Genomic DNA, 57,671 nt, shown 5'->3' on the forward strand with positions numbered 1-57,671 from the left:
GAAAGAGGGCTTGGAGGCGCAAGGAGTGGAACCGGGTGACTTGGACGCCCATGAGGCGATCAGGAGGTTCGGCGACCCTATGATGCCTGCGGTGATAGGCATTATTCACGGAGCCAGAACACCGGTGCTTTTGGCAGGTGGTACGCAGATGGCCCCCATATTAGCGTACCTGGCGGAGGAAGATAGGACGGACCCGGAACGGGTCTTCGTCGGAACTACCAAATATGTGGTCGAAGACGAGGATTCCGATATCGAGGGTCTGTTCCGGCAAGTAGGCGACTACGTGCTGTTCTCAGCGGATCCTGGGTTCTCGGAGTCCAAGTTCCGTGGGTTCAGGTTGTACGAGGATGGGTACGTGAAGGAGGGTGTCGGTGCCGGTGGAGCTCAGGTAGCAGCTGCGTTGAAAACAGAGGGAAAAATCACGCCGGAAGACGTTTTGAGGGAGTGCGAGCGAGTTTACGAACGATGGGTGGATGAACTTTAACTAAACAACCTTTCTATTAGAGTACGCTCAAACCTACGGTGCTCCAGGAAGTGATTATTAGGGTCTCTTATTAATATATAGACTAAGTAAGGATACAGAATCGGGAAGATGACAACCATGAGTATGTAAATTCCAAAGTTCCTGTAAGGTATTTTTCTGGAGAAAGATATGCATATATTCAGCTCATCGGCTAGCAATGATGCGATAGCACTTTCCCTCGCTTCATGCAGATAGAAATCTCGCATAAGCCTGTATGCAACGTACAGATATGCTACTCCAAAGGTGATCGTACCCAAAAATATCCACAAGATTTCATCTAAATGACCCATCTCTTCGATATTTTTTACTTTCTTGAATACGGCTAAGTAGCAGGACTTGGAGATGCATCCTGTGCGGTGCAATATCTCAGAAACCGTACGGAACAATTCCGAAGACCGCTCGAAGTGCTTGTTTCTCCTCCGAATGAGGGTATAGAATAACGCCGCATTGACTGCGAAGAAGGTCGCGAAGAACACCACCGTTCCCACGGTGAGGGCTGTTCCTCCGGCAGATACTATGGAAGTACCACTGGCTGTCGCCACGCTCACAGTAGTGATCACGGACACCGAGGCTGAGGCTAGTGGGCCTAGAACTACGACGACGATCCCGAGTGCGGGGTTCAGGATCATGTCAGTATCTTCCGCGCGCTTCAGGGACCGCTCCAGTTCTCGAAGCCACTCGTCGGTGGACATGCATCATCCTCCGCCGAACCTGTACTCTATGAAGCACGGGCCCTCCTCCGACACCATACACGGACCTACCGGATCCGTCGGAGTACATTTCGTGCCGAACAGCGGGCAGTCCCGGGGCTCAGCCAATCCTCGCAGTATCCTATCACATATGCAGGATTCGTCGTGTCCCAGTGTGTAATCCGGGTGTATTCCGATCTCCATCGCGTCGTGGTCTGCGAGATCCTCACGCAGCCTCAACGCCGACTCTGGGATCGTTGGGAAACCCCGCCACGGCCTGTCTTCAGGCTCGAACGCCCTCTCTATCAGTTCCTTCGCGACCTGGTTCCCACTATCCTCGACGACCCTGAGATACTCGTTGGCAACCCCTACACGCCTCCTTCTGAGCATTTTAAGACATGCCAGTACCGCGATCAGGACATCCTCGGGCTCGAAGCCGGCGACCACGCACGGGAGCTCCCGGGCTACGGACTCGTATGGCTCCGTCCCGATGATCGTGGACACGTGGCCAGGACATATGAACGCGTCGAGACGACACTCGCCCGACTCCAGCAACCACTCCATCACGGGGGGTATCAACCGATGAGCCGACAGCACGTAGAAGTTGGAGGGCGGGTCATCGAGGAGCACAGCAGCGGTAGTTGGTGCAGTAGTCTCGAATCCTACCGCCAAGTAGAGGACATCACGATCCTCGGACTCGGCGATCTCCTCGGCCTTCCTAACGCTCTGGACCACTCTGACGTCCCCATCACACGAGGATAGGGATCCGACCGGGGTAGGGACCCTGTACACGTCCCCGAAAGCACACACTACCATGCCATCCTCCGCGGCTTTTATGGTCGCGGCAAGCTCTCCCGCGGTAGTCACGCACACGGGACACCCTGGACCGCAAACTAAACGGACGTTCTCGGGGAGTAACGATCTAAGACCGTGTTCGACTATGGTCCGTTCGTGGGACCCACACACGTGCATGATGGTCACGTCACGATCGAGGATCTCGGCTTCCCTACGGATTCGACGGACGAGCCTTCTCACGAACTCCCGACGCGTCATTTTCAAGCTCCTCCTCGATGTGCTTCAGGACTTCTTCCCAGATCTCAAGGGATGCCCGTGCTTCCTCCTCATCTAGCTTCTGAATCGCGAAACCTGTGTGGACAATGACCCAATCGCCCTCCTCCACGTCCTCCAGTAAACTTACATCGACTTCCTGTCGTACACCTCCGAAGTCCACCACAGCACGGTTGCCATCGAGCTCCACAACTCTCCCGGGGATCGCCAAGCACACGTCGTCCACCCCGCTGGGTTGGACCGAAGAACTTCTTTCGTATTTTCTCCCGAAAGCCAGGGGGAGTGCCCTAGTGCCGTGGGAAGAGATCGAACACACGGCGGACGCCGCGTTTCGAGTGTGGGCCAACACGCCCGAAGACCTCCTGGTTGAAGCTGCCAAGGCGCTGTTCGATCTGATCACGGACCTGGACGAGGTGAAACCCGAAGAGGAGGTTGAAATCGAGGCGGAAGGAGAGGACTTCGTGGAGTTGCTCCACGACTGGCTCGAGGAGATACACTTCCGACACGAGGTTGACGGGATGCTGTTCTCCGACTTCAGAGTGAGAGAATTGAAGAAAGACGAAGACGGATGGAAGGTGCGTGGCGTGGCTCTAGGCGAGCCCTACGATCCGGACCGACATCCGTTCCACACCGAGGTTAAGGCCGTGACCTACCACAATATGAAGGTCGAGCGCGAGGACAGGCGGTGGGTGGCCGAGTACGTGGTTGACTTGTGAGGGGGTAGGTCGGTATTTGAACCTGGACCGTTACAGGGACTTCGTCCGTGAGACGGAGCGGAAGTACATTAACGTGAACCCAATCCAACGAGGGGGTGTGCTGACACCGGAAGCTAGGAAAGCCCTACTGGAATTTGGAGATGGGTACAGTGTATGCGACTTCTGCGAAGGGTTGCTCCACGAGATCGAGAAACCCCCCATCCGACAATTCCACGAGGACTTGGCCGAGTTTCTCGGGATGGACTTGGTACGGATCACCGCCGGTGCGAGGTACGCGAAGGAGGCTGTCATGAGCGCGTTGTGCGAGGAGGGAGACGTAATCGTCGCAGACTCGCTCGCGCACTATACCACGTTCGTCGCAGCGGAGAAGGCAGGAGCTATGGTTCGGGAGGTCCCGAACACCGGTCACCCGGAGTACAGAGTGAAAGTCGACGAGTACGCTCGGGTTATCGATGAGGTGGAGGAAGAACGGGGAGACCCACCCGCGTTGGCGTTACTTACGCACGTCGACAGTGAGTACGGGAACCTCGCGGATGCGGAGAGGTTCGTGAAGATATGCCGCAAGAAAGGTGTTCCTGCGCTACTCAACTGCGCTTATACCATGGGACGCATGGATCTGTCAAACTTGAGCCCGAAGCCCGACTTCATGGTCGGTAGCGGTCATAAGGGCATGGCCGCGTGTGCACCGTGCGGCGTACTCGCGATGCGGGAGGAATGGGAAGAGGTAGTGCTCAGAGGATCCTCACTGCGTGGAGACGTCTCCGGTCGGGAGTGGCCACATAAGGAGGTCGAGATGCTCGGATGTACCGTGATGGGAGCACCGATAGTCACTATGATGGCCAGCTTCCCACACGTCGTGGAGCGAGTGAGACGATGGGAGGAAGAGGTGGAGAAGACGCGGTGGTTCGTGAAAGAGATGGAACGGATAGAGGGCGTACGACAGCTCGGTGAGCGACCGAAGCGGCACGATCTGGTGAAGTTCGAGACCCCGGGCTTCCAGGAGGTGGCAAATAATCACCCCAAGCGCGGCTACTTCCTGTATAAGGAGCTGAAAAAGCGTGGTATCATCGGCATCCAACCAGGACAGACCGAGACCATTAAAGCCAGCGTGTACGGTCTGACGGACGAGCAGGTGGAGCACGTCGTGCGAGCGTTCCACGAGATCGCGGAGGAGCATGGTTTAGAAGTCTCCTGAGCAGCTTCACCGACGGGAGCCACCTCCGCCGGGAGTATCGAGGGACGGGAGCGCCAGCGAGCAGGAACGTGACCGTACGCGGAGCGAAGTCGTAAGGCGTCGAGTCGCCGTTCCCGATCGCACGTAATTGTTACGAATATCATAACTATTGGTGGGGGAGCCTTCGTGCGGATGGTAGTGTTATTCTCCGGTGGTCCGGATTCCCTACTGGCGACACTAATGGCCTGCGATGAGTACAACCCGGAGGAAGTCATCCTAGCGACATATGATAACGGCGTGCTGATCGATGTTGAAAAAGCCGGCATCAATTACTCCCAGGTGAAACGTGCCACGGACATCGGGGTAGAGTGGAGAATTTTCGATATCCACAGGCCCTTCCACCGATGGGGACTCCGAGGTCTTGAACGTAGGATTCTGCGGCTCGGTTGGAACCCCGTGTGCCTAGACTGTAAATTCTGCATGCTCTTCCACGCGCTGGAGAAGTTGGACCCTGACGTGATCGTAACTGGAGACAGGGAATCCAGGAAGTACCCGGAACAGACGCCGGAAGCTAAGGCATTCTGGGAGGAAATGTGCGACGAATATAACTGTGAGTACTTCACACCGCTCTGGGATTGGAAAAAAAGAGACGTCTACGAGGAATTAGCCCGACGAGGGGTATCGGTGAGGGGATCGGAGCCTAAATGTATGCTGGCAGGCTCTTGGAAGAAGCCGGTGAGTGAGAAAAAGGTCGAACGTTACCTGGAAGGACTTAGGAAGAGACTCTTGGGGTTACGCTCTACTCCTTGAGCTCCTCTAGCCTCTCCGAGAGACTTTCCAGCTCTTCAAGGGCGTCCTCCATCCTCGTATAACACTTCTTCAGACCCTCCACGACGCGAGAGATGGTGGTGGACACATCCTCCATCTCGGACTCCAATCGCTCCAGCTTCTCCTCCTCAGCCTTGAGTCTCTCCTTGATATCCTCGACGCCGGTGACTATCCGGAGTTTCCCACTCTTAAGCATCTCATAGGTCTCCAGAACGAGCTCCCCGGCCTTCGTCTCTCCCTGCAGATGCTTCCTGATCGTAGCCTCGGTACGTCCCAGTTCTTCTGCTATCTCCGATACCGTATACCCGGCCTTCTGTCTCGCGAGGGCCGACGCGGCCACCGCTAAAGAGTCGACCCAGGTCAGAAACTTCTGCTCGTGAATCATCTCCAGCACCTTCGGGCGGAAGAGTGTAGCTACCAGTAGTACGGTCTCTAGCTGGTGAATCTCCTGCCGATCCATGGGCTGGAACGGGATCTCCGTGAGGTCAATTACCTCCTTCACGCTTTCTGCCATATCTGATGTACCCTTGATGCAACGGGGGATCCGGCTATTTAAACTCTAAGAAACAGAACCTCAAGGGGCGGTGGAGCCTTGTTCGTCAAGTTCGACTCGCACGTACACCTGGACGTGAGATGTGAGGACGATATGAAGACGATGAGCCTCGCCGGAATACGCTACGTCCTGACGCTCGCCCACGACCCCATGCCGTTCCGCACCGCGGAGGCCCTCTTAGGACACTGGGAGGCGGTCGAGTCGATCGCGGAGACGGCGGTCGAATACCTGATCGACGTGAAGGTGGGACTGGGGATACATCCGAGGGCCATCCCGGACGAGGGTATCGAACTCACCCTCGAACGCCTTGAATCGAAGTTGAGTGATCTAGACGCGGTAGGAGAGGTCGGACTAGAGGAAGCCACGGACGAGGAGGTGGAGGTGCTCCGGAAGCAGCTGGACCTCGCCGCGACCGAAGATGTGCCCGTGATCGTTCACACCCCACGGAGCCGTGACCCGAACGTCATTTCGAAGATCATCGAAGTCGCTAGTGATTCGGATCTGGACCACGATTTGATCGTGATCGACCACCTCAACGAGCAGTACGTCGACGCGGTCCTCGCGGAGGGTTTCAACGCCGGGATCACCGTACAGCCCGGTAAGGCGACCGTCGAAGAGGCCGTCGAGATAGTGACCAACCGGGCCGAACATGCGGACCGCATCCTCATCAACAGCGACGCGTCGAGGGCTCCGAGTAACGTCTTGGCGGTGGCCGAAGTGGCGTTCGAGCTGGAAAAGAGGGGGTTCGACGCTACCGAGGCGGTGGTGCGGGACAACGCCCTACAGCTCTTCTAACTTCTAACCGGCACCCTCTTAACCCCGCCCTCCCTCGCCCACCCGGGGTATGAACGTGCGGCTGGCGTTCATCGGAGGAACCGGCCACCAAGGGCTCGGGCTCGCACTGAGACTGGCGGCGGCGGGACACCAGGTGATCATAGGATCGAGGGAGGAGGAACGCGCCGTTAAAGCCGCGGAGAAAGCCGAGAGGATCCTGTCGGAGCACGGGTACGAGGACGTCACCGTTGAAGGTCGCGAGAACTCCGACGCAGCAGCCGAAGCGGATGTGGTATTCCTGACGGTCCCGTTCTTCGCCGTCATCGACACGGTGAAGACGATCCGGGACTCGCTCGACGAGGACGCGATCGTCGTGAACGTCACGGTACCGTTGGAGACGGCTATAGGGGGCAATCCCACCCGGCTGATCCGACCATGGTCCGGATCTGCGGCTGAAACCGTGCAGTCCCTCGTCGACAACCCAGTGGTGTCCGCGTTCGAAAACGTCTCCGCGGAATCACTTCGGGACCTGGAGAAAAAAGTCGAGTGCGACGTGGTAGTGTGTTCAGACCATAAGGACGCAAAGAACGTCGTCATGGAGCTAGCGGAGGAGATACCGGGAGTCCGAGCGATAGACGGCGGGCCGTTGGAGAATGCCAGGATCGTGGAGTCTATTACGGCACTGCTGATCAGCATCAACATGAGGTACGGCAAGGAGAACGTCGGGATCAGGTTCACCAACCTATAGGGGTCAGCCCGCGTCCCGATCTTCACCCCATCAGTTCGGGACTTTGTCTTCATCCCCCCGGGGGCGCCGCGTTGAGGGATTTCCTGAGATACGTGGAAGATGACCTAGTAGTAATCGAGGAGTGGTTATCACCGGAGTACGAGGTACCGGCGGTTCTCCAGGAACTCGATAGACCGATAGTGTTCGAGGGCGTTGAAGGCTACGACATCCCGCTGGTAGGTAACCTATGTTGTCGTCGGGAGTACTTGGTAAGGGCGATGGGAGCGGAGTCTTGGGACGATGTTCTTTGGAAACTCGCGGAAGCCATGGACTCCCCGAAGGAGCCGAGGAGAGAACGCTCCCCGTCGTTTCTCGAGGTCGAGCGTGGACCAGAGTTCCTGGAAGAGTTCCCGATGTGCCGGTTCTACCGGACCGACGGTGGTCCCTACCTCACGGCGTCCCTGATCGTCGCGGTCGAGCCCGAGGAAGGAATCCCCAACGCGTCCGTACACAGGATGATGTACCTCGGTGACGGCAAGTTCGCGGTACGAATCGTCCCACGACACCTTCATCGGTACTACGAGAAAGCCGACAACGACCTACCGGTAGCGGTATGCCTGGGTGTGGACCCGCGGACGATGTTCGCGTGCTGCGCCCGCGTACCGTACGAGGTTAGCGAGCTGGACGTCGCGGCGGCGTTCTGGGAGGATCTCCGGGTGTACGAGGTCGACTACGATATCCCGATACCAGCGGAGAGCGAGATCGTTATGGTAGGCAGATTGACACCAGAGCGCGCCCCAGAAGGACCCTTCGTGGACGTGACGCGCACTCTGGACGAGCGGCGTCACGAACCCGTCTTCGAGGTCGAGAAAGTGTACACTCGAGAGGACCCGTACCACCCGATCATCCTTCCAGGCGGAGAGGAACACAGGATCATGATGGGCGGTCCCGCCGAGGCCACGATCCTCGCTCACGTCTCTCGGGTATCGGAAGTAGTCAAGGTCAGACTGACTCCGGGCGGGGGAAGGTGGCTCCACGCGGTGGTATCGATACGGAAACGCACTGAAGGTGAGGCTACGAACGCGGGCCTCGCCGCGCTGGCGGCCCATCCGAGCCTGAAGCACGTGGTGGTCGTGGACGAAGACGTGGACCCGGACGACCCGGAACAAGTCGAGTACGCACTCGCGACGAGGTTTCAAGCGGATCGCGACCTGCATGTGGTGAGGGGTCTCGGGTCCACCCTCGACCCGTCGGCAGAAGAAGGTATCATGGCGAAAGCTGTGTTCGACGCGACGGCTCCGGTGGAGGAAAGGGAACTGTTCGAGGTAGTCGAGGTGCCCGTTAGCGATAGGGTCCGACGGATCCTGGACGAACTACCTTAGATCCACCGTGTGCTCCAGTTCCGGTCCCGTGGAGACTATCGTCACCGGTACTCCGACGGCCTCCTCCACCTTCTCGATGAACTTCTTCGCTTCGGTGGGAAGCTCGTGCCAAGTCTCGGCCTCCGCAGCGTCGGGGAACCTCCTGTCGATGCACGTGATCGCGACCTGAGTAGCACCGTTGATAACGCACGCACGCTTGGCCATCTCGAAATCGAACTCACCTATACGTCGTGGCCGACCCGTGACTGTACCGCGCTCGACTTCCAAGATCTCTTCGCCGAACTTCTCAGTCACCTCCTCTCGGGATAACTCCGTAGGGAACGGTCCCTCTCCGACCCTGGTCGCGTACGCCTTGAACACCACGTACACATCATCGATCCTCGTCGGACCGACGCCGACGTCGGAAGCGAAGGCGCTCGCGGTGGTATCCTTGCTGGTGACGTAGGGGTAATCTACCCCATGGTAGAGGGATAGACCGAACCCCTGAGTACCTTCGATCAGCACGTCCTCGCCCTCGTCTATCGCATCGTTCACCAACCCCGGGACGTCGCCGAGGAACTCCGAGAGATCGTCAACGTCCCGGGCCAGCTTCGCCTTCCGTAGTGCCCTGTCCGCGTTCGCCGGCCCGCAGCCGGTGCCGGTCGTATCGATCTCGTCAGAGAGATGCTTGGAAGCGCGCTCGGACTCGATGTGCTTAGGCTCGATTATCGCACACTTCTCGTCCACGACCAGCCTATCATCGACTTTGAAACGGGACAGTCGCTCGACTTCATCCAAGAGCACATCCGGGTTAACGAGGACCCCGGGTCCTACGGCAAGATCGGCCTCCTCATGCGGGAAGCCGCACGGGATCTGTCGTAGACCGTAATCCTCACCGTCCACACGAACGGTGTGACCGGCGTTGGGACCGACGCCCGCACGCGCTATAACCTTAGGCTCGTCCTGAACGGCTAAGTACGCAACGATTTTACCCTTACCCTCGTCGCCCCACTGACCACCAGCAACGACGCTAACGTGACCGCGATCCCGCAAGCTGGTTTCCCCCAGTTCTGAGGGTGAGGCGTCGGAGAATGCGTGACGAACTCCAGCGTGACGCTGACATGGTACTTATCGGATTCGTTCAACGGTAGCACGTACACGTCCCGGATCCCAGCTGGATGTATCAGGATACCGGTGACGGAGTAACGGTTCGGGCCTAAGTTCTCGATCTCGAAGTCGGTTCCGTCCGCGAGCACCGTGGAGTAGGGATCTCTCGGTATCCTCGTTATCCCAGTGACGAACGCCGGTAACACCAACGGAACTAGCCTGTACCCGTCCACCGGCACCATGAACGCTTTGGGAAGTTTGATGCTCAAATCCTTCCCTTCCGGCACGCGTGGTGGCTGGTAGTCGAGTGTCCTTTCGAACCGGTAGAACGGGTCCCCGACGAGTAGGTAGCCCGGGCTGACGTCGACGTAGCCCCGCAGTAGCTCGAGTTCCCATGTAGCCCACACCACGGCCCGACCCAATTCGACGCCGGAAGCCGCGAAGAGATACGCCATGATGGCTCCCGCGGGATCCCGGAAGGCAACGACCGCCCGGAACTTCGGGAAACCGTTCGGGGTCGCGTACACGTCCACAACCTTGGCAATCGAGTTAGGATCGGCACACACGAACAGGACGCTCCTACACTGTGAATCCAGGGCCCTCAGGAACTCTGTCCCCAACACGCTTCCAGAGCCTGCGACGTTCACTATTGCGCACGCTGATCCCCTGAGCTCGCAGTTCAGGGATGGAACGTCCGGAACGGATAGCCACTTCACGTTGGCGGAACCGAGTGAGTTGTTCAGGTCACCCTTGTAGACTGACAGCGATCCTGTTGGGTCGAAGACGGCGAGCGGTGACGCCCTACCGTGGAGATGCGTGGAAACGATCATCTTATTAGCCGCAAGGAACCCCGGGATACCGTGGAACGGGAAACACGCAACACCGACTCTCAACCTAGGATCTCCCAGTAACAACGATCCGAACGAGACCACATACTCCACGTCTTTGAGTCCCTTGAGCTCCTTCCCGTACGCGGACAAGAACCTCTCACGTACCCTACGTACAATGGTATCGATGTCCGTCTTCTCACTGGGTTGGACGAACGCCACCAACGCCGGTCTCATACAGGCGAACTGTACGGCGGCCAAGGTGATCGGATCGAACGGTTGAGATTTGTACGGACCGCTCGGTTTCACGAGCGGTTGGACGACCACAATAGCCCTGATAGATAGGTCACTGAAGTCGTATTCCGGGTTGCGGAGGTACTCGTCCAACGTGAGTACAGGGACGTTGAAGCTGGACGCGTACGTCAGCGGATTACCCCATACAATGGCACCTAACTGTTTTGCAACGATAGGTGCCAGTTCAAGCCCGGGAACGAAGTCTGAGTCTGGATCCAAACACAGTAGGAACTTCAACGGGACCCCGGATTTTATCGCCACGTCCACGAGTCGTACGCAAGCCGCCTCAAGATCGTCCGGCAACTCTGACCAACCTGGATGGGTCGCTGGGAACCTGTACGTGAGGACGTGGCTGGACGGCCCGACCCTCGACATCAAGTCCAGCGTGAGTCGATCGAGCTTACCCTGAACGGCGATCGGGATGACGGAAGGCACGTTACCACCTGCCCACTCCCTGTCCATCGACGCCGCGGTGACGAACACCCTAATCCAGCTGTCTTTGGTCATCACTTGGTCGGGTACGTTCACCACGACGTAAACGTGAGCGCTGGCCGGGACCGTCAGTCCGAGGATAATCGATGTGATCGTAGCAACGGTACGAATATCCATATCGGCACCACCCTGTTGATACCGTCGTTATTGATTGGACTCGGATTCGATGGTAACGGTTGAAGGGTTAGGATAGCGTAAACATCACCGGATTGCGCCAGCATGAACGGGACCGTAGGCACTCTACCGTTACCCCTACCCATAATCACGGTATAGTGCCTGTTCGGAGCGTTCACCTCGAACTGTATCACGTCTGCTGTCTTCCGAGACGAGACCGGGTACCCGAAGAACACCACGAACCTGTATTCCTCGTAGTGGAGAGCGTTTTCCACACAGCCTAGGATGAGTCCTCCAGCTAGCGCGAAAATACCCTCGAGACCGACGACCACAACTTCGACGTCGTACAGTTGGTCCGGGATCCTGCCGAAACTCGAGTACCAATCCCAAGCCCACTCACAGAACCCGGACGCTAACGCGTACCAAGTGTAGGCTAGAGGATCGCCCTTGGTAACTTCAAACAACACTGTGTACGGTCCGACCAGCCCCCACCCAAACCAATGGTCGCCGGACAAAATGAGATTATTGTAAGTGGACAGCAGGTAGCCGGAGTTGAACAGTAAGGTGCTGGTGGTGAGGTCTATCCCTGAGAGGTCCCATGGGTAAAAACCACAGCATGGAAGCGCGGCGTAGAAGTTTGGTGTTCCAACTTGGATCGAGTTGTTCCATTGGTCGGTCAGCGTCATGTACGATAGGAAAACGTGTTGATCGGCACCTAAGATTTCCGGCAATGCTGAGGTGAACTCGTATGTAATATCATAGTACAACATAGTACCCTCTCCGGGTGGACCCACGATGATCACACCTTCCCATTTGCAACCTTCAAGGCGTAAGTCCTCCGCCGCCCACGCTATAGGGAGTCCGTAGAGAGCACCCAAGTATAGCGAACTGGGCCACAGCTCGAACATTCGTGCTTGTCTCCAATTCTCTCTTCGAGGGACGTTGAAGATCACTGCCGGGGCCCCGGACATTATTCTCGAAGAGGCACGGACGTAGACGGCGTCATCACCGAAGACCATTACAGCTAGATTCCTGAACGCTTCGGTCTTATAGACGACTATGACGAGGTCGGAGTTCGCGTAGAGCCGATAGAATGGATCGTGTTGCGGGTCCGGAATGTCCTGCCACGGACCTGCTGGATTGATCACGTTCGCTCCCGGGACTAGGGGTATCAACACGTCTTTGACCGCCTCAGGAGAAGTAACGGTCGCCCTCGCCATGAAGACCACGACCACGCCGACCTTACTAGGATCGACGTCGTGCGATCGCTTCAGTAGTTCTCGAACCGCGTCCCATTTGAGCGCCAGTGCGGATGATATGGCCATGGGGTCGTATTCCGATACTATCGTAATTAGGTGATCGTAGCCTAACGATCGGGATAAGTCCAGTGGATCATAACTATGGGACAAGTCTACATCGATCCTAGCCGAAGACGGGAGGGCACGGAACACGTTGTCGGCGATCCCCATAACATCGAGAGGTGAACCACGAGTAACTGCCGGGAACACGTGGATCCTACCTTCGGAGTCCGTGTAGGACAGAAGTGAGAAGCACGGCACCCAGTATACGCAGGCTGGGAACTTGTCTTTTTCGGTAATCTGATCTCTCGGTTTTGGTACTTTGAACACGACGAGATGTGATTCGTCTAAGATCACCGTGGGCGCAGCGGAGGTGGAACCTATAAGGGTGATTAGGAGTGCGAGCGGTAGGACCCACTTACCGTTCAACCGCTCACCCCGCGGGGAGGAACGATGCTGAGGGAAGTCGCAAAGGACGTCGAATCGGGCCGCGTCGACCCGTCGGAGCGGATCTATGGGTATCTCGAAGAAATCGACAAGGTGAACCCGGATATAAATGCATTGACCTACGTTAACGAGGGAGCGCCCCGGAATGTCAAGTCTGAGGGCCCGCTCGCTGGTGTAGTCATAGCCGTCAAGGCCAACATCAACGTGGAGGGGATGCCATGCGACTGCGCGTCCAAGACACTGGAGGGGTACCGGGCTCCGTTCGACGCGACAGTAGTGCGAAGGATCAAGGAAGCCGGTGCCGCGGTTATCGGCATTGCGAACATGGACGAGTTCGCGGCCGGTTCCTCGGGCGAGACCTCGTGTCACGGACCGACCGATAACCCGAGGTGCCCGGGGCGCATTCCGGGCGGGTCGAGCTCCGGGAGCGCCGCGGCCGTGGCGGCGGGACTCTGCGACGCTGCCTTAGGTTCGGACACGGGTGGGTCGATTCGGAATCCAGCATCACACTGCGGTGTGGTCGGGTTCAAGCCCACTTACGGTCTGGTCCCGAGGCAGGGTCTTATCGATTTAGCCATGAGCTTCGATCAAATCGGGCCCATCACTAGAACCGTTGAGGACGCCGCGCTGCTGCTGGAGGTGATAGCGGGCCCGGATGAGGACGTCGAGGGAACCGTGAGGAATACTGAGGTCCCCAGGTTCTCGGAGCTGTTGGACCCGGAAGAAGTGGAAAGAATACGCATTGGTCTCGTGAGGGAGTTCCTCGAGGTCTCAGAGCCGGAGATAGCGGAGGTCGCCGAGGAAGCGGCCCGTGCCCTGGAGCGGGCCGGGGCCACCGTCGAGGAGGTGAGCTTAGGTCGAAAGCTCGTCGACGTGGCGCTGCCCACGTATTATGTGATCAACTACGTGGAGTTCTTCTCGGCGACGCGTCGGTTCGACGGACGGAGGTACGGCCGTAGGATCGAGCATGTATGCGGGGAAGAAGTTCTCAGGAGAATCGTGGCTGGAGCTGCGATCAGCCGGCAAGAGGTTCGAGGTCAATACTACGAGCGGGCGATGAGGGCCAGGACGTGGATCCGACGCAGACTGTTGGAGGCGTTAGAGGGATACGACGCGTTGCTAGGGCCGACGGTACCGAAGCCTCCACACCGTATCGGAGAGGAGTTGAACGTCCGTGAGATGTACGGGTACGACGTGCTGACCGTGATCCCTAACCTGGCAGGGTGTCCGGCCGGAAGCGTGCCGTTCGACACGATTAACGTAGATGGCGACCGGGTGCCGTGCGGTGTTCAGGTGATCGCGCGACCGTGGGAAGATCTAACCGCCCTGAACGTCATGGCGGCCCTCGAGAGGGCCGCCTCCTTCGAGCCATGACTCTAGACTCGACTCCCCCTCAGCATCGACCTGTCGGAGGGGCAGTTGGATTTTTCACGTATATTACGTATATTTTGTGCATGATACTCATGATCGTTGAAAAGCGGTGTGGTATCTTGCGGACTACAATTCGACAGTCGTCGTGTTACCTATGCATGCACGACATACGGTTTATGCACAATTTACGTATAGAATGCTAGCAGTGCTCATACCTCGTGGTGCGTCATGACCGGCGTCCGAATTTGTGCGACTTTATCACGAGTCCGAGCGCTACTCGGCCGGTACGACGCTATTTGTGCCTCTGTTGTTGGAGAGAATCCGATAATATCGTCGTAGGTCCCTTACCGCCGAATGGTATGCTCGGAGAATCCTTCAGACTGTTGACTACTATCTTTTGAGGGTTAAGAAGCCCGTATGGTGGTGGGAACGTACTCGTGGATCTCTCGGAAATACCGGGGGAGTCCTGACTTCGTGCCCGTTCAACAGATCATGAGAGGCTAACCGGGCGACAGAAGCTTAACCGGTATGACGGAGGACGTCAGGGGCCGACGTGACCAGCTCCTACATTGTGTTCGACGTGAGGAGATACCGAGAGCTGGCCGAGGAACTCGTAAGGCCGGAAGACGTGGTGGTAGAAGTCGGCGCCGCCGCTGGTGATACCACAGTCAGATTGGCCCGCAACGCCCGGCTGGTGATAGCCTTCGAGAAGTCGGAGGAGATGTTCGAACGGCTGAAGGAGTGCGTACGTGGGTTGGATAACGTCATCGTCCTGTGCGAGGACGGGTTCGAGCTGGGAGAAGTACTCAAACGAACGGAGCGCGTGGACGCGGTATTCATCGACGTAGGTGGTGGGGCGCAGCCGAGGTTGGCACTAGCGCTGTGGGAAGCTTACTACTCGCGTTTTCGTCCGAGGGTGATCGTGGTCCGGAACCGAAGGCTCTGCCGACTGGTCGAAACGGTGGAACGCGTGGAGTGCGATGAGGAGGTATAGCCGCTTCTGACGCAGTGATGAGGGCACTCGGGGCCGAGCACGCGCTCCGCGACGAGGAGGTACGGACCCCCACTGATGGCTCGCACGTCGATCGGAAGATATTCTACCGGAGGGTGGAAGGGTACTCGGACGCATCCTCAGATGCGGTCACGAACGGTCTCGGCGAGCTCGGAGAACGCCTCGGAGACTCGCGAGTCGGGGGCGGCGATGACGAACGGTTTACCTTCCTCCTCAGCCTTCCGCTTCGCCTCTGGGTCGAGTGGTATCCGAGCGAGGACCTCGGTGTCGAACCTCTCCGCGAGCTTCTCCGAGTAATCGTCGGAGAAGTACTCGATCGTGCTCCCGCACTCGGGGCAGACGATCCCGTGCATGTTACTGACGATCCCGACCAACTCGCCCTTCAGCTTATCGACGGCTTCACCGGCCTTCACGACGTCGGAGAACGCCAGGGACTCTGGACTTGCGACCAGGAGTACGTTACGGGCGTCCTCGGGAAGCATCTGCAGCGCCGTCATGACCTCGTCACCTGTCCCGGGGGGCATATCGACGATGAGGTAGTCCAGGTCGCCCCAACGCGTCTTGACGAGAATCTCTCGGATGAAGCCCGACTTGCGCGGCCCACGCCATAAGACGGGGAGGTCCTCACGTTCCAGCATGGTGCCGATGGACATGACTTTCACGTCACGGTAGCCTGAGAGCGGGAACAGTCCTGCGGGTGTTCCCTTCGGGGGTTCCGTGACCCCGAGCTGCTCCGGCACGTTCGGTCCGTGGATGTCCAAGTCGAGGATACCCACGTCGTCGTCCTCGGCCAGCGCGAGCGCGAGGTTCACCGAGACGGTGGTCTTACCCACGCCACCTTTGCCGCTCATGATGACCAGGACGTGCTCAACGCTCTCCAGGTTCTTCTCGATGGCTTCGCGTTCCTTCTTGAGGCGCTTCTCTAGCTCCCTTCGAGACGGGTGGTGCGGATGACCCTCTTCATGCGATTCGTTTCCGGACAAGGCATTCACCCCGGTTAGGTGCACCTGATGAGTTGTTCGAGGTCATTAAAACCGGTTCCCCCGTGTGCTCACCGATGGTACCGATGAGCCCTAAACGATCTGGGGACCGCCGACAGCGCCCGGACGAGGATGGGCTCGTGAAGGCGGTTCAACCTGGGGATGAGGTGAACCGTGCCGGGTCACCGCCACACTCGTTCTCCGACGGTAGAGCGCCCGATGAGGACGAGCCGGCGGTAGCCGAGAAGCCGCGCCAAGCGACTGCACTCCGGCACTTCGGTACGGCCGAAGGTCTTCACCTTGATGAGGTCCATCAACGCCCCTCCCGTAAGTACGTCCCATACGGCGTCCATGAACGTTGGGTCCTCGATCCCGAGTCGATCCTCCATATACTCACGGAGTCTGGGTTCCACCTTGAACCGGTAGAACGCCCCAGCCAGGGTGAAGGAGGTAAGGAAAGCGACAGCACCTATCGGGTCCCCTCGAGTGCACGCGAGCAGAAGTGCAGTCGCTACCGAGGCGTTCCCCGCGTCCCCGAGCATCGTGCGACCCTTCAAGTCCAGCAGGACATAGGGTACGAGCGCAGCCCAGGCGACGGAGACTAAGGTGTGGTTCCACCACGGGATGGTCGCGACGGTAGCGGTAAGTGCGGCGAAGGTGAACGCGCGCGGTTGCATGTCGACGATGTTGGCGGGTTGCGGGAGGAACCCCGTCACGAGCCCCGTGATTGGATGGAACCTCCACCAACACCACCCGAAAGCTAACAACATAGCGGTACCTCTGGCAAGATGACCCACCTCGACACCGAACCTCGTGTGGGTCCTACCGAGCGCGTCGTCCACGAACCCCAGTACGGCATGGGTCACGACCGGGACGCCGTAGGTTAGGGGTGCCAGATACGCGTATATTAGGGCGGGGACGACGCCGACGCCCCTCGGTGTACCTCCCCGAACGGGCTCGTAGAGCGGCCCGTCCAGGAACCTGAAGACGGCGCACGCGGCGAGGGTCGCGGGTGCTGACGCTACGAGCGCCACCAACGTGTCGTGCACGGACTGGCCCCCACATTCGACTCATGGGGATACTCACGATGGGGAGATTCGAGCGCAACTTGGCGGCGATGTTCACTGAGTACGCCCTGATCAGTACGATCCAGGTCCTCTTCTGGATCGTGCTACCTAAGATCATGGGTCCTCAGCAGTTCGGGAGGCTCGTGCTTCTGATCAACTTGGCGGGATTCCTAGCCGACCCAATCCATCAGGCGGTCGCCCTCGCGTGTTCTACCGAGCTGTTGAGTCTTGGGGACAGGGAGCGCGCCTCCTTGTGCGTTTCGGCTGTGATAGTCTCATTGACGCTATCCCTCGCGGCCGCTTCTGCGATGCTGACGGTCATCACCATACTACCCGTACCGGAGAGGCTCCGTACTGTGTCGGATCCGTGGGCCGCCTTAGGCCTGTTGGCATTGTGTACGTCTCCTGTGACGAGGGTCATGGAACCGTTCCTCCTCGCCGCCGGACGGAACTTGTTTGTGATGACCATAGCACTAGGTCACGCCGCTAAGGTGATGGTCCCAACGTTACTGAGGACTTCGTGGGTCGGAGCGGCGATATGTGCCGGTCTCTGCCCGTTCTTGGCCGGTTTAGCGGTCCTACCGCTCGTCGGGAAGCCTCGGGGATGGAATTTCTCGATCGGATACCTCAAGCGCGGTACGGTAATCGTTGTGGACCGTCTCGTTGAGTTGGGGTCGTACGCGTACGCGATCGTCCTAACGTACGTCCTGTACGGGTCGAAGACCTCGGCGTTCGTCGGTTTAGGGTTGGCGGCCTACAAGTTCGCGGCCCTGACGTTGGAAGCGTTCGTGCAGCCGATAACACTCGAAGTCGGGGCGGGTGAGGAGGAACTGGCGTTCAGAGGATTGCGCGGATACCTAGTCCCGGCGGGTATCGCGGCAGCCATAGCGATCTTCACGTGCGCCAGCCTCGCACCGGTAGTTCTCTCGACCGAGTACGGGCCGGCGGTGCCGATCGTCCGATGGTTCTCACTCCCCACGCTCATGCTTCCCTCCCACATCGCACTCCGGGCGCACCTGATAGGAATCCGTAGATTACGTCTGCTTCTCGTGTACCGCGCCCTTTACGCCTCCTCGTTCCTCGTAGTCCTCCACACATTGACCGGGACGTTCGGACCCGTGAGCGTACCGATGGGGTTGTTAGCGGCCCTTTCGTTCACACCCCCGATAGTAGCGATGATCCGACGTCATACGGTCACTGGTGAGGAATCTCGGCGAGCACGTCGGGCAGATCCTCCAATCGTTCCGGTCCGACCACGATCTCACACCCGGCGTGTAGTGACACCTCGAAGATCGTGACACCGTCGATGAACGACCCGAGTTCCACGGATATCCGCGGCACGATGGCCACGTCTAGATCCCTACGCTCAAGTTCTCGGAGGATGTCCTCACCCGTGAGTAGTCCGGCGCACCCGATGTTACCGCCGAAGTACCGATTTTCCACTGTTACAGGTTCTAAGACTTCACGCCCCAGCTTCTCGTTCGTAGTCCGACATAATTCCTCGATGACAAGTCCGAACATCTCGCCGGTGATCAGTCCTATCTTAGAGTCGACGCCGCCGAGGGCTTCGGCGCATTGTGACGCCAGATCGTTTAGACTCTTCAAATATTCCTCTAACGGGACCAGACTGTCGCAGGGGACCACGTCGAGGTCCAACTCGCGATCCATCCGTCGGCACGTCTCCCACAGGAACCGAATTTCATCGGACGTGGGGGGCCGAATACCTTCCCGGTTGTACCTAGTGACCCCGACCGGAATCACCACGCACTTACGGAGGTCCCAGTCGTCGAGATCCCGTAGGATCATGGGTAGGGAGTTCAAGTTGTAGTCGGGTACGGCCACGACGTTAGCGACGGTATCGACCTCACGTGCAGCCTTTCGGACCAGCTCCAACACACGTGCGGCTTCGCGGACGCTCTCCCGGGTCAGCTTGGCGCGTTCCGATGGATCGGTGGAAAGGAGGTGGAAGTCTAGTTGATCGACGTACCGTAGGAGAGTCCGGAGCTTTCGCTCCGTCAGGAATTTTCCGGAAGTTATCACCTTGAGCGGTAGGTTCTCTCGGCTTTCCACAAGCTCGCGCGCCCGGCGAACCACGTCTTCCAGCTTCGGATGGTTCACCAGATCGGATGGGTACATGGATAACTCGTCGATGACGAGACGGCGTCGGGCATCCGGTGGGAGTTGGGTGGCATAACAATGCCGACAGGTCGGCGAGCATGGCGGTGTGGGATCACTCGGAGGACCGTGAGACTCGATCAGCCAGGTCTTCTCCCCGTCGTAATCCAGGTGTCGAGTCACCCACTCCGTACTCACCTGAACGATCCCACATTCCCCCCACCGAGATGCCACCCATCGGATGAGACCGTCTGATGGGACCCTTTCGACCCACTATTCGTGGCGCATATCACTCCGAAGTCGCCCCGGGATCGCAGCTGAGATAGGGACGGTCGAGGTGTCTACGCCGCAACTCCGCACTCGGGGAGTGGACAACCTGATACTGCGCGGCCGACGGAGAACCCAAACGCTACGTCGCGCCACGTCCCATCAGTTGGTTATAGGAACGGTCTGGGACGCTCCGTGCCGGTACTACTCCCTATACTTCGGCTGTCCTCCGACACCGCCGGGTAGCCCTTCCCTTTTCCGTAACTTTTCAACTAGCCGCAGTATTCCGAGCAAGTACCGCTCGACCGAACTCTCGAACGTTACCACGTCCTCCTCGGGCCAGGGACAACGAGGTAACCGCAGGTTTCGCGGGTCTTCCTTCCTGGCCAGCTCGATGGCCTCTTCGACCGCAGACTTCCACTCCAGCATGGGCATCACTGCCGGCGGTGACTCGTAAATCAGCAGGAAGGCCTCTTTGTCGGATTCCTCGGGACAATGGACGTAATGGTTCAAGAGTGAGAGTGGCACCCCATGTTTCAACTTCAGGGCATAGTTGAGGGCGTGAACCGCGTGTTCGGCCGAATCGGTCCCGACCCTCCTCCTCAAATCCGAGTCTTCCAGGCGAATGTAGTACGCCTTCACGCGTATCGTGATGTCACCACGCTCCAGCGGGATAGGCCGCTCGGGTTCGTCCGGGGGAGGCGAGAGTACCGTGTCCGTCCACCGGAGCTCGACGTACCCTATTCCGCACTTCCCCTCTCCCTCGACGTGGACCTCGATTCTGGGATAAGTCCACCAACCTTCCTCGATAAGCTGTGCTACGGTGGGATCGTACTCCTCCACGGGGACGGCCGGGATCGTGAGGGTCTTCCGGTCGGGTGGTTCGCTGACGACCCAGATCTCGCCGGCGGCCCTGAACGCGCATCCCGGGGCCCAAGCCCTTGGCACGTCTTCGGGATCGACTTGGTCCCTGAGAACGGCCCGTGAGTCGTCCTCGCGGACCACCCGGTACGATCCCTTTTCCCCGTAGAACGACTCGGTCGGATTACTCCAAGGTGGTGCGGCCAAGTGCGACTGGGCGTAAGCCAGTATGCGTTCGACTTTGCCCTCCAGGTAGGCCTCGCGGAATCTCCTCGGAGTCTTGGTCACGAACGAAGTCCAAGGGTCGGCCGGGTAGATCACGGACTCCGCCTCCTGACCGCGCCTGCCGGCACGTCCTTCCCGCTGCCAGAAGTCGGAGACGCGGTCAGGGATCCCGTAGTGCACGACTCGAATTACGGACCCCACGTCGATGCCGACCTCGAGCGTCTTCACTGTAATCATCACGGAGGCACGACCTCGCTTGAACTCCCGCTCGGCACGTCGGCGCTCGTCCCGGGGGAGCGCCCCGTGATGTAGTGTGACGTATTCTTCTAGTCCGTACCGTCGGCATAGTACCTGGTAAGCGTGTTCCGCCTGTGTCCGGGTTCTGAAGAATACCAACGTCTTCGGGTCCTCCAGGGCGTATCTGATGATATCTTCCAGGAGATCGGCCATTTTGGCGGTATTTCGAACCACGAACTTACGGGGTGCCATCTTCCCCCTACCGCGGACGTGCGTGCAGGTCTCACCGGTGGCTCGCTCGACCTCGCCGCAGAAGTAATCCGGGTGTCCCACGGTTCCGGACATGAACAGGTGCCGGCGATCCCGGAGCGCGCGAACGATCCCGAGCAACAGGTTCACCTGTTTGGGACCGTAGAAGTGGACTTCGTCCCACACGAGGCACCGCGCGACGTCGGTCAGGAACTCCCAGAACTGAAGCCCTCGACGGGCGTGAATCCAGATCATCTGTGGGTTTGTAACGACGATCTCGGCTTCCTGAACCTTGGCGCGCCATCCCGGGTGGTCACCGTCGGCGATAACCACGTCGTAGCCGTACTGGATCATCCGTTCGGCCTGATCACGGGCGAGAGCCTTAGTCGGATACACGAAAACTGCAGGAAAGGTATGTTCGTGCTCTATCGCCGCGAGAGCCGCCTCGGTTTTTCCAGCACCCATTCCCGCGGTCAGTAGAACGTGGCCGTTCTCGAACGCCTCTACGGTCTCAACCTGATGTCTGTAGGCCTCTACGTCCGGGAGCCGTTTCGAGAACCTCGAGAGCGGAATTCCGGCACCTTCCGGTTTTTCACCCTCCCATTCGAGCTCCCACCGAACTCCCATCGATCTCACACCCATAACCGGTCGGAAGGGACGTCTCCCGGGGGTTAAAAGTTGGAAGGTAGAGTGCACCTGCACGTACTGGTGAGGGCACGGAAGGATGCGTCGGCTGTGGAATCGGCATTGGAGCGATATTACCCGGACTGGGAGTGGAGAGTGGAAACGCTCGGAGGTGAACGCAATCCGTCGTGGATTGTCGGTTTAGCGCGTGAACGGTTCGAAGATTCCGACGCGATGTGGAAGGTACTCCTTCTGGGCCGGCGTAGTTACTCCGGCCGTGGGCGTGTGGTTTGGATGGAGGGATGGTCGGCGGTAAACGTGGGCAAGGCGGAGGTCCGGAACGCCAGGCTGACCGAGATCGTGGACAGTATCGAGTTAGGGCGTGCCGCCCCGCGCCTGAGCGTGGCTTTCAGACGGGTACCGGAGCTCCGACGGGGGAGGTTACTGACCGAGAATCAGGACGCGGATACCATGCTTCGGTGGGGCAAATTCACCGAAACGATCGCTGAGCTAACGGAGGAGGAGTTACATAACGGTGCGTACTTCTCGCTCCGAAAGCCGGGGAACCCACCGGAAGAAGTACTCTACGACGCCTCCGGTAGGCCGATCCTCAGGATCCTCATGCCGGACGAGGGTAAACCGAGCGTAAGCGTGCTCGGGAACGGGGAACCCTTCGATCTTAAGGCGTTCGTCCGTGAGAACTGCGAGACGCTGGAAAACCTGTTCGAGGACGCAGTGGATTCCCTAGGTGGAGTAGCGGGAGAGTTCGATGTCCTACTCGTGCCGGTCAGCGGGGGGAAGGACAGCACGTGCTGCTTAGCGATAGCCGTCGAAACGGCGGACCGATTAGGAATAGACGTCGAAGCCGTGTACGTGGATACCGGATACGACCTGGGAAGAGACGTCGTCGAAGACGTCGGAGCAGCGTTGGGAGTCGACATTAAGCACGTAGACGTTTCCGATGCGTTTGAGCGTGGGTTGAGGGAGCGGAAGCCTACCCATGAGAACCGATGGTGCACCGGTGTGAAGCTTTCCGGGATCAAGAAAGTGCTGAAGGATTTGGAGGGAGATGTCCTGTTGGTCGTGGGGGATCGAGATGCGGAGAGCCGTAGGAGGAGATTGAGGCCGCCGGTCCATAGGAACCGTCTGCTCGACGTGCCCGAAGTTAACCCCGTGAAAGGGTGGGGAGGAGCCGAGGTGCTCGGGACGTTGTTCCGATTGGGTCTACCCGTGAGCGAACTGTACGAGATCGGGTTCTACAGGTTGGGCTGCTCCGTGTGTCCCTCATTCACGGCGTGGGAGAGAACGCTCGTGGAGCTCAGCCGATAATCCTGACTGCGGGCTTCATCGCCAACTCTCAAGCGCAAGCGCGGTCTCCCACGGGCCCGACGGTGCGCACGCGGGGACAACGTTACGGTTACTTTAACGATTGCGTCCGGGGGTATCGGTTCACTTCATGATGATCTCCACGTGCACCTCTTCGGGGACGTGTATACGCATTAGCCGTCGGATCGTACGCTCATCGCCTTTAATATCGATCAACCGCTTGTGAATGCGCATCTCCCACTTGTCCCAAGTAGCCTTACCTTCACCGTCCGGAGACTTCCGTGTCGGAACCAGAAGTCGTTTAGTCGGCAGTGGGATGGGACCAGACATCTGAGCACCGGTTTCCTCAACGACCTTCTTGATCCGCTCACAGACCTCCTCGAGTTTGTGGTGATCGGTACTCGACAGGCGCAGGCGTACTTCCTGGGCCATCACGACACCTCCCGGAAGAGAATTATCTCGAGGGGAAGAAAGCTCACTCTTCCTTCTCGATCTTCACGCACATTCCGGCGGCCACCGTCTGACCCATGTCTCTGATGGCGAACCGGCCAAGCTGTGGGATGAAGCTGACCTCCTCGATGACCATCGGCTTCGTCGGCCGGATGCGCACCTTCGCGGCCTCTCCGGTCTTCAGGAAGTCCGGGTTCTCTTCGATTACCTCACCGGTAGCCGGATCGATCTTCTCGATGAGTTCCTCGAACTTGCAGGCCACCTGGGCGGTGTGACAGTGGAATACCGGTGTGTAACCTGCGGTGATCGCGCTCGGGTGCTGTAGGACCACGATCTGCGCGATGAAGGTGTCGTCCGGCGTAACCACGGTAGCCGGCTCGTCGGGGTGACAGGCTACGTCACCGCGGCTGATGTCGTTCTTACCCACGCCCTTCACGTTGAAACCGATGTTGTCGCCCGGCTCGGCGCGCTCGATCTCCTCGTGGTGCATCTCGATGCTCCTGACCTCACCCTCTCCCTTCCGTCCTCCGGTGGCCGTGTAGGCCGGCTCAAACCGGACGGTGTCGCCCACCTCGAGTACTCCTGTCTCAACCCGACCCACCGGCACGGTACCGACACCGGTGATCGAGTACACGTCCTGGATCGGGATCCGCAGCGGCTTGTCAATCGGCTTCTTGGGCGGTTCCAGGTCGTCTAGCGCCTCCAGCAGAGTCGGACCGTCGTACCACGGTGTGTTGTCGCTCTTCTCGACCACGTTGTCGCCTTCGAAGGCGCTGATCGGGATGAACGGGATCTCGTCGACGTTGTAACCGATAGTCTTTAGGAGCTCGGCGACCTCCTGCTTGACCTCCTCGTACCTGTCCTCATCGTAGTCCACGAGGTCCATCTTGTTGATTGCCACGATGAGCTGGTCGATACCTAGCGTCTTGGCCAGGAACGCGTGCTCCTTGGTCTGAGGCATCACACCGTCGTCCGTGGCCACTACCAGGATTGCAGCGTCGGCTTGGCTCGCACCGGTGATCATGTTCTTAACGAAGTCTCGATGTCCTGGGCAGTCCACGATGGTGAACTCGTAGTTGTCGGTCTCGAACTTGGTGTGAGCTAAGTCGATCGTTACACCTCGCTCCCGCTCCTCCTCGAGCGTGTCCATGATAACTCTGAACTTGTCTTCTCCTTCACCCAGATCCTTGTCTTCGATCACACCGGTGTCGTACAACAATCGACCGACCAGGGTGGACTTACCGTGGTCTACGTGGCCGATGAACGCGAGGTTAATGTGCTCCTTCTCCTTCGCCACGGGAACCTCCCCCGGTTTCGTTTCGCGACGACCCGGCCGATCCCCGTTTTATAATATTGTCGGTTATGGGGAAAGCTCGGTCATTCGACTTCTTCTAGCGAGACGGGTCGATCCTCCTTCACAGACTTGAGGGCCGCCACGGCCGTGCGGAGAGCTTGAAGTCCAGCCTCGCCGTCGACGAGGGGATCTCGATTTTCTAATATAGACTCGGCAAAGTCCCGAAGCTCCAGTTTCAGGGGTTCTTCCTTCCGTATATTGAACCGTTTAACACCCTCCCGATCCATCAACCGGAGCTCCTGTTCTATGTACTGAATCTCCAGGATAGCCTCCCGACCTGTCACCTCTAGCCTCCGTTCCTTATACGGGGTGAGCCAGTTCACTTCTATCAGTCCAGTAGGATCTCCATCGAACCGGAGCATGACCTCGGCATAATCTTCCCGAGTTCGTGTGATGGCAGAGCCGGCCGTGGCGTACACCTCTTCCACATCTGTCTCAGCTAAGTAGCGCATCACGTCGATGTCGTGCACGGCAAGGTCCACGATGACACCTACGTCCCGGATCCTGGGTGGATACGGACCGACCCGCTTAGCCGACATAACTACGATATCACCCAAGTCACCCCTCGAGACTACCTCCTTAGCTTTCATCACGCTCGGATTGAACCGCTCGATATGGCCGACCGCGAGCTTCAACCCGTGGTCCTCAGCGGCGTCTATGATGCGCCTGGCGTTCTCGATCGTATCGGCGATCGGTTTCTCGACGAGAACGTGCACGCCCGCTTCCAGCGCGTCAACGGCTATCTCCGCGTGATACTTCGTCGGGACGCAGACACTGACGCCGTCCAAGTTCTCCTCTCGGAACATCTTCCGATGGTCGGTGTACCAGTTAACGTCGTACTTCTTGGCGACCTCCTTGACCCTGCGCTCGTTGACGTCACAAACCGCCACTAACTCCGTCTCTTCGAGCTCATGGTACACCCGGGCATGGTGCGACCCCATCATGCCGACACCGATCACACCGGCACGCACGGTCAATGGCGACACCCCCTGTCGGAGTGTCGGCGTGTCGATCCTGAGGAAGCGTTAAAACCCGGCGGTCCCACACCGTAAATTGTTACGAATATCATAACGATTCGCGCCGGGCGTGAGACCCCATCCCCCGCCCCCTGGGCTTTCGCCCTTCGGGGGCGGGGTCATCGGGGGACTCGTGATCTTGAGGCCTTCCGTTACTCCTCTTCTTCCTCCTCGAGTGCTTCCGACAGCAGCGCCTCGATCTGCGGCGTCAACTGCTCATCCCGGTAGTAGCGTAGCTGCATGGCACCGCTCGGGCACGCGGCGGCGCACTGTCCACAGCCCTGACAGGCCACGTCCTGCACCTCGGCAACTCTCTTACCGTCCTTCTCCACCATTTCGATGGCATCGAACGGACACACCTGTGCGCACGCTCCGCAGCCGCCGCAGACGTCCTCGTCCACGGTCGCTGTGATCAGCTCGATCTCGACCTTGCCCTGGGACATCGGGATACTGGCCTCGCTGGCGGCGCCCTTCGCTTGGGCTACAGTGTCCGGGATGTCCTTCGGACCTTGCGCCACACCGGCGATCTGGACGCCGCGAACCTTCGTGCTGACCGGCTCCAGCTTCGGGTGTAGCTCCTTGAAGAACCCGTCCGGCGACCTGTCGATGCCCAGGATGTCGGCGAGCTTGGAGTACGTCTCCTCCGGCGCTACTAGGCCGCAGCCCAGCACCACGAGGTCAGCCTCGATCTCCATCGGCTCGCCGGTGAGCGTGTCCTCGACACGCACGATGAGGTTCTTGGTCTCAGGATCCTCGACTATCTCGGCCGGCCTACCTCGGATGAACCGCACACCGAACTGCTTCTGGGCGCGCTCGTAGTACTCCTCGTAACCCTTACCGAACGCCCGCACGTCCATGTAGCAGCAGTAGACCTCGGCATCCGGCTCGTGCTGCTTGATCAGCTGCGCGTTCTTGAGGATGAACATACAGCAGATCCTGCTGCAGTACGCTTCGCCCTTCTCCTCCTTGCCCGGGCACCGCGATCCGACGCAGTGGATGAACACGATCCTGTGCGGCTCCTTGCCGTCGCTCGGTCGGATCACGTGACCCTCTGTCGGACCGGCCGGGTTGATCATCCGCTCCAGCTCCAGCGTAGTGATCACGTTGTCGTACTTGCCGTAGCCGTACTCCTCGAGCTTGCTCGCGTCGAACTCCTCGTAACCGGTCGCGACGATGATCGTGCCGACCTTCAGCCTTATCTCCTCAGGCTTTTGGTCGAAGTCTATCGCCGGCGGGTCCTGCGGGCACGCCTCTTCGCAGAGGCCGCACTTGATACAGTGCTCCTCGTCGATCGTGTACACCAGCGGCATCGCCTGCGGGAACGGCACGTAAATCGCCTTCCTGGTACCGAGCCCTAGGTCGAACTCGTTGGGCACCTCGATCGGACATACCTCCGCACAGACTCCGCATCCCGTGCACGCGTCCTCGTCCACGTACCGCGGTTTCTTCTCGATCGTTACCTCGAAGTTGCCGATGTAGCCGTCCACGTCCTTGATCTCGGCGTAGGTGATCAGCTCGATGTTCGGATGGTTACCCACCTGCACCATCTTCGGAGCCAGGATTCACATGGCGCAGTCGTCGGTCGGGAACGTCTTCGCCAGCCGCGCCATGTTACCTCCGATCGTCGGCTCCTTCTCCACCAGATACACCTTGAAGCCCTGATCCGCGAGGTCCAGGGCCGCCTGGATCCCGGCAATACCACCACCGATGATGAGGACGCTGTTCTCGACCTCCACCTCCTTCGTCGGTACGTCCTCTAGCCGCTTAGCGCGCTCCACCGCCGCCCGAATCAAGTCCTTGGCCTTCTCCGTGGCCTCCTCCGGCTCCTGCATGTGTACGAACGAGCAGTGCTCCCGGATGTTGACCATCTCCATGTAGTACGGTGACAACCCGGCCTCCTTGACACAGTTCCTGAACGTGTTCTCGTGGATCTTCGGGGTACAGGCAGCCACGACTACTCGATCGAGGTCGTGTTCCTTGATGGCTTCCTGGATGATCTCCTGACCCGGATCGGCGCAGAAGAACGGGTAGTCAGTCGCGTACACGACGCCGGGCAGCTTCTTGGCGTACTCGACTACCTCTTCGACGTCGACGGACGCCTTGATGTTCACACCGCAGTGGCACACGAACACGCCTATCCTGACGCCCTCACTGTCCTCCACGTTTTCACCCCCTATGCCGTTGTGGCCACGCCCGGTCACACGATGTTCGGGTTATAAGCGTTGGGATATTGGAGGCCGAAATCGGGGAGATTGGAGGGAAAGCTGGACTCTAGGACAGGAGCCCGAAGGGAAAGGCCTTAGATAAGAACATGCAGAATATGTCGGCGACGTATTTGGCCAGGTTAGTTACCATGTTGTCCAACTCGTTCCTGGCGTTGCTGTAGGCCTTTTCCTCTTTGTCGTTATTAGCACATTTCGATGCGGTGTCGATGGCGTCGTAGAACCTCGCTATCGGATCGAACGATCGGATCATCAGTTTCAGGTTCTCCTGGAGCTCAGCCGTCACCGTACTGAGGAACTGCATCACAGTCGAGTTCGGGCCGATAAACCGGACCAGAGCCAGGTGAAACTCGTTCAGCGGCTTTTGGAAGGATTCCCCGTGCAGTTTCTGGTTCAGCACCGCCTTGAACGAGGACAGTACTACGGCGGCTACTAGGTCCTCGGGTCGTACTGGCTCGTGGTACGCTTGACCGCGGAGGTAATCGATCACAGCTGCGGTGCAGTTGTACAACGCATCACATAGCGACTGCGTCAGGTTGCTGGCGAGACTGTAGTACTCCGGAGGCACTGTCGTCGTGACGTTCGCGGACGTCGACGTCGTATCGGATGCGCCGGTGTCGACACCCGCGCCCGCGGACGGATCGACGGTCGTCGTAAATGTGGTCCCAGTATCCACCGATACCTGGAGTTCCGCAGCCGAGGCGATTGGAGTCACTACCATTGCTACTAGAAGGGTCGTGATGGCGCTAACACGCATACGATCATCCCCAAGCGTAGCAGGCACGTTACCGTTTTAAAACCTCTACGAAGCGGGTGGCGGGGGGTAGGTAGCGATGGTGAACCGTCCAGCCCGGATCTACCGGGAGTGGAAGGGTCCGGCGTACACGCGAAGGGAATACATCAAGGGAGTACCGGACCCGAAAATAAGGCAGTTCGACATGGGGAATCCGTCGGGTGACTTCGACGTAGAGGTGTCACTGGTGGCCAGGGAACGCGCTCAGGTCACGCACAACGCGCTCGAGGCGGCCCGTGTCGCCGCGAACCGTTACCTGACCAAGACCGTGGGTAGGCAGAACTACCACCTGAAGATCCGAGTGTACCCACACCATGTTCTGCGCGAGAACCCACTGGCAACGGGGGCCGGAGCGGACAGAGTTCAGGAGGGAATGCGACTGGCCTTCGGGAAGCCGATCGGTACGGCAGCCAGGGTGCGTGAAGGTCAGCGCGTGGTGACTGTCAGGATCGACTCGGAGAACTTCGAGCATGCCAAGGAAGCCCTGCGCCGCGCGGGCATGAAGTTCCCGTTCCCGTTCACCATCGTGGTCGACAAGGGTGAAGAACTAGTTCGGGACTGATGCGATACCGGTCGTGCTGAGGGGTGCCCACCGTGAAGTACGTCCGGTGGTTCGAGGAAATATCAAAGGATGACGTCGACGTCGCCGGAGGTAAGGGTGCGAACCTGGGCGAGATGACGCAGGCGGGACTCCCGGTCCCGCCCGGCTTCGTGGTACTGTCCACGGCCTACAACGAGTTCCTCGAGCGCACTGGTCTGGAGGAGAAGATAAAAGAAATACTTTCCTCCCACGATCTGTCCGACAACGACGAACTTCAGGAGGCCACGAAGGAGATTCAGAGGTTGATCGTTGAGGCCGAGATGCCGGAGGAGATCCGTGAAGAGATCGTGAAAGCCTACCGAGAGCTCTGCGAGAAGGTCGGCAAAGAGGAGGAGTTCGTGGCAGTTCGCTCGTCAGCGACGGCTGAGGACTTACCGGAAGCGTCTTTCGCGGGCCAGCAGGAGACGTTCTTGAACGTCCGAGGCGAGGAGGACGTAGTGAAGTACGTGCAAAAGTGTTGGGCGTCCCTGTTCACCCCTCGAGCCGTAGCTTATCGGGAGGAGCAAGGGTTCGAGCATCTAGACGTTTCGATCGCCGTCGTCGTCCAGAAGATGGTGGACTCGAAAAAGTCGGGAGTGATGTTCACGGTCCACCCTTACACCGGCGATCGGGACAAGATGGTGATCGAAGTCGTGTGGGGTCTTGGTGAAGCCGTAGTCAGTGGGGAAGTCACTCCCGACACTTACATCGTCGACAAGAACACGTTCGAAGTCATCGAGGAGCAGATATCCGAGCAGGAGTGGATGTACACAAAGGACCCAGAGACCGGGGAGACTGTCAAGGCCGAAGTACCCGAGGATAAACGCGACGCTAGGAAGCTGACGGACGAAGAGATCAAGGAACTGGCAGAGATCGGAGTAGCCGTGGAGGAGCACTACGGGTTCCCGCAGGATATCGAGTGGGCCATTGAGGGAGGCGAGGTGTACGTGCTGCAGTCGCGTCCGGTCACCACGATACCAGAGGAGGAGAGGGAAGAGAAAAAGGTAGAGACGGAGGAGTTAGAGGGCAAGATCCTCGTCCGCGGCTTAGGGGCTAGCCCGGGGATCGGTACGGGCGAAGTCAAGATCGTGATGGACGTGGACGATATTGACAGGATGGAGGAAGGAGACGTCTTGGTCACCAAGATGACCACACCGGACATGGTCCCGGCAATGCGGAAGGCGTCGGCCATAGTCACGGACGAAGGAGGTATCACGTGCCACGCAGCGATCGTGTCGCGAGAGCTGGGAATCCCGTGTGTGGTCGGTACGGGCAACGCCACGGAGGTCCTCGAGGAAGGACAGGTGGTAACGGTCGACGGAGAGCGTGGAGTGGTGTACGAGGGTGACGTGCGCAAGGTCCTCCGTGCCGAGGAGGAAGAAGAGGAGCGGGAAGAGAAGGAGATCGTGGTGGAGCGCCCGGCTGCTGAGCCCGTAACCGCTACGGAGATCAAGGTTAACGTCAGCATGCCCGAAGCCGCGAAGCGTGCCGCCAAGACGGGAGCCGACGGTGTCGGACTGCTCCGTATCGAGCACATGATCCTGGGCGTGGGAGTACACCCGCGCAATCTCATTGAGGAGGGTGAGCGCGAAAAACTGGTTCAAGTGCTGATGGATGGAATCCGCAAGGTCGCGGACGCCTTCTACCCGAAGCCCGTGTGGGTTAGAACCCTGGACGCTCCGACCGATGAATTCCGCGAGCTCGAGGGCGGTGAGCGGGAGCCAGAAGAGGCCAATCCGATGCTCGGTTGGAGAGGCATTCGTCGCGATCTCGAGGAGCGAGAGACCCTCGAGTGTCAGTTCGAGGCTATCCGTCGTCTCCACCAGGAAGGTTACGATAACATCGGCGTGATGATCCCGCTAGTACAGCATCCTGAAGAACTGCGCCGCGCCAAGCGGATTGCTAAGGAAGTGGGGCTCAAACCGCATCGCAAGGTCGAGTTCGGAATGATGGTGGAGACGCCGGCCGCCGCGGTACTGATCGACGAATTCATTGAAGTAGGTCTAGACTTCGTGAGCCTTGGCACCAACGACCTCACCCAGTACACGTTGGCGGTCGACAGGAACAACGACAAGGTGGCATATCTCTACGACGAAAAGCACCCGGCAGTACTTCGGCTGATCAAACACGTCATCAACGAGTGTAAGGAGGCCGGAGTGAAGACTAGCATCTGCGGTCAGGCGGGTAGCGACCCGAAGATGGCCGAAATACTAGTGAAAGCGGGCATCGACAGCATTTCTGCGAACATCGACGCGGTGTCCCAGATCCGGCGGATCGTAGCCCGGGTAGAGCGGAAGATACTGCTGGATAAGGTGAGGGAGCTCTAACGCCCGTGTCCCTCCTGAAACATCTTTCCGAACTAGGATTGTCCGAGCGAGAGGCACGGGTATACCTGTACCTGGTTCGCGCTGGTGAGGCCAACGCACGGGAGGTGAGTGAGGGGGTCGGAATTCCGTACTCAAAGGTTTACTCCGTCCTTCGATCGCTGGAGGACAAGGGATGGGTGGAAGCCGATCGAAGCATCAGACCTACTACCTATCGACCGGTGTCCCCGGACGTCGCGGTGAGGCGAGCCCTGGAGCGGGAGCTGAACAGGATCCAACGTGAGCTGGAGGAGCATGCCAAGGTCGCCGTGAGGAAACTTTCCGAGATGTACAGAGCGGAACGGGAGACCGTGGCCCGCACGTATCACGGTAAATCCGCCAGGGAGACGCTCGCAGAAGTGCTGAGATCGTCGGAAGATATAGTATGCATCGTCCACCTAGGCCGCAATCTGCCACGCTGGCTCCTGGAGTCGCTTCGGCGGATGAAAGGCTCGATGGTCCTCAGGGCTAAGGAGGGGTCCGAGGTCGCGGACGAACTGGAACCCGACGTGAAAGTAACAGTCGATATTGAACCCCGAGACACCTTAATAGTGCTCTCAGCGGACCGCCGCGAGTTTTTCTTGGGTAAGTTCGGTGTCGAGGGCGACTACTTGCTCTCACTCGAGGAGCCTATACTGGCCCAAGGGATCCACGATGCGGTCACGAGAGCGTGTAAATCGCGCTCACGACGCGCTTGAGTACCGGATTCGCCTAGGAAGGACGACACCCCAAACTTGTCCGAAGCACATGCGCCATCCCAGTTCCAGGCGTAGGGCCGTAAGGGGAGCATACGACGCCCTGACAGCCCGAACAACCTCGGGGTCGATGTTCGTCTCTTCCAAGAGCTCGCTCCCGGTGATTACAGTGGCCGCCCGGGTCGAGCTTACAGAGCGGGCATCTCGAGATTCCGTAACCGATGTCGTGTAGTAATCACGATTCGAGGGCGATTTTACCATCGACTCTGAACTTCCACGACAGTCACCAGTACAATTAAGTCACATTCGAACGAGTACTCAAGCCTCGTATCATCAAGATGTCCGCGTCGTTCAGACGACATAGTCGCCGAAGGACGCGTTCGGGAAGGTCGGAAACTACTTTCTCCAGGAGCGTGCAAGAAGCGCAAATGTTTCGACTCTAATAACGTTCTCCCGCAGGGCGCTCAGAGGGTGCGACTGGCACTCACCACCTCGACCTGATTGACCTCGTCGACCTCCTTGAGAGCGTCTTCGAGCGCGTCGGTACCTCCCTCGGCGTCCGGCACTACCACCTTCACTCTGATCGCTTTCAGCCCGAAGGCTATGGGTTCTTCCTCCATACCCTCGATGGAGTCCACCACGTCTATGGACTCGAGCTTCTCGCGGATGGCCTCCTTGAACTCCTCGTAGTCCACATCGGCACTCTCAGGAAGGACTTTCAGGTCCACGAGTACCTTCGACACCGCTATCACCCCCTTAAGGACCTATGAAACCGCAGTTGGGACACTGGTACCGGTTGCCCAACCTCCTGCACTTCTGACACCTGGTGATCACGACCTCACCGCACTTCGGGCACGGGTGGGAAACCGCACGTTCGCCGGGAGCGATCGGTCCACCGCACGCGGAACATACGGCGTAGTCGGCACGTTCTATACGACCTGCCTCGGTCATCTCGACTTCCTCTGCGGCCTCCTTGATGAGTTCCTCCCTCGTCTTACCACCTGTTTCCTTCAGCTCCTCCGAGGAAGCCCTCTCTACACCGACTTCCCGCTCCTCGTTCTTCTCCGCCAATCGGTACCCCCTAGGGATTGGCCCGAAAAGGATGCTATATCAATGGCGGGCTAGCCCTTCTTCCTGATGTAGATCACGAAGTGATCCTCCTCTTCTTCCACGTCTAAGATCTCGTGCCCGTTCTCCTCGGCGAACCTCCTGATATTGTCCTTCGCGGGAGGGTAATCGCCGACGACCTTCAGGACTTCCCCTTCGCTCATATCATCCAGCTTCTTCCTGGTTTCGAGCACGGGCATAGGACAGATCTTACCCCGGACGTCCAACTCCTCGTCGTACTCGACCATCCGGATCGCCCCCAATCTGACTCCACGTGATAGGTATTCGGATTTGTTCCCTACGATCTTCAATAGGTATGAGGTTAGCTAATGGTCATATTTAATTGCGAACTCCATTAGTATAATGCAGGAATTCGATTTAATAATGAGTGAGAAAGTACCAAGTTGAAGGGATCCTATTGGATATTAGAGATATTTGGAAAGAACTCGGAATCGACCTAGAGCGGCATGATAAGTTGCTCGAAGCCCTGCCGGAGACGTACGAGCAGATCTTCCTGAGTCAGGAAAACCGCCCAGAGCGTATGTCCTACTTCGATGAGGTAGTCGCCGATATCCACGGAACACGGGTCCAGGAGCTGTACGAGATGAGAGAGGAAGGTAAACCGATCCTGGGGACGTTCTGCGTCTACGTGCCGGAGGAGATCGTCCTCGCCGCTGGCGGTGTTTGCATGGGGTTATGTGGTGGATCGGAATTCCCGATCCCGGACGCCGAGAAGTACCTCCCACGCGACCTGTGCCCACTGATCAAGTCGTCCTTCGGCTTCCTAGTATCCAGACTGTGCCCATACTGCCAAGTCGCGACGGTGATCGTCGGCGAGAACACTTGCGACGGCAAGAAGAAGATGTATGAGATAATGTCCGAGCACAAGGACGTCTACGTGATGGAAATGCCTCAGGTGAAAAATGAAGAAGGTCTCGAGTACTGGTACGAGCAATTAATCAAATTCAAGGAGTTCGTAGAGGAACTATCTGGGAACGAAATTACCTACGAGTCTTTATTAGACGCTATAGAGCGTGTGAACGCTAAGCGGGCAGCTCTTAAGAAGTTGTACGAGCTTAGGAAGCACGATCCGGCACCTATAAGTGGACGTGATGCGAACCTGATAGCTCAAATAGCGTTTTACGATGATGTTGATCGATTCACTAAGAAGGTGAACGAACTCAACGAAGAGCTCGAAAAACGTGTGGAGGAAGGCGAAGGTATCGCCGAGGAAGCACCGAGAATCCTAGTAGCCAGCACGCCGATGCCGATCCCACACTGGAAGCTACTTCACATCGTGGAGTCTTGCGGCGCGGTGGTAGTCTGCGAGGAATCGTGTACGGGCACCAGGTACTTCGAACGGGAGGTCAGCACGGAAGGAGACGATGTCGAAGATCTGATTAAGAATATCGCAGAAGCGTACATGGAAACGAAATGTGCAATTTTCACACCGAATGACGAGAGGATCGAAGATATTATTAAGAAATACGAGGAGTGGAACTGTGATGGAGTGATACTGTATAACCTTAAATTCTGTCAACCGTACGCTGTGGAACACTCGAAGATCGAAAGTATGCTAAAAGAAGAAGGAATCCCCACGTTGAGACTTGAATCAGACTACAGCGAGGAGGACGTAGGGCAACTGAAAACGAGAATCGAGACGTTCCTAGAGTCGATCGCTTAGGCCCGCTCACGCCATCTCCTCTATTTTCTCTATTATCATTTGTAGGATTTGTTTGTCGTTGGGTATTTGTTCTGGTGGTTCGGTTATTTTCTTCATTCTGATTGGTACTGCGTCCATTCTGTAGGCGGTTCCTTCCCATTCTATGCCCGCGATGGCTACTGGTATGTATAAGTCTGAGAGTTCTGCTGTTGGCGTCCAGTGTGGGTCGATGCATACGAGTGGTATTCTAGCCATGTGTTCTACTGCTTTTTGTGGGAAGTGTGCGCCTGGGTCGCTTGCGATGACCATCATCGCGTCGGCTTCTCCTCTGATTAGTAAGTCTACAGTACTCGTTTCACCCGGGTTATACCGCGGGTATCCTCTAGTGAAGTCTACAGCGTACGGGTATCCCGTCGTCCATGCTAGTACTTCATTGAACCCAGTCACATTGTAATGACCTCGCATCATGATTAGAGTCCACTTCGAGTACTCGTTCAAATCCCTGATTAGGCAGATTGCATTATCAATGTTCCGATGCCTACCGCGAGACATTGTCAAACCCATTCCCCAGAATAGTGTACCAAAGCTAGCCTCCTTGAGCAAGTCAGCGACCTCGTAGACTAGTTCTACCGGTACTCCAGCCACTTTCTCACGCTCGATTTCAAGCCCATGAACAGCCATTCGAAGCGCGCTGATTAACTCGTAATCCTCGTTCGGCTTGACTTGTATGTAAACGTCAGCCAGTCTAGACGTGGCAGTCCTCCGCGGGTCAACGACGATCACAGTACGATCCCCACGACCCTTCGGCCTGAAATAACCCCTAGCAAACACTGGATACCGACTCATATGCCGCGGATGAGCATGCATCGGATTACAACCCCAGTAAATCACCGTATCAGCCCTGTTCTTCACCTCACCCAACGTACACCCCGGAACACCAACATCCTGCAACCCCAACACCGAAGGACCGTGTCACACTGAGGCCGTGTTGTCGATGACGCCACCGACTAGTTCTGCTAGTTCAACACCCTTCTCCTGTGCCTCTACCAACGTCGCGGACCAACCGTACAGGATCGGTAACTTAGCCTCAACGAGTATCCTAGCCGCTTCTTCCGCAGCATCCTCGTAGTCAATCTTCTTCCACTCTCCATTCTCCCTGATCATCGGTTCCGTATGACGATGCTCCTCCTGCGCACTCAAGAACTTCGCAGCACCAATCCTACAAGCATGCCGAACCTCCACGATCTCACCGTCCTCCACGACCACCTCCAAATCATCACACAACGTACCACAGAACGGACAAACCACGTCCCTGATCACCTTACGACTCATATAGCCCCCCTAGACAATGCGATCATTTCAGCTTTTGAAAGTTATTAATCTTAGAGTTCAATGGTCATTCGTGTTATAAATGGATTATGAACCTAGTATTCATTTCTCTAATACCCATAAAGCAGCTCCTAATGCTCCAGCTATGTGGGCTTCATCCGGCACATTTATCCTCATCTTCAGCCTGTCTGAGAGGAGCTCGGTGAAGACTCGACAGCGCGTCATACCACCGACTAGCACTACCTCGGGCTCCGGTGACACCTTGTCAGCCATGGTGGCGACGCGCTCTGCCACAGAGTCGAGGATGCCCAGCAGAATTCTTTCGACGTCGATCCCGCGGTTCACCAGCGAGATCACCTCAGTCTCCGCGAAGACCGCGCACATCGAGTTGATCTTCACGGGATCATCCGCGCAGTTCACGTGTTCGTCGACCTCCGACATTTCGATCCCGAGCCGTCGGCACACGTTCTCGACGAACCTCCCGGTACCGGCAGCGCACTTGTCGTTCACCTGGAAGTCCACGACCTTGCCGTCTTTCACCTTCATCACCTTGGTATCCTGGCCGCCCACGTCTATCACCGTCCTGGCGCCTTCGACCAGTCTGGAGGCGCCTAGAGCGACCGCTGGGAGCTCGGGCACGGTCTCGTCAAACTCGTCGCTCAGAGCCTCTCTACCGTATCCTGTGACGGCCGTGACGTCGAACTCGTCGATGTCCGCACTTAGCTCGTCCATGGCACGTCGCAGCACCTCTTTCACGGGACCGGTGGACTCTACCACGGTGTAGTCCTCGAGCGAATCGTCTTCTACGATCGCACACTTCAGGTTGGAGGATCCAGCATCCACGCCGAGAACCCGCATGGTCTGTCCCCGGTCGATCCGTCACGTGCACCTCCTTGATGTCGTTGGGCGGTTCGTTCGATAGCTATTACCGAGTTTCATACCACCACAGGACTCTTCATTAAGTTCTCTAATATCGTTTTGATACCGGAAAGAGTACTAATTATAACGGGATACAACATCTGCCCGCCGCGCCGGGGGAGTTGAAGCATGACCAGGATATCACCGTTGGTTACGGGGTTGGTAGCCGGCGTCTCCGCCGCGATACTTCAGGCAGTCTTCAAGGTCAGCCCACCACCGGCGTACAGCATCTGTATAGCGTGTCACACCAGGGACCTGGTGAACTGGATAATGAACCACGCCGCGGGAACCACGCTCGGGATGGCGCCGGTCTCCAAACCCTTCCCGGTGCTGACCGTCGTAGGGATCTTCATCGGGGCGCTGATTGCGTCGTTCGCCCGCGGAGAGTTCCGAATTCGGAAGACTCACCACCCGGTTGTGGGATTCGTACTGGGTTTTCTGATCATCAACTTCGCACTCTTCATGGGCGGATGCCCGATCCGAACGAGTCTGAGGACGATGTACGGGGACGTCGTGGCACTTCTCGGATTGATCTCCATAGCCGTCGGCGTAGTATTGGGTGCGGAGTTCTACCTCAAGAGAAAGACGTGAGGGGGGACGATCGTTGGCGGAGTACCTGCACGCCATCGGAACGCTTGCGTTCGGCGTGCTGATCGGCTACTTGGGCCAGCGGTCCGCGATGTGCTTCATAGGTGGAATCCGGGACGTGTACCTACTACGCGATACGTGGCTCGTGCAGGGTCTAATCGGGTTCCTCATCGGTGCCTTCTTCGGGTTGTCGGTGTTCGGAGCCGCGGGCATGATCAAGAAGTTCCCATGGTTCCTGTACAAGGGAGCGTCCGCCATCCCGGGTGACGTCCTAGGCAAGAAGCCGGGGTTCGTCGCTCACGCGGCGGTGACGGTGGTGGGAGGTCTCGGCGTTGGTTTCCTATCGGTGGTCCAGGGTGGCTGCCCGTTCAGGAACTACGTTATGGCGGCCGAGGGCAATGTGACGGCGATGGCGTATCTGCTAGGAATGTTCGTCGGTGCGGTGTTCTACCACGCCTGTATCATACCGATTTTCGGGCCACCTAAGTGAGGGGATGGAAATGGGGTTTCTTTCTCGCCTCCGCTCCGCATTTTCCCGGGAGGATAGGCACTCAAACGGGTGCGGAGGTAGGGGTCTAATCGTCTTCGAGAGCGCCAGGGACACTATGAGGGCTGAGAGGGCTCTCAAGGAGGCTGGATACGACGTCCGAGCGGTAGCCCCGCCGCCGGAAATCCGCGAGGGATGCGACCTAGCGATCGAGTACGACCTCGTCGACGAGGTTGGCGTGCGTCGAACGCTCGAGGAGATAGGTGTGGAGCCGCTGAAGTTAGTATCGCTCGAGGATCATTCCCTCAAACCCATCGAACTGGTTCGCGTTAAGGAGATAGACGGATACATCATGGTCCGGTGCGGCAACATGAAGGTGACCGTGGATCGAGATGGAACGATAGTGAACGTGTCGGGAGGCGGTTGTCCCGACGTCCCTTACCTAGCACACGAACTCGTAGGTAAGAACGTCCTCGAGCTGTCGGAGGACTCGATGCCGGCGAGCCTAGGGTACACACTCTGCGCGTACACACTCGACAAAGCCGTGAGGAAGGCTAAAGAAATGCTCGTAGGGGAAGAGAGTTGATTATCGCGGGCACGGTCCCTATCGAAAGCCTCGATCTCGTCGAGGGCGAGGTGGAGTCGCTGGGTAATCGGATACGCGTCGCTGATCGTGAAATACCCGTCTCAATGGGAACCACCGCGCTGGCCGCCGCGGCGGCTCAGACCTTGGGGTTCTTGGACGAACGTAAACCGCAGCTTATAACCGCTGGGGATCTTGGGGAAGGTGGTGGTAGCCTCGATATCTACCGTCGCCTGAGGGAAGTCGATGATGAAGTACTCGTGATCCACTACATCAAGCCGAAGATAGACGAGATCCGGCGCATCGATACGTCGGGCAAAGTCGTCGCGGACGCCGGAGGGATGTACGCCGCTAAGGCCGCGGGTATCGGACCAGAGTTTCACCTGTTCCTGCCAGACCCCGGGGAGCTCGCGTTCCTCGCTGACGAGAAAGCCTATCATCCGGCCTACGTTCGAAGGTTCATCGCTGAAGTCGACGAGGAGGAGGTTCCAAGTCTGGTGAGGCGTGCATACGAGGGGAATCAAGTTCCGGATCACTTGGTGGTCAAGGGGAGGCGTGACTACGTCGTCCGTAGTGGTGAAGTAGTGGAGATCGTCGATGAGCCCCTAATCGAGGCTATGGAGTGCATCGGAGGCACGGGTGATACACTCACAGGGATCGTCACCGGACTCATCGCCGCGGGGTTCGAGACCGAGGAGGCGTGCGTAATCGGCTGCAGGGTGAACCGTAGGGTCGGTGAAATCGTGAAAGCGACTCCTGCGACCAGGATACACGAGCTCATCGAAGCGATACCGGAAGCGTTGCGTGAAGAACTGAAGGATTAAGAGGAGGGGTCCCTGAAAGCTCCCTCGATCTGCTTGTGCAACTGCTCGGTCTTGAAATGGTTCTGCTCCATGGCGCCACTCGGGCACGCCGCCGCGCAGGTCCCACACCCCTTACACAAAGCGGCCGTGACCTCAGCCACAAGCTTACCGTCCCTCTCGACGAGTTCTATGGCGCCGTATGGACAGAGCTCCATACAGACACCACAACCACCGCAGGTCTCTCTGTCCACCTCAGATACGATGGGCTCCACTGCCACCTCCCCGGCCGCTAACGCCGTGGCGGCACGGGCCGCGGCGGCCGAACTCTGAGCGACAGAGGAGGGTATGTCCTTCGGGCCCTGGCATGCTCCGGCCAGGAAGATACCATCGATCGCCGTATCCACTGGCCGCAGCTTCGGGTGTGCCTCCATGAAGAAACCGTCCGGCGAACGTGAGATGCTGAGGACCTCCTGGATAGCGTCGGCTGAGTCCCGTGGCACCATACCCACGGACAGCACCACCAGCTCGTACTCGCGCTCGACCACCTCGCCGAGAAGCGTGTCCTCGGCACGGACGATGAGGTTCTTGGTCTCCGGATCCTCAACGATCTCCGCGGGTCGGCCGCGGATGAACCGAATGCCGTACTGCTTCTGCGAGCGTTCGTAGTACTCCTCGTAACCCTTACTGAACGCCCGCACGTCCATGTAGTAGATATCGATCTCAGTTTCCGGGTATTTCTCCCGGACGAGTTGCGCCAGCTTCATCGCGTACATGCAGCAGACGTTGGAGCAGTACGGGTTGGTCTTGTGGGGGTCCCGTGAGCCCACGCACTGGATGAACGCGATACGTTTCGGTTTCTTCCCGTCACTTGGCCTCACCACCTTGCCGCCGGTAGGCCCCGAGGCGTTGATGAGCCTCTCCAGCTCTATCGACGTGATCACGTTGTCATAGACGCCGTACCCGTACTCTTCGCGCTCGGTCGGATCACATGTATCGTATCCGATGGCGCAGATGATAGCACCGACCTCTTCCTCGACGATCTCGGGCTCTTGATCGAAGTCTATCGCGTCGGCGTCGCACACTTCCTCGCAGAGACCGCATCGGATGCAGTGCTCCTCGTCGATCGTGAACACCGACGGGACTGCCTGCGGGAACGGCTTGTAGATGGCCTTCCTCATCCCTAGGCCCTCGTCGAACTCGTTGGGCACTTCGATCGGACAGACCTCCGCGCACGCGCCGCAGCCCGTGCACGCGTCCTCATCCACGTACCGCGGTTTCTTCTCGATCTTCACTGTGAAGTTGCCCACGTACCCGTCCACTTCGACGACCTCGGCATAAGTGTACATCTTGATGTTGGGATGCTTGGAAACGTCCACCATTTTCGGTGCCAGGATGCAGATGGAGCAGTCGTTCGTGGGGAACGTCTTGTCAAGCTGAGCCATCCTACCTCCGATGGATGGTTCTTTCTCGACCAGGATGACTTCGAAACCCATGTCCGCGAGGTCCAGGGCCGCCTGGATCCCAGAGACTCCGCCTCCGATGACCAGGGCACGGTCGGTCACATCCACCTTGATGGTCTCGAGGGGCTCGAGCAGCCGAGTCTTGGCTACCGCCATGCGGACGAGGTCCTTCGGTAGCCTTGGCAGGGTCGTCCATGTGAACCCACGAGCAATGTTCCCTGATGTTCGCCATATCGAAGCAGTAAGGGTTCAACCCGGCCTCCTCGACACACCGTCGGAACGTGGGCTCGTGTAACCTGGGCGAACAGGCCGCCACGACGACGCGGTTCAGATCGTACTCCTCGATGTCGCGCTGGATGATCTCCTGACCCGGATCGGAGCACACGTACTTGTAATCGCGCGCCACGACCACGTTCCTCAGCGTTTTGGCGAACTCGGCTACTTCCTTGACATCGACGACGCCGGCGATGTTCACACCACAGTGGCACACGTAAACGCCGATGCGCGGCTCTTCCTCCTCCGCCAACCGACATCACCCCTCCACAACCCGAACTAGCTTACCGGCGCGGTGAACCTCGAGCGTGAGCCTGGGACGCTCGCCGAGTATGTGGGTCGCACAAGATAGGCAAGGATCGTAAGCCCGGATCACCATCTCCATACGGTTGAGAACCTTGGGGGAGGCGTCCTCGGGACTTCTCAGGTACTCCTCCGCGACCCTCTTGACGCCGAGGTCCATGGCTGGGTTGTTCTGGACCGTGGCGACTATCAGGTTGACCTCAGTGATGATGCCTTCCTCGTCCGTCTTGAAGTGGTGGATCAGCGTCCCACGAGGCGCCTCCACGCAGCCGACGCCCTCACCCACAACGTCGTCCGGATCCACCTCCTCCCGGACGTCATCGCCCGTGATCTCGTCGTCCTCTAGCAGCTCGACGCAGCGTTCTGCCGACGACAGCAGCTCGATCGTCCTCGCGTAATGGTACAGCATCGGGTGGTGGCACGGTTTCCCATATTCGTCGATGAACTCCTCGTAGCGTTCCTGGGCCCTGGGCGTGGCCATCTTGTCGCATACGTTGAGGCGGGAGAGCGTGTTGACCCTGTAAAGTCCGTCCTCTTCGCCCTTGTCGCGTAGGTACGGAAACTTAAGGTATGAATACGGTCGCACGGCCTCAGCGATATGGTCGAGATATTCCGACGGATCGAACTCCCGGTCGACATTGCCCTGGGGATCCACGACGCGGATCACACCGTCGTACAGCTCGTGCACACCGTCGCTGACCATCCCCATGTGGTGAGACTCCAGATATCCGAGCTCGAGCAGCCCCTCTTCCTCGAGGCGCCGAGTCAGTTCCTCGGCCATGTCGACGGTGCGCTCCGCCAGCTTAATCGCGCTCCTCGCGAGTTCGAGTAGCTCCTCCCGTCGGTCCTCTTCCAGGGGCTTAGATACACCGCCTGGAACGGCAGTGATAGGGTGTATGGGCTTGCCACCGACTGCCTCCACTATCGTCTGTCCTATCTTCCTCAGCTCGATGGCATACTTCACGACCTCCGGGTTCTCTCTGGCCAGTGCTAGAACGTGGCGCTTCATCGGATCCTCCTCTTCGGGCTTGACCAGGTCCGGCGCCGCGAGGAAGTAGAAGTGGAGCGCGTGACTATGCACCGTCGCGGCGTGATGCATCAGCCCCCGTAGCTTCTGAGCCGGTTCCGGGGGATCTACACCGAAAACCTCGTCGGCAGCTTTGGCGCTGGCGAGGTGGTGGGCCACCTGACATATCCCGCAAATCCTCGGTGTCAGGATCGGGGCGTCCTCGATCGGTCTTCCTTCGAGGAACTTCTCGAAGCCGCGGACCTCGACCACGTGGAACCTGGCGTCCTTCAGTTTCCCGTCCTCGTCGAACTCGACCACGATCTTGCCGTGACCCTCCACTCTGGTGACCGGCTCGATGTCCACAATCTCCGACAACGTATCGACCTCCCCCCTCACTCCCTGTTCACCTTAAACGGCACCAACGAGCTGGCGAGCGTGAACCGGTAGAACCAGCCTACCACGTCGGGGACGGACTCCACGAGCTCAGAAGGACCGTCGTCCACATCGGCTCGGAAGATCGAGGCGATCGCGGACATCATCTCCGCACCTTGGTCGTGGATTTCCTCAGTCGGTCCCGCACAACCCGCACACGGTACCCCGGCTTCGGGACAGCGTGCCCCGCATCCCGCACGTGTGGCGGGCCCCATGCACGGGTAGCCCTGTTCCAGCAGGCACCGGTCCGGATCGGGCTCACCTTCAACCGGGCGGAGGATCTCGTGGATCACGATCTCTTCCTTCTTCCGAGGGCACTCCTCGCAGAGGTTCGTCGTCGGGAGCTCGGGTTCGCGTCCGTCGAGGATCGCTGTGACCGCGTCCGCGATCAGGTCGGGTTCCGGGGGGACAGCCTGGTAACTCGTAATCGACGTCGATGACATCGGAGAGCGGGTGAACGCGCCACGTTAACTCGGGGATGTCTTCGGACGGTATTACACCGTCCTCGTTCTCCGTGCTGGCTGTTTCCACGTAGACCGTCCTCAGGAGTTCCTCGTTAGAGTACATATTGGCCAGTCCCGGGACGCCGCCGTAACATGCGCAGGTACCTACCGCCACGACGATTTCCGCACGCTCCCTGAACTCCTCCACCACCTCCACGTTCTCCTCGTTCCTGATCCCACCCTCGATCAGAACCACGTCTATATCCTCGGGGATCTCCTTGGTATCCATGAGCACGGGGCAGTGAACCAGCTCGGCGTTGCCCAGGAGGTCCAGAAACCGCTCGTGGAGGTCCAACATCGAGATATGGCAACCGGAGCAACAGCACAACCACGTCGTGGCGATCTTTACCAAACGCACCACCTCCTTCACAGTCTCTCCAACTTCTCATGGAGCTCCAACGGCCCTAGTTCTAACAACGTTTGGTGAAACTCTGTCATAACCTCAGCGAACTTCTCTCCTTCTGAGGCTGAAATCCATTCGTATCTAAAACGCTCAGGTTCAATACCTATTTCAGCTAAGAATTTCTTCAATAACTCGGCCCTTCTCCACCACTTATAATTACCTGATTGATAGTGACAATCTCCCAAGTGACATCCTCCTACGAACACCCCCATCGGCACCTTCTCTAAACGCTTTCAAAACAAGAGACGGTTCTATTCGTCCCGAACACATTACTCGAATGATTCGAGCACTTGGGGGATATTGCATCCTACCAACGCCAGCGGTGTCCGCTCCTCCATACGAGCACCAGTTGCAACAGAAAGCTATGATTTTTGGTTCCCACTCTCCCACAGACACCCTCCGGGGCTCCTTTGTCCACATAAGAAAAAGCTTACTATTCAGCGAATTTCAGCACTATTCCTCGGACTTAAACCCCTTAAGTTACTTCCCATCGATCGATTCGCGTAATCATAAGTGATATCGATATCCATTGAAAGTATCAGGACAACAGTTCTCGTACGTGATCGAAAATTGCTCCGGGAATTGGTGGGGCTTTTAAACTCGCGGAGAGGCGGGGTGGGGGGCCGTATCGTGACGTTCTTTCGAATGTCTTGATAGGTTCCTTAGCGTGTCTCGCACTTCCCATCGCGGCGACATGCGTAAACGAGGAATTCGAATCGAGAGTCGAGAGTCTGATACAGAATCCCGATTTCCAGGGAGCGAAGGAGATCACGCTGTACGCATCGAGTTCGTACGTGATGACGGGTCGCATCAAGATATCGTATAAGGGACCGGAGGAAGTTGGGCCTGCCGAGGCGAATGAGCTCATCAACGGGATGAAGAAACTGTGTGAAGACCTAGATCCGTTGACCGGTCGAAACGAACCTATCAAGGATTTGCTCGACGCACTGAAAAGGTTCGACGAAACCTTGAACCTGGAGAAGTTGAAGGAGGAAACGCAAGGATTGAGGCTCGCAGCTTGTGAAGTCAAAGTGGATCTATGGTATGTCGGGGAAAACACCGCCGTCGGACCTACCTCAGGTCCTCCAACAACTGCGGACCGAGAAAGAACTTCATCTCACGTACAAGATACCGTACCCTGAAGCACATGTGTACGTCGTTGGGAGTGTGGAGCTCCTCGATCGAGCGCTGGACCTACCCATACGCGCGGTGTTCTCGTACGATTATCCAAACGATGGCTCCGGTGTGAAGGTTTCAGTGGATACTGAGCATCGCAAGTTCACGATAGAAACGACAGATAAGACCTACAATCTGATAGTGGCCGAACTCACGTTCCAAGGCGGACTTCGAGAGATCGAAGAGTTGACGGACCTCAGTGTTGAATCCTCGGAGGACTTACAGAAACTGCTCGAGAGTACCGATCTGAAGGTAGACTGCCATCCATCAGGAGGTAGGATCGAGATCGACGGATTGCCCCTCGTGGTCAACGAAGGGGCCGCGATAGTCGTCTACGCGATCGGGAGCAACCCTATCAACTCCACCGTCGCGTCCAAGATCGCGGAGCTTATTGGCAAGAACCCGCTGATTGTGACTCTAGGAAACGCCGACCTTCAAGTGGGAACCGAAGGCAAGACGTTGGTCGTCAAGGGATCCGCACCAGGTGGCCTGGTGGTGATCTACGGGCCGGCCGTACCGGATAACACGCTGGATGCCACTTCTCGAGTTGGTATATTACAGGTCGCCAGAGCCCTCGGAGTCCAGGTACCGCCGTTAGTTTCCCTGTTCGGATGGATACTGGGGCCACTACTGGGGTCGATCACGGCCACTTATACACCCGAGTTCAGCGGTAAGCTGAGGATGTCATCCCGCGGCGTCGGGATGGCCACACCAGCGGTGATTGCCACCCTACTACTCCTCGGCGTCCACGGACGCCGCCGTTCTAAGTAGTTCCTTGTAGCCATCGCGTTCCGGGAACTCCTCGAGCTCCTCGGCCTCCCCCAACAGTTCCTTCAACACCTCCTTCACTTTTTTCCGATCCCTGGAAGCCACGACGAGCACGAACTCATCACCCGGCTCCGCTCGATCGATCGCCTCGCGGATTTGACGGGTCCCCGTCAACCTCACCAAGAACTCCAAGTCCAGGGACCGTGCCAGGTTGTGGTCGCTCTCAAACGCTCGAATGGCGCGACAGGCGGCCGAAGCGATCACGCGGTAATCAGCGTACTCGGTGGAAATCGCCTGTATGATAACTTCCTCCGAGGAGCGTTCGATCACCCTGCGAGGGTCACCCCTACGGATCGAGCAGTGCAGGTACAGCGGACCGGACCAGTGGTCGAACTTCAGGATCACTCGGCCTCCCCCGCACCGGAAAACCTCATTACGCCGATATCATTGTTGATGTCCGGCCCGGGCCCGGCCGGCGGTCCGGGAGGTGGTAGCAACCAGCGATGACCGGCCGACACCAGCCGGCCGGGCTACATCGCCCGGGTGAGGTCCCCCGAACGGGGGGCGACCGTGATCCCGGGTGGGTTTACCCCGCCCCCAATCCGCCATGCAGGGTCGCAGCGGCCGAACTGACCGGGGGTCCGCCGCGTGGACCCGCGGGAACTAGCTGAGCGGTTGACCGAGCGCGACTTAAGGATCCTCATTCATTTGGCGGAAAACGAAGAGGCAACACCCGAGGAGCTCGCCGAGTCGCTGGGTGTCGACTTGGGTCCCGTCATGAGATCACTCTATTGGCTCGAGGAGCGTGGATTGATAGAGTCCGAGGAAGAAACATACGAGGTGTACGAATTAGGTGATGAAGGAAAGGAGTATGCCGAGGAGGGACTGCCGGAGCTCCGCGTGGTCGAGGTCTTGAGAGGGATGGGCGGCGAAGGACGGTTGGAAGAAGTCCTAGATCGTGCCGGAGTGCCACGGAAGCTGGCCGGACCCATCCTAGGATGGTTGAGGAGAAAAGGACTGGCGGAAATCAAAAGGGAGGGCGGAGAGACGTCACTCGTTCTCCTGGAGGAGGAACCCGAGGATGTGGATCAATCTGTGCTCGAGGCGTTGGCCGCCGAGGGCCCTATGTCAGTCGAGGAGGTAGCGAGAAGGCTGGAGATGGACGAAGAGGAAATGGAGAAAGTCCTGAAGAGGTTGAGCGAGCGCGGTGACGTCCTGAGAGCACGGGAGGAGACGGTTAAGAAAGTCAGGCTAACCGAACGTGGTGAGGAAGTTGCGGAGCACGCCCCAGAAGTGCTGGAACGTGACTGGATTACGGAGCTGAAACCCGAGCATTTGAGGGAGGGGACCTGGAAAGAGAAGGAGTTCAAGCCGTACGACGTGAAGGCACCCACGCGCCCCACGTTCCCAGGTAAGCGTCATCCGTTGAAGGAGGTTATCGATGAGATACGCAGAGTCTTCCTCGAGATGGGTTTCGTGGAAGTATCCGGACCACTAGTCGAGTCCAGCTTCTGGAACTTCGACGCCCTGTTCCAGCCGCAAGATCACGCCGCCAGGGAAATGCAAGATACCTTCTACCTGGAAGAACCCGCCGAGGCCGAATTGCCGGACGGTGAGATCGTCGAGAAGGTTCGAGCCGTGCACGAGGACGGTGGTGACACGGGATCCAGGGGTTGGGGGTACGAGTGGGACGAGGGTGTGGCCCGGAAGACGGTCCTACGTACTCACACGACGGCGGTGTCGGTTCGGAAACTGTACGAGGTAGAGGGGCCTCCACTCAAAGCGTTCTCGATCGGCCGGGTATACCGGCGTGAGACGGTCGACTATAAGCACTTGCCGGAGTTCCATCAGTGTGAGGGGATAGTCCTGGCCAGAGACGTCTCGTTCCGGGACTTGCTCGGGATACTCGAGGAGTTCTACCGACGGATGGGGTTCGAAGAGATCAGGTTCAGACCTGCCTACTTCCCGTATACAGTCCTCTCCGTAGAGCCCGAGGTGTACTTCGAGGAGAAAGGAGACTGGGTAGAGCTGGGCGGTGCGGGCATTTTCCGACCTGAAGTGATTCAACCCCTAGGGTTCGATCCCGACGTGGTGTGTTTAGCGTGGGGCTTGGGCGTCGAACGACTGGCGATGCTGAAGTTGGGAATAGACGACATAAGGGACCTGTACATGAGCGATCTTAAGACGCTCTTGGAGATGCCTACCACCAGAGCACGGCGCTGATCAGCGGTCCAGTCGTCTCCACACGTCCTTCCAGCGATCCCCACACCTGTGCTTGACCTCGTACTTCAGCAAGTTAAGAAGAGTCGCCACAAACACCTCGTCGGTACCACGAATCACAGACTCGGGCCTGAACCCGTTGTTCGCGAGGGTCGTCAACCACGGGATACCCGCCTCGGAGACGAACGACTCCACCGACACCTCGAGCTCGGACGAAAAGGTGTCGATTACAGCCAAGACGGCCGCATCAACGCACACCCTCCACGCGTCACCGTTCGCGGATGTCAGCGGGTACGAGAGTTCCGAACCGCGTGACCATGTGAACACGTCCGCCAGAGCCGCCGAGAAAAGCCCAAGGACCCCCGCAGTAAGTGATAGAGGGTTCTCGTCGTCCCGCACGTCCATAGACAATAACATCAGCTCACGGTGACCCACCCACACGGGAGCCCGTAGCTCATGAACCCTCAGCTTTTTCCCAGTTAGCACGTCCAAGATCCACTTAGGGACTTGCACTGCACCCTCCCGAACTCCCGAGAACACGTCGCTCAGACCCCCCAAGAGATGATGAGACCCCGGTACGCATCGTCGGATCTGTGAAGACCGGCACTCGGGCTGAGGCCCGTGCACGCTTCCCATCTCCTTTTACCATCGTCTTCACGGCCATGTTTCCACGGGGGGATCGTAATTGGAGCCGCCGGTGAAAGAGCACCGGGAAGGAACGCTGATCCGGGTGCGGGTGAACCCGGACGCGGACACCACCGATTTGAAGGGGGTCGATGATTGGCGTGGGGCCATAGAAATTGACGTAGCCGCGCCACCGGTGAAGAATAGGGCGAACCGCGAGTTGCTTGAGTTCCTCGGGAGGAAGCTCAACACGACCTGTGAGTTGGTCTCGGGAGAGAAGTCCAGGGAGAAGTTAGTGCTCGCACGGGACATCTCCGTTGATGAGGTGGAGGAACGGCTGGGATTGCGTTAAGCGTCACGGGAAGCAGGTGAGCGTACGCAAGGCGGCAACACCCTAGGACTGCAGTGGTACTCGGTGTGGGCCCGGGTCGAAGCGACGGGCTCATCGGCGGCGGAACCGCCGACCCTCTTACCAGTGTCCCGTCGCCGTCCCCCCGGGCCCTTCATCGGCTGTGCCCGGCGGTAGCCGACCCGGCGGATCATCCCCGGGATGGAACCGCGTCATCCGCGGGCGGGGAGGCCGGGCTTCGGTCCGCTGGGTCATCCCTTGCACACGGACCCTCTTAGCCCGAGACCCCACTGAACTCGCCGAATCTTAACCATACCGCCTGAAGACGTTCATAGTCTCCCCCCGAAATCGTAATGTTTTTCTGAAATTAAATACGCCGATGGAGGGAGGGCGACTCGCCTGTCATCGCCGCCCATCTGGTGATCACACGCCGGTCGGAGTCCCCCGAGGTGAAACCTCCGCCCGAGGAGGCGTGGATGGGTAGGCCGGTAAGGCCCGCTCAGGGCTTCCACACGCGAGTCTCGATGATTGCAGGCGTAATGATGGGAGGACCCGCCGACGTTGAGTTCCCGAAGACGACCCACCCGCTCGAGCTACCACATTACCTCGAAATAGACGGTGATACCTGGTGTCGACTGAGGTGTCGGCTGGAGTCGTTGGAGGACAGGAGCCCGGATTTAGGGGACGCCGTCCGGGCATACATCAGGGAAGTGTTCAGGTGTATGATCAAGCCAGACTTCGCGATCGCCGTTAAAGCGTGTACTCCCGTCATCGCCCTCGACACTCCGCTATGGCGCGACGCACGAAGGTTGGCCCGCGCGATCGCAAGACTACTGGCGAGGGTCACGGGAGTCGAGGTGCAACCTCCTCCGGACACCGCGGCAGAACTCCGAGCGACGCTGTACCCGATCGCTGAACGGGCGCTGGTATCCACGTTGCTCGCACAGGCGGTAGCGCATCGTGTTCGATCGTTGGGGATACGATCGGAATACTTGAGCGCGCACTTGGATTCGCCCTCCGGTGAGCCCCCACCCCGTGAACTCGGGGAGGTCTCCGACCTGTACGCTACGCTGGTAAAGGACTTTGAAGGGTACCTCACGCGAGTGACGCGCTTGAGCCGGTACATCACGATCACAGCTGGGCGTAAATTCGTCCTCACACCGGACGACTACGACCCGGCGTGGAGAGGTTACCTTCAAGGTCTGCGCAGGTTCTGGGAGAATAAACGTGGAACGGAGGAAATAATCAGGCAGTTGGGTCTGTCCTGATCAGCTACGCTTGCGGGCAATAAGCGCGTTGATACCGTCGATGAACGCCTCCAGGCTCGCCACGACGATGTCTTCCCGTGAGGAACCGGAATGCACTATCTCACCTGTTTCCGGATCTCGCAGCTTGACATCCACGTGGGTGATCGCGTCAGTACCGCCGGTCAGAGCCTCAGCACGGTACTCGACGAGCTCGAAGTCGATCCCTTGATCCCTGAGGGCTCGTTCCAACGCCTTGATGGTAGCATCCACGGGCCCCACGCCGGTGGACGCTGCCTCCTTCCTAGTCCCGTCGATCTTCACGACGATCGAGGCCGTCGGTATGGTCTTCTTCCCGGTGACCGTCGTGAAGTCCTCTACCTCGATGTCACGCTCGGCCGGTCTCCCAAGTACGTCCTCAGCGATCGCACGGAGATCAGCCTCTGTGGTCCGCTTCCCACGGTCCCCCAACCGCTTAAGACGTCGAAGTATCTCCAAGAGCTGCTCATCGTCGACTTCAATACCCATCTGTTTCAGCTTCTTTCGGATCACGCTAGTTCCAACATGTTTACCTAGAACGAACCGGCGCTCGTGTCCGACCTTCTCCGGCGGAATTGGCTCGTAAGTACTCTCGTCCTTGAGGATACCGTCGGCGTGGATCCCCGACTCGTGGGTGAACGCGTTCTCACCCACCACGGCCTTGTTCGGTGGTACCCTAACGCCGGTCAGTCTTTCCACGAGCTTGGAGAGCTCCGTCAGCCGCTCGGTCCGAATGCCGGTGTCCACGCCGTACAGCTCTTCCAGCACTACCACAACCTCCTCCAACGCCGCGTTGCCGGCGCGCTCGCCGATCCCGTTCACGGTCACGTGGACCTGGCGCGCCCCCGCTCTGACGGCGGCGACTGTGTTAGCCGTCGCCATACCGAAGTCGTCGTGGCAGTGCACACTGAGGACGACGTCCTCACCGACGCGCTCCCGGAGCTTCTTTACCGCCAGGAACATACCCTCAGGTGCCATCACTCCGACGGTGTCGTTGTAGCCGAGACGTTCGGCGCCCGCTTCCAAGCAGGCGTCGAACACCTCGTACAGGTACTCGAGCTCCGTCCTGGTACCGTCTTCCGTGGAAATCTCCACCGTCAACCCATGATCGTGCGCATACTCCACGATCCCGCTTGCGCGCTCCAGGACCTCTTCACGGTCCATCCGGAGCTTCTTCTTCACGTGGACCTCGGAAGTAGGTACGACGATGTGGACTGCGTCGGCCTCAGCCTCGATGGCCGCGTCTACATCACCCTTCACCATACGCGCCATACTACACACTTCAGCGTCGAGCTCCTCCCGGACGATGCGTCGAATCGCCTTGAGTTCTCCCTCGCTCGCCGCCGCGAAACCTGCTTCGATCGTATCCACGCCGATCTCGTCGAGCTTTCGGGCGATCCGGAGCTTCTCCTCTGGAGTCAGAGCGACTCCAGGCGTCTGCTCTCCGTCCCTCAGAGTGGTGTCGAATATCCTCACCTCATCCGGTGGATCCACGTCCACGTTAGCCTCTCTCAACAGTTCCCTAACGGCGGATAAAGCGATCCCCCACGTTAGGCACGCCCCTACAGCCTCTCCTGGACGGCACCGATGAGTTCCCGATACTCTTCTTCAAGCTTTCGCGGATCAGACCTTCGAGTCTTATCGAGCGGTGGGAGCCTGACCACCTCTAAAGGCTCCAGAACCTCGAGCAGGCTCAGCGTCACCGCCTCCGGGCCGGCGAGCGTCTCGGCGGCTCTGGCGTAGTCCCTGAGATCGTACACCAAGGCCGTACCGGGGCCGACGGCGACGGCCACGCCGTCGTACTTGAGGACGCCGGGCCAGGGAACGGCCAGGTTGTTCAGGCTTTCCACCAGTACGGGACCCTCCTTACGGACTCGACTCCAGGCCTTGTCGATCGTCCGACACAGTTCTTCGGGGGCGGGTTCCTCACGGACCTCCTTCACCTCGCACTCGCGGATCATCTCCATCGTCTCATCGGGCACGTACCTGAGTTCGGTCCCCTCCGTATACAGGAATACGGTTTCGTCCAGCCGATCCATCAGGACGTACGCGTCGATCTGGGCAGAGAGGTACCTCAGTGATACGTTGGAGTTCACCGCGACCCCGACGTCCGGAGACGTCCACACACGATGGACCGGATTGAGTGTAACCAACGGTAAATCGACCTCGGCAACCTTCGCCAGCTTGAGCACGTCACGACTGACAGGTAGCCCGAGACCTACACATCTGCACGTATGGTCATAATGCAACCATATGTTGTGACCTGACCTGGGCTTAAACGGTACGAGGTCGAGCGCAGAGACCAGAGGCAACGCGGCAGTCGTTTTGCCGGAGTCGGTTTCTAAGAGGCCGACGACCAGCACGACGTGCGTCACGGGTGCTGCCCCCGCGGGGTGAGAGGTGATGCAAGAGTGGCGCCCCATGCCGGGTTATGACCCTTTAGAGACGGCGGAGCGCGTGCGTGAGTGGGTGTGTGAAGGAAGTCGGCGTAAATACTACCGATTCCGGGAGACTCGCTTCTACGGTGGATGCGCCACCGCAGACGCAGTGGGGTGTAACCTCAACTGCGCTTACTGTTACGTTAATTACCCGCGGAGGCATCCCTGGGACCGGCGTTGGAAGTTCTACCGACCCGTAGACGTCGTGAAGTGTCTGAAGAACATGAAAGGCGATGTCGTGCGCGTTTCCGGCTGCGAACCGACGTTGTGTAAGATGCACATCCTCGAGCTCATCGAGCTATGCGGGCGGGAGCTCCCCGACCGGAAGTTCATCTTGGAGACGAACGGCACGATCCTTGGGAACGACCGTTCGTTTGTGAGGGAGCTAGGGAATCACGAACACATCCATGTGCGCGTGTGTCTGAAGGGGTACGACCCTCAATCGTTCGCGCGAATCACCAACGCGGACCCGAGTGGGTTCGATGTACAGCTCCGGTGCCTCAAATATCTTTTTAAAGAAGGGATATCCTTCCACCCAGCGATCCCCGGTCTGTTCCGAACGGAAGAGATCGACAAGCTGGCCGGAATGCTTTCGAACATAGGAGTCCCACCCTCATCACTCGAGGTGGAGCCGATTAGAGTCTACGACCACGTCCGCAGGGAGTTGAGACGGCGGGGACTTACGGTTGTACGGTGATCCAGGGCTCCTAGTGTTGATATTGCTCGTGTTGTTGGGAGTGGCTTCTCTGCCCGCGGGTTCCGTGGTTTTGGCCTCGACTTTAGCTCCCGTGGCGGTAGCCGGTGGAGTAGCACTCGAGTACAATCTCGTGGATCCGAGGATAGTACCCGTGTTCGGGTTGCTTGCTATCCCCGGGTTCGTCCTAGGACTACGAACAGCCCGAAAATACCCCAGACAACACCTACGTTACAGAATGATCGTAGCGGCAATGTTGCTGGCGGCATGCCTGTTAACGGACTTGACTTTATATATAACGAGGGGCAGTCTCGGCGGCACTATGAGTGATCCGTCTAGACACGCCTCCCACGCGTTGACGTTGTTGACCACCGGGCAACCCCCGGTCTTCTACGACACATTGAGACGAGAGTACCGCCCGGTCCATTATCCGTCAGGTCTCGGTCACATCGCGATCACGGAGTCGATTTTATCGTGCTTGTACCATCCGAAGGATGTGAAGGATGCCGCGAGCTGGCCGGTTCAATTCGGATCGGTGCTAGTTGAGTTGATTGAATACCATATAAGCTCAGCGATGATAGCTTCCTCAATAGTCGACTTACTGCTGATAGCACGCGGAAGGTTACCTATCTTCGTAGTGCTACCTCTAACGATCACGACGTACTTAGCATGTATTCCAAATTATATGAAGGTCGTACCATTCTTTCAATCACTAGCAGTGCTTGCTGCCTCAATAATAGCACTTATGCTTAACTCACGGTTGCTGCCTGGTCTACTTGCGTTAGGCGCAATAACGATCCACTTTTATGGTATTATAGTCGTAATTATTCTGACTTTAACTTTGTTATGGGTCAAGAGGGAAGTCACAATTGCAAATCCAGTACTATTGGGTTCTATAATAGGGACTGTAGTGCAGTATCCTTATGTACATTGGAGCATAATGACGTATTTCCCATGTTATCCAGCTCATCCTAATCATTTACCACCAGACTGTATACATGGTTTAATATTATGTTTATTATCGTTCCTTTCAACTGCATTCATTGCTTATCCAGTTCTAGCCCTACCAACAATCAATGATTTACCTTATGTACTACCATTCGGGATCGTCATAGCTACAATTATAATTAGGGCCTGTAGGTCTCTACCTACGGCTCTCAAAATAGCATGGATAAAATGTACTATCATGATCTTGACATTGACCGCAATTTCTGGAAGTATCGTTGGAGCGCGTCTTCTAGTCGTAACGCCATTGCTAACTACCATAAGCCTATCCCTACTGGCAGCGGATGGGTATCTGTCTGCGTCGGTAGCATTGTACGGATATTGCATACTAACTATCAATCGGTGGTTAACGGACGCAATGTATGGATGTGAATTCGTCGGTGTACAACCGACTTATGTCCTGAAAGAGCATTGGAAGCTGTTCTATAGGTCGTTTTGTAGCAAAAAAGTCGTAGCTACAGTGCCTGAGGGATCCCTACCGTTTACGTGCTCTTGGAAACCGCGAGAAGTCGCTGAAGTTGTTCGAACGTTTCCAGATTCCAACACGCGACTACTGTTAACGGCAAGGAAAGGTAGCGAAATAATGCTTTACGTACCACCGGTTCGGGTTAGTGGGGAGTACGTCGTAAGGGAGTTGTCGCCCACGGGACGTGTCTGGGTAGCCGACGATCGCGCCGGGTCACTTCGACGTAATGTCCTGATAGGGGTGGAACGGTACGGCCACAAGATTACAGTGCGCGTTCTTGTAGTAAATCACAGTTGGGTAGGCATAACCGTGATCATCACAGGGAAATTGCGAAAAGGCGCGGTGATACTCTCGGCCCCTGAACGTACTCTATTTATCGATTCTTACCGCACTAATGGTGGTTTTCTGGTCAACATTTATGGCCGCAATATGAGGACGATAAAGATAACGATCTCCGGTGCGAGGTGGATCGGTAATAGGCTGGTGTTCCACGGGTCGTTGAGGGATCTGGTCGCAAACATGCACGTTACCGGTGACTTAGTCTGACAGTCAGTGGAGGATGGGGTCGGATAAGGCCCCTGTTCGTCATCGCGTAGCTCCGACGAAACCTCCATCCTCATCCCTCGGATTCGTTATTCGTTGGGGATGGGACGGTCGGGGAAGCCCAGGTCAGGTCATCGTGGATTCCCACGGTACGGCTTCCTCATCCCGTGAGTCGGTCGAGTGATTCTCCTACGGCTTCCTCGGTGCGTTCCAGGTCCTCCTCGGTGTGTGCGATGGATAGGAACCAAGCCTCGTAATTCGAGGCCGCGATCCATACGCCGCGCTCCAACAACTCCATGTGGAATCGCTTGAACGCATCGTGATCGGCCGAGTTGACGCCGGCGTAATCCCGGACTTCTTCGATCCCGAAGTACACCTGGAACATGGATTCAACTCGGTTCACGACCCCTTCGATGCCGCGGTCCTCGAGGTCGTCTTCTAGGGCGGAAGCCAGTCGTTTCGCTTTAGATGATAGTTCGCCGTAAGGTCGTTCGCGTTCGAGTATCTCGAGTGTAACCAGGCCCGCCGTGGCCGACACCGGGTTGCCGTTGAACGTGCCGGCCTGGTATACTTTACCCTCCGGTGCGACGCGCGACATGTATTCCTCCGGGCCTCCGAAGGCCCCTATCGGTAGACCTCCTCCAAGGATCTTACCCAGGCAGACGAGGTCCGCGTCGATACCGTAGTACTCCTGAGCACCACCCAACCCCAGTCGGAATCCGGTGATCACTTCATCGAAGATGAGCAGCCGCTCGGTCCCGTCGCAGTACTCGCGAAGTACTTTCAGGAACTCCTCATCTGGTGGTACGCAGCCGGCATTACCCAGTACTGGTTCCACGATCACCGCGCCGATCTCCTCGTCGAACCTCTCCACGGTCTCCACGAAGGCTTCGACGTCGTTGAACGGGCAGACAAGGGTGTTCTCCGCCACCGACTCCGGAATGCCCGGTGAGTCGGGCGCTCCGAGCTCGGAAGCCCCGGATCCCGCTCGGACGAGCACAGCGTCGTGAGCTCCGTGGTAGCATCCCTCGAATTTCACCACCTTCTCGCGGCCCGTGTACGCGCGGGCGAGCCGTATCGCGCTCATCGTCGCCTCGGTGCCGGTGTTCACCAATCTCACCTTCTCCACGTTCGGGACCAGCTCGACGACCTTCTCCGCGAGCTCCAGCTCGGGAAGCGCCGGTGTACCGTAGTGGAAACCCTCCCGCACTCGCTCGATCACGGCCTCTACGACCTCGGGATGTGAGTGTCCAAGTATCAATGGACCGAAGGCCAGGCAGTAATCTATCAGGATGTGACCGTCTACGGTGTACAGGCGCGAGCCCTCGGCCCTCTCAACGTAGAACGGGTACGGGTCGAACCGGCGGACCGGGCTGCTCACGCCGCCCGGCATCACTTGCTCGGCACGCTTGAAGAGTTCGAGAGACTTGGGGAACTCGTCCTCG

53 protein-coding genes and 3 pseudogenes (2 of these 56 running past the window's edge) are annotated in these 57,671 nt (G+C 58.1%); 26 read left to right on the top strand and 30 right to left on the bottom strand.

Going from position 1 to position 57,671, the window contains the following annotated elements; all coding sequences use genetic code 11:
- On the top strand, positions 1 to 484 hold the end of the coding sequence (gene cobT, locus BW921_RS02900) for a nicotinate mononucleotide-dependent phosphoribosyltransferase CobT (RefSeq protein WP_168168693.1). The gene continues 614 nt to the left of window position 1, outside the view; 484 of the gene's 1,098 nt are visible here — the last part of the coding sequence; its start codon lies beyond the left edge, outside the window; it ends in the stop codon at positions 482 to 484.
- On the opposite strand, the gene BW921_RS02905 is transcribed toward cobT, so the two are convergent.
- The 3 genes from BW921_RS02905 to BW921_RS02915 are packed head-to-tail and all read right to left on the bottom strand — an operon-like array spanning position 481 to position 2,497.
- On the bottom strand, positions 481 to 1,215 hold the full coding sequence (locus BW921_RS02905; protein WP_148688497.1) for a hypothetical protein: 735 nt from the start codon (positions 1,213 to 1,215) through the stop codon (positions 481 to 483). The genes cobT and BW921_RS02905 overlap by 4 nt on opposite strands.
- A 3-nt stretch (positions 1,216 to 1,218) precedes the next feature.
- On the bottom strand, positions 1,219 to 2,265 hold the full coding sequence (gene hypD / locus BW921_RS02910) for a hydrogenase formation protein HypD (RefSeq protein ID WP_236953765.1): 1,047 nt from the start codon (positions 2,263 to 2,265) through the stop codon (positions 1,219 to 1,221).
- Complete coding sequence (locus BW921_RS02915; RefSeq protein WP_148688499.1) at positions 2,219 to 2,497, bottom strand: HypC/HybG/HupF family hydrogenase formation chaperone; 279 nt, start codon at positions 2,495 to 2,497, stop codon at positions 2,219 to 2,221. The genes hypD and BW921_RS02915 overlap by 47 nt, the downstream gene beginning before the upstream one ends.
- Positions 2,498 to 2,570: 73 nt before the next feature.
- Here BW921_RS02915 and BW921_RS02920 point away from each other — a divergent pair, with 73 nt between their 5' ends.
- The 3 genes from BW921_RS02920 to BW921_RS02930 all read left to right on the top strand — a co-directional run bounded on the left by BW921_RS02920 (position 2,571) and on the right by BW921_RS02930 (position 4,980).
- Positions 2,571 to 2,996: an archease gene (locus BW921_RS02920; protein ID WP_168168694.1), complete on the top strand. Its 426-nt coding sequence runs from the start codon at positions 2,571 to 2,573 to the stop codon at positions 2,994 to 2,996.
- A 16-nt stretch (positions 2,997 to 3,012) separates the two neighbouring features.
- Positions 3,013 to 4,191, top strand: a complete 1,179-nt coding sequence (gene pscS / locus BW921_RS02925; protein WP_148688501.1) for an O-phospho-L-seryl-tRNA:Cys-tRNA synthase — start codon at positions 3,013 to 3,015, stop codon at positions 4,189 to 4,191.
- A 165-nt stretch (positions 4,192 to 4,356) separates the two neighbouring features.
- A complete protein-coding gene (locus BW921_RS02930) occupies positions 4,357 to 4,980 on the top strand; it encodes a hypothetical protein (protein ID WP_148688502.1) in 624 nt (207 codons plus the stop codon).
- Here BW921_RS02930 and BW921_RS02935 read toward each other — a convergent pair.
- A complete protein-coding gene (locus tag BW921_RS02935; protein ID WP_148688503.1) occupies positions 4,970 to 5,512 on the bottom strand; it encodes a hypothetical protein in 543 nt (180 codons plus the stop codon). The genes BW921_RS02930 and BW921_RS02935 overlap by 11 nt on opposite strands.
- 78 nt (positions 5,513 to 5,590) lie before the next feature.
- Between BW921_RS02935 and BW921_RS02940 the strand changes: the two genes are divergently transcribed.
- The 3 genes from BW921_RS02940 (at position 5,591) to BW921_RS02950 (ending at position 8,434) form a co-directional block, all read left to right on the top strand.
- Entirely contained in the window at positions 5,591 to 6,346 is a 756-nt protein-coding gene (locus BW921_RS02940; RefSeq protein ID WP_148688504.1) for a TatD family hydrolase, read from the top strand.
- A gap of 49 nt (positions 6,347 to 6,395) precedes the next feature.
- On the top strand, positions 6,396 to 7,073 hold the full coding sequence (npdG, locus tag BW921_RS02945; protein WP_236953766.1) for an NADPH-dependent F420 reductase: 678 nt from the start codon (positions 6,396 to 6,398) through the stop codon (positions 7,071 to 7,073).
- Between the two features lie 71 nt (positions 7,074 to 7,144).
- Positions 7,145 to 8,434: a UbiD family decarboxylase gene (locus BW921_RS02950; RefSeq protein WP_168168695.1), complete on the top strand. Its 1,290-nt coding sequence runs from the start codon at positions 7,145 to 7,147 to the stop codon at positions 8,432 to 8,434.
- Here BW921_RS02950 and BW921_RS02955 read toward each other — a convergent pair.
- The 3 genes from BW921_RS02955 to BW921_RS02965 are packed head-to-tail and all read right to left on the bottom strand — an operon-like array spanning position 8,426 to position 12,974.
- On the bottom strand, positions 8,426 to 9,466 hold the full coding sequence (locus BW921_RS02955) for an adenylosuccinate synthetase (protein WP_148688506.1): 1,041 nt from the start codon (positions 9,464 to 9,466) through the stop codon (positions 8,426 to 8,428). The genes BW921_RS02950 and BW921_RS02955 overlap by 9 nt on opposite strands.
- Positions 9,385 to 11,250 (bottom strand): hypothetical protein, encoded by a 1,866-nt coding sequence (locus tag BW921_RS02960; RefSeq protein ID WP_168168696.1) that lies wholly within the window; start codon positions 11,248 to 11,250, stop codon positions 9,385 to 9,387. The genes BW921_RS02955 and BW921_RS02960 overlap by 82 nt, the downstream gene beginning before the upstream one ends.
- On the bottom strand, positions 11,202 to 12,974 hold the full coding sequence (locus BW921_RS02965; protein ID WP_148688508.1) for a hypothetical protein: 1,773 nt from the start codon (positions 12,972 to 12,974) through the stop codon (positions 11,202 to 11,204). The genes BW921_RS02960 and BW921_RS02965 overlap by 49 nt, the downstream gene beginning before the upstream one ends.
- A gap of 24 nt (positions 12,975 to 12,998) precedes the next feature.
- Here BW921_RS02965 and BW921_RS02970 point away from each other — a divergent pair, with 24 nt between their 5' ends.
- Both BW921_RS02970 and BW921_RS02975 read left to right on the top strand, forming a co-directional pair.
- Positions 12,999 to 14,366 carry an amidase family protein gene (locus BW921_RS02970; protein ID WP_148688509.1) on the top strand — a complete coding sequence of 456 codons (1,368 nt, stop codon included), beginning with the start codon at positions 12,999 to 13,001 and terminating at the stop codon, positions 14,364 to 14,366.
- A gap of 550 nt (positions 14,367 to 14,916) precedes the next feature.
- A complete protein-coding gene (locus BW921_RS02975; protein ID WP_088335388.1) occupies positions 14,917 to 15,357 on the top strand; it encodes an rRNA adenine N-6-methyltransferase family protein in 441 nt (146 codons plus the stop codon).
- A 137-nt stretch (positions 15,358 to 15,494) separates the two neighbouring features.
- On the opposite strand, the gene BW921_RS02980 is transcribed toward BW921_RS02975, so the two are convergent.
- Both BW921_RS02980 and BW921_RS02985 read right to left on the bottom strand, forming a co-directional pair.
- Entirely contained in the window at positions 15,495 to 16,358 is an 864-nt protein-coding gene (locus tag BW921_RS02980) for an Mrp/NBP35 family ATP-binding protein (protein WP_148688510.1), read from the bottom strand.
- A 179-nt stretch (positions 16,359 to 16,537) separates the two neighbouring features.
- On the bottom strand, positions 16,538 to 17,404 hold the full coding sequence (locus tag BW921_RS02985; RefSeq protein ID WP_148688511.1) for a hypothetical protein: 867 nt from the start codon (positions 17,402 to 17,404) through the stop codon (positions 16,538 to 16,540).
- 38 nt (positions 17,405 to 17,442) lie between these two features.
- Between BW921_RS02985 and BW921_RS02990 the strand changes: the two genes are divergently transcribed.
- The gene (locus tag BW921_RS02990; RefSeq protein ID WP_148688512.1) at positions 17,443 to 18,720 is read left to right on the top strand and encodes a hypothetical protein; all 1,278 of its coding nucleotides are present in this window, start codon (positions 17,443 to 17,445) and stop codon (positions 18,718 to 18,720) included.
- Here BW921_RS02990 and BW921_RS02995 read toward each other — a convergent pair.
- Both BW921_RS02995 and BW921_RS03000 read right to left on the bottom strand, forming a co-directional pair.
- Positions 18,617 to 19,735 (bottom strand): DUF512 domain-containing protein, encoded by a 1,119-nt coding sequence (locus BW921_RS02995; RefSeq protein WP_148688513.1) that lies wholly within the window; start codon positions 19,733 to 19,735, stop codon positions 18,617 to 18,619. The genes BW921_RS02990 and BW921_RS02995 overlap by 104 nt on opposite strands.
- A gap of 273 nt (positions 19,736 to 20,008) precedes the next feature.
- Positions 20,009 to 22,003 (bottom strand): helicase-related protein, encoded by a 1,995-nt coding sequence (locus BW921_RS03000; protein WP_168168697.1) that lies wholly within the window; start codon positions 22,001 to 22,003, stop codon positions 20,009 to 20,011.
- A gap of 51 nt (positions 22,004 to 22,054) precedes the next feature.
- On the opposite strand from BW921_RS03000, the gene BW921_RS03005 reads away from it, so the two are divergent.
- Positions 22,055 to 23,329 (top strand): phosphoadenosine phosphosulfate reductase family protein, encoded by a 1,275-nt coding sequence (locus tag BW921_RS03005; RefSeq protein ID WP_148688515.1) that lies wholly within the window; start codon positions 22,055 to 22,057, stop codon positions 23,327 to 23,329.
- A gap of 120 nt (positions 23,330 to 23,449) precedes the next feature.
- Here BW921_RS03005 and rpsJ read toward each other — a convergent pair whose 3' ends face one another.
- The 5 genes from rpsJ to BW921_RS03030 all read right to left on the bottom strand — a co-directional run bounded on the left by rpsJ (position 23,450) and on the right by BW921_RS03030 (position 29,125).
- On the bottom strand, positions 23,450 to 23,758 hold the full coding sequence (gene rpsJ, locus BW921_RS03010) for a 30S ribosomal protein S10 (RefSeq protein ID WP_088335404.1): 309 nt from the start codon (positions 23,756 to 23,758) through the stop codon (positions 23,450 to 23,452).
- Positions 23,759 to 23,801: 43 nt separating this feature from the next.
- Positions 23,802 to 25,073, bottom strand: a complete 1,272-nt coding sequence (gene tuf, locus BW921_RS03015; RefSeq protein WP_148688516.1) for a translation elongation factor EF-1 subunit alpha — start codon at positions 25,071 to 25,073, stop codon at positions 23,802 to 23,804.
- 80 nt (positions 25,074 to 25,153) lie between these two features.
- The gene (locus BW921_RS03020) at positions 25,154 to 26,107 is read right to left on the bottom strand and encodes a UDP-N-acetylglucosamine 3-dehydrogenase (protein ID WP_148688517.1); all 954 of its coding nucleotides are present in this window, start codon (positions 26,105 to 26,107) and stop codon (positions 25,154 to 25,156) included.
- 191 nt (positions 26,108 to 26,298) lie between these two features.
- Complete coding sequence (locus BW921_RS03025) at positions 26,299 to 28,308, bottom strand: CoB--CoM heterodisulfide reductase iron-sulfur subunit A family protein (protein WP_148688518.1); 2,010 nt, start codon at positions 28,306 to 28,308, stop codon at positions 26,299 to 26,301.
- A 109-nt stretch (positions 28,309 to 28,417) separates the two neighbouring features.
- Positions 28,418 to 29,125, bottom strand: a complete 708-nt coding sequence (locus BW921_RS03030; RefSeq protein WP_148688519.1) for a hypothetical protein — start codon at positions 29,123 to 29,125, stop codon at positions 28,418 to 28,420.
- A 76-nt stretch (positions 29,126 to 29,201) separates the two neighbouring features.
- Here BW921_RS03030 and BW921_RS03035 point away from each other — a divergent pair, with 76 nt between their 5' ends.
- The 3 genes from BW921_RS03035 to BW921_RS03045 are packed head-to-tail and all read left to right on the top strand — an operon-like array spanning position 29,202 to position 32,802.
- Complete coding sequence (locus BW921_RS03035) at positions 29,202 to 29,723, top strand: 50S ribosomal protein L16 (protein ID WP_088335414.1); 522 nt, start codon at positions 29,202 to 29,204, stop codon at positions 29,721 to 29,723.
- Positions 29,724 to 29,755: 32 nt separating this feature from the next.
- The gene (gene ppsA / locus BW921_RS03040; protein ID WP_148688520.1) at positions 29,756 to 32,068 is read left to right on the top strand and encodes a phosphoenolpyruvate synthase; all 2,313 of its coding nucleotides are present in this window, start codon (positions 29,756 to 29,758) and stop codon (positions 32,066 to 32,068) included.
- Positions 32,069 to 32,073: 5 nt separating this feature from the next.
- A complete protein-coding gene (locus tag BW921_RS03045) occupies positions 32,074 to 32,802 on the top strand; it encodes a TrmB family transcriptional regulator (RefSeq protein ID WP_148688521.1) in 729 nt (242 codons plus the stop codon).
- A gap of 461 nt (positions 32,803 to 33,263) precedes the next feature.
- Here BW921_RS03045 and BW921_RS03050 read toward each other — a convergent pair whose 3' ends face one another.
- Genes BW921_RS03050 through BW921_RS03060 form a run of 3 tightly spaced genes read right to left on the bottom strand, consistent with a single transcriptional unit; the run spans position 33,264 to position 34,154 of the window.
- Positions 33,264 to 33,542 (bottom strand): elongation factor 1-beta, encoded by a 279-nt coding sequence (locus tag BW921_RS03050; protein WP_148688522.1) that lies wholly within the window; start codon positions 33,540 to 33,542, stop codon positions 33,264 to 33,266.
- 13 nt (positions 33,543 to 33,555) lie between these two features.
- On the bottom strand, positions 33,556 to 33,870 hold the full coding sequence (locus BW921_RS07885; RefSeq protein WP_210400491.1) for a zinc finger domain-containing protein: 315 nt from the start codon (positions 33,868 to 33,870) through the stop codon (positions 33,556 to 33,558).
- 50 nt (positions 33,871 to 33,920) lie between these two features.
- The gene (locus BW921_RS03060; RefSeq protein ID WP_088335428.1) at positions 33,921 to 34,154 is read right to left on the bottom strand and encodes a sulfurtransferase TusA family protein; all 234 of its coding nucleotides are present in this window, start codon (positions 34,152 to 34,154) and stop codon (positions 33,921 to 33,923) included.
- Positions 34,155 to 34,294: 140 nt separating this feature from the next.
- On the opposite strand from BW921_RS03060, the gene BW921_RS03065 reads away from it, so the two are divergent.
- A complete protein-coding gene (locus BW921_RS03065) occupies positions 34,295 to 35,590 on the top strand; it encodes a double-cubane-cluster-containing anaerobic reductase (protein WP_236953767.1) in 1,296 nt (431 codons plus the stop codon).
- 6 nt (positions 35,591 to 35,596) lie between these two features.
- Here the strand turns inward: BW921_RS03065 and BW921_RS03070 are convergent, their stop codons facing one another.
- Both BW921_RS03070 and BW921_RS03075 read right to left on the bottom strand, forming a co-directional pair.
- Positions 35,597 to 36,901: a formylmethanofuran dehydrogenase subunit B gene (locus BW921_RS03070; protein WP_148688523.1), complete on the bottom strand. Its 1,305-nt coding sequence runs from the start codon at positions 36,899 to 36,901 to the stop codon at positions 35,597 to 35,599.
- A gap of 99 nt (positions 36,902 to 37,000) precedes the next feature.
- Positions 37,001 to 37,756 (bottom strand): acyl-CoA dehydratase activase, encoded by a 756-nt coding sequence (locus tag BW921_RS03075; RefSeq protein WP_148688524.1) that lies wholly within the window; start codon positions 37,754 to 37,756, stop codon positions 37,001 to 37,003.
- Positions 37,757 to 37,945: 189 nt separating this feature from the next.
- On the opposite strand from BW921_RS03075, the gene BW921_RS03080 reads away from it, so the two are divergent.
- From BW921_RS03080 to BW921_RS03095, 4 genes are read left to right on the top strand one after another with little or no spacing between them, the layout of a single operon-like run.
- Positions 37,946 to 38,407, top strand: a complete 462-nt coding sequence (locus BW921_RS03080) for a YeeE/YedE thiosulfate transporter family protein (protein ID WP_148688525.1) — start codon at positions 37,946 to 37,948, stop codon at positions 38,405 to 38,407.
- 13 nt (positions 38,408 to 38,420) lie between these two features.
- Complete coding sequence (locus BW921_RS03085) at positions 38,421 to 38,894, top strand: YeeE/YedE thiosulfate transporter family protein (protein WP_148688526.1); 474 nt, start codon at positions 38,421 to 38,423, stop codon at positions 38,892 to 38,894.
- Between the two features lie 10 nt (positions 38,895 to 38,904).
- Complete coding sequence (locus BW921_RS03090) at positions 38,905 to 39,477, top strand: DUF3343 domain-containing protein (protein WP_257789216.1); 573 nt, start codon at positions 38,905 to 38,907, stop codon at positions 39,475 to 39,477.
- On the top strand, positions 39,474 to 40,298 hold the full coding sequence (locus BW921_RS03095; protein ID WP_148688528.1) for an NAD(P)H-hydrate dehydratase: 825 nt from the start codon (positions 39,474 to 39,476) through the stop codon (positions 40,296 to 40,298). The genes BW921_RS03090 and BW921_RS03095 overlap by 4 nt, the downstream gene beginning before the upstream one ends.
- Here BW921_RS03095 and BW921_RS03100 read toward each other — a convergent pair.
- The 4 genes and pseudogenes from BW921_RS03100 to BW921_RS03115 all read right to left on the bottom strand — a co-directional run bounded on the left by BW921_RS03100 (position 40,295) and on the right by BW921_RS03115 (position 45,080).
- A pseudogene (locus BW921_RS03100) lies at positions 40,295 to 42,263 on the bottom strand (4Fe-4S binding protein). The gene BW921_RS03095 and the pseudogene BW921_RS03100 sit on opposite strands and share 4 nt — an antisense overlap.
- A 6-nt stretch (positions 42,264 to 42,269) precedes the next feature.
- Entirely contained in the window at positions 42,270 to 43,697 is a 1,428-nt protein-coding gene (locus tag BW921_RS03105) for a Ni/Fe hydrogenase subunit alpha (protein WP_168168698.1), read from the bottom strand.
- A gap of 17 nt (positions 43,698 to 43,714) precedes the next feature.
- A pseudogene (locus tag BW921_RS08015) lies at positions 43,715 to 44,609 on the bottom strand (F420-nonreducing hydrogenase).
- A 14-nt stretch (positions 44,610 to 44,623) separates the two neighbouring features.
- Positions 44,624 to 45,080 (bottom strand): annotated as a pseudogene (locus BW921_RS03115) (hydrogenase iron-sulfur subunit).
- A 230-nt stretch (positions 45,081 to 45,310) separates the two neighbouring features.
- Between BW921_RS03115 and BW921_RS03120 the strand changes: the two are divergent.
- A complete protein-coding gene (locus BW921_RS03120; protein ID WP_148688530.1) occupies positions 45,311 to 45,802 on the top strand; it encodes a hypothetical protein in 492 nt (163 codons plus the stop codon).
- Entirely contained in the window at positions 45,705 to 46,607 is a 903-nt protein-coding gene (locus BW921_RS03125; RefSeq protein ID WP_168168699.1) for a hypothetical protein, read from the top strand. The genes BW921_RS03120 and BW921_RS03125 overlap by 98 nt, the downstream gene beginning before the upstream one ends.
- On the opposite strand, the gene cgi121 is transcribed toward BW921_RS03125, so the two are convergent.
- Positions 46,569 to 47,009 carry a KEOPS complex subunit Cgi121 gene (cgi121, locus tag BW921_RS03130; RefSeq protein WP_148688532.1) on the bottom strand — a complete coding sequence of 147 codons (441 nt, stop codon included), beginning with the start codon at positions 47,007 to 47,009 and terminating at the stop codon, positions 46,569 to 46,571. The genes BW921_RS03125 and cgi121 overlap by 39 nt on opposite strands.
- A 243-nt stretch (positions 47,010 to 47,252) precedes the next feature.
- Between cgi121 and BW921_RS03135 the strand changes: the two genes are divergently transcribed.
- A complete protein-coding gene (locus BW921_RS03135; RefSeq protein ID WP_148688533.1) occupies positions 47,253 to 48,827 on the top strand; it encodes a phenylalanine--tRNA ligase subunit alpha in 1,575 nt (524 codons plus the stop codon).
- Here BW921_RS03135 and BW921_RS03140 read toward each other — a convergent pair whose 3' ends face one another.
- Complete coding sequence (locus BW921_RS03140) at positions 48,828 to 49,382, bottom strand: hypothetical protein (RefSeq protein ID WP_148688534.1); 555 nt, start codon at positions 49,380 to 49,382, stop codon at positions 48,828 to 48,830.
- Between the two features lie 127 nt (positions 49,383 to 49,509).
- Between BW921_RS03140 and BW921_RS03145 the strand changes: the two genes are divergently transcribed.
- Together BW921_RS03145 and BW921_RS03150 are read left to right on the top strand one after the other, a co-directional pair.
- The gene (locus tag BW921_RS03145; RefSeq protein ID WP_088335475.1) at positions 49,510 to 49,800 is read left to right on the top strand and encodes a DUF167 family protein; all 291 of its coding nucleotides are present in this window, start codon (positions 49,510 to 49,512) and stop codon (positions 49,798 to 49,800) included.
- 446 nt (positions 49,801 to 50,246) lie between these two features.
- Positions 50,247 to 51,065, top strand: a complete 819-nt coding sequence (locus BW921_RS03150) for a hypothetical protein (protein WP_168168700.1) — start codon at positions 50,247 to 50,249, stop codon at positions 51,063 to 51,065.
- On the opposite strand, the gene BW921_RS03155 is transcribed toward BW921_RS03150, so the two are convergent.
- Together BW921_RS03155 and BW921_RS03160 are read right to left on the bottom strand one after the other, a co-directional pair.
- Complete coding sequence (locus tag BW921_RS03155; protein ID WP_148688536.1) at positions 51,066 to 52,595, bottom strand: 2-isopropylmalate synthase; 1,530 nt, start codon at positions 52,593 to 52,595, stop codon at positions 51,066 to 51,068.
- Positions 52,596 to 52,642: 47 nt separating this feature from the next.
- The gene (locus BW921_RS03160) at positions 52,643 to 53,455 is read right to left on the bottom strand and encodes a hypothetical protein (RefSeq protein ID WP_148688537.1); all 813 of its coding nucleotides are present in this window, start codon (positions 53,453 to 53,455) and stop codon (positions 52,643 to 52,645) included.
- Between the two features lie 28 nt (positions 53,456 to 53,483).
- Here BW921_RS03160 and BW921_RS03165 point away from each other — a divergent pair, with 28 nt between their 5' ends.
- Both BW921_RS03165 and BW921_RS07940 read left to right on the top strand, forming a co-directional pair.
- Complete coding sequence (locus BW921_RS03165) at positions 53,484 to 54,215, top strand: radical SAM protein (RefSeq protein ID WP_148688538.1); 732 nt, start codon at positions 53,484 to 53,486, stop codon at positions 54,213 to 54,215.
- A gap of 1,183 nt (positions 54,216 to 55,398) precedes the next feature.
- On the top strand, positions 55,399 to 56,229 hold the full coding sequence (locus BW921_RS07940; RefSeq protein ID WP_236953771.1) for a hypothetical protein: 831 nt from the start codon (positions 55,399 to 55,401) through the stop codon (positions 56,227 to 56,229).
- A 157-nt stretch (positions 56,230 to 56,386) separates the two neighbouring features.
- On the opposite strand, the gene hemL is transcribed toward BW921_RS07940, so the two are convergent.
- On the bottom strand, positions 56,387 to 57,671 hold the 3' portion of the coding sequence (hemL, locus tag BW921_RS03175; protein WP_148688540.1) for a glutamate-1-semialdehyde 2,1-aminomutase. 8 nt of this gene lie beyond the right edge of the window; 1,285 of the gene's 1,293 nt are visible here — the last part of the coding sequence; its start codon lies beyond the right edge, outside the window; the stop codon is at positions 56,387 to 56,389.

The sequence above is a fragment of the Methanopyrus sp. SNP6 genome (assembly GCF_002201895.1).
In the GTDB taxonomy this organism is placed as follows: domain Archaea; phylum JAADCQ01; class Methanopyri; order Methanopyrales; family Methanopyraceae; genus Methanopyrus.

Excerpts from the sequence above, each read along its gene's own strand:
- BW921_RS02905 (WP_148688497.1), bottom strand. The coding sequence starts at position 1,215 with ATGTCCACCGACGAGTGGCTTCGAGAACTGGAGCGGTCCCTGAAGCGC.
- hypD (WP_236953765.1), bottom strand. The coding sequence starts at position 2,265 with ATGACGCGTCGGGAGTTCGTGAGAAGGCTCGTCCGTCGAATCCGTAGG.
- BW921_RS02935 (WP_148688503.1), bottom strand. The coding sequence starts at position 5,512 with ATGGCAGAAAGCGTGAAGGAGGTAATTGACCTCACGGAGATCCCGTTC.
- npdG (WP_236953766.1), top strand. The coding sequence starts at position 6,396 with ATGAACGTGCGGCTGGCGTTCATCGGAGGAACCGGCCACCAAGGGCTC.
- BW921_RS02960 (WP_168168696.1), bottom strand. The coding sequence starts at position 11,250 with ATGGATATTCGTACCGTTGCTACGATCACATCGATTATCCTCGGACTG.
- BW921_RS02970 (WP_148688509.1), top strand. The coding sequence starts at position 12,999 with ATGCTGAGGGAAGTCGCAAAGGACGTCGAATCGGGCCGCGTCGACCCG.
- BW921_RS02990 (WP_148688512.1), top strand. The coding sequence starts at position 17,443 with ATGGGGAGATTCGAGCGCAACTTGGCGGCGATGTTCACTGAGTACGCC.
- BW921_RS03000 (WP_168168697.1), bottom strand. The coding sequence starts at position 22,003 with ATGGGAGTTCGGTGGGAGCTCGAATGGGAGGGTGAAAAACCGGAAGGT.
- rpsJ (WP_088335404.1), bottom strand. The coding sequence starts at position 23,758 with ATGGCCCAGGAAGTACGCCTGCGCCTGTCGAGTACCGATCACCACAAA.
- BW921_RS03030 (WP_148688519.1), bottom strand. The coding sequence starts at position 29,125 with ATGCGTGTTAGCGCCATCACGACCCTTCTAGTAGCAATGGTAGTGACT.
- BW921_RS03035 (WP_088335414.1), top strand. The coding sequence starts at position 29,202 with ATGGTGAACCGTCCAGCCCGGATCTACCGGGAGTGGAAGGGTCCGGCG.
- BW921_RS03060 (WP_088335428.1), bottom strand. The coding sequence starts at position 34,154 with ATGGTCGAGTACGACGAGGAGTTGGACGTCCGGGGTAAGATCTGTCCT.
- BW921_RS03075 (WP_148688524.1), bottom strand. The coding sequence starts at position 37,756 with ATGCGGGTTCTCGGCGTGGATGCTGGATCCTCCAACCTGAAGTGTGCG.
- BW921_RS03080 (WP_148688525.1), top strand. The coding sequence starts at position 37,946 with ATGACCAGGATATCACCGTTGGTTACGGGGTTGGTAGCCGGCGTCTCC.
- BW921_RS03090 (WP_257789216.1), top strand. The coding sequence starts at position 38,905 with ATGGGGTTTCTTTCTCGCCTCCGCTCCGCATTTTCCCGGGAGGATAGG.
- BW921_RS03125 (WP_168168699.1), top strand. The coding sequence starts at position 45,705 with ATGTCGGGGAAAACACCGCCGTCGGACCTACCTCAGGTCCTCCAACAA.
- BW921_RS03165 (WP_148688538.1), top strand. The coding sequence starts at position 53,484 with ATGCAAGAGTGGCGCCCCATGCCGGGTTATGACCCTTTAGAGACGGCG.
- BW921_RS07940 (WP_236953771.1), top strand. The coding sequence starts at position 55,399 with ATGATCTTGACATTGACCGCAATTTCTGGAAGTATCGTTGGAGCGCGT.